The organism is Baekduia sp., assembly GCF_035318805.1.
Classification (GTDB): Bacteria; Actinomycetota; Thermoleophilia; order Solirubrobacterales; family Solirubrobacteraceae; genus Baekduia.
Map to the genome: position 1 here is coordinate 1 of NZ_DATHDY010000035.1, position 51588 is coordinate 51588.

Sequence of the window (51588 nt, forward strand, 5' to 3'; positions counted from 1 at the left end):
CCCACCGAGACGGTCTGAACCGGCCCCCGCGCACACGCCCACGACTCCGACCTACTCACACACCCGCGACAAGACGGCCAACCGGCCGATCACGCCGCCCACCCCGCCCACGCGCGATCAAACGGTGGATCGAGGCTTAGATCTTTCCCTCGCGACGCGGAGTTCGCTGCCACAGCCGACCGGGCTCCCGACCTCCACGCCCGCCGGCGGGAGGGCCGGCGGCTGCATCCTGACGACCAGGTCGCCGGCCGCCCTGAACGAACTCGCGTCGGCAGGTACTAGCACTAGCCGATCGACCAGCGACACCCGACCAGGGCGTGACCACACTGTTCCCGATGCCTCAGACCCCTCTTCGCCCATGAACCTCGTCCGCCACTTCGAGGTCCTCAAGCGAGGCCGGGCGATTCTTGCCCTCGGCCTGCTGGTCGCCATCACGCTCGCCGTGCTGGCCACATGGCGCGTGTCCTTCAACGGGGGACCGAAGCTCACGTACCGCAAGGCCGAGGTGTGGGCGGCGTCGACGAAGCTGTTGATCACCCAGCCTGGTTTCCCGTGGGGCCGCAGCGTCCTGCCGGGCAGCATCACGGCGCCCGACGCGTCGACCGCCGACGGCTCCGGCGTGCCGACGGACGACAAGGGCCGGCGACTGCAGTTCGCCGACCCAAGCCGGCTGGCCTACCTGGCGTGGATCTACTCGCACTTCCTCATGGGCGACGAGGTGCGCACGATGCTCAGCTTCAAGCCGGAAGGGATGGACATCCAGGCCTCGCCACTGACCGCAGGCGGCAACATGAGCGCCTCCGCGCTGCCGATTATCGGCCTGACGACGCGCGCGACGAGCGCGTCCGACGTCCAGCGCCTCAACGACGGCGTGCGCCTGGCCCTCGAGGACTACCTGACCCAGCAGCAGCGCCGCAGCGGGACGCCCACGACCGACCGCGTCGTGGTCAGCGTCGTCGACCGACCCGGCCCCATGCTGGAGAAGGGGCACTCGATCAACCTCGGCATCGTGGCCTTCCTCCTGGTCATGTCCGCGACCGTCGGGGTGCTCTATCTGCTCGAGAACCTCCGCCTCCAGCGCCGGCAGGCGCCCCCCGAGGAGATCTGGGGCGACTCCGAGGCGACGCTCGCCGGCGAGCGTCGCATCAACGCCCAGCAGGAGTTCGCCGACGCGCGGCTTCACGCGGGTGGGCCCGCGCTCGGCGAGCAGCGTTCTGTCCGCTAGGCGATGAGCGGCTCGACGAGCCTCCGCGGCCAGGTTTTCCGGGGCCTGGCCTGGAAGGTCCTGTCGCAGATCGTCGGCCAGGGGAGCCGGCTCGTCGTCGCGGTGGTGCTGGCGCGCATGCTCGCGCCGCGCGACTTCGGGCTGGCCGCGATGGTGCTCGTCTTCTCGAGCCTCGTCATGGTCTTCTCCGACCTGGCGCTCGGTGCAGCGCTCGTGCAACGCAAAAAGCTCACCGAGCAGGACCGCGCCACAGCGTTCTGGACGAGCGTCTGCGCGGGCGTGACGTTCACGCTGCTCGGGATGGCGGTCGCCGCCCCGCTGGCGAGCTTCTACGGCGAGTCCACGGTCCGCGGGCTCGTGATGGCGCTGTCGACGACGTTCCTGATCGCGTCGATGGCCACGACGCACGAGGCGCTGCTGGTGCGCGAGATGCAGTTCCGTGCGGTCGAGCTGCGCAAGATGTTCGGATTGCTTGCTGGCGCCGCGGCCGGCGTCGTGACGGCGGCGCAGGGTGGCGGGGCGTGGGCGATCATCGCCCAGCAGGTCGTCACCGCGCTCGTCACGACGATCCTCATCGTTCAGTGCTCACCGTGGCGGCCGAGCCTGCATTTCTCGCGCAGGTCGCTGCGCGACCTGGGCAGCTTCAGCGGCTTCGTCATGGGCCACCGGCTCCTGTACTACCTCCACCGCAACGCGGACAACCTGCTCATCGGCCGTTTCGTCGGGGCGGCCGCCCTGGGTGTCTACGCGTTGGCCTACAACGTGATGCTGATACCGTTCAGCCGCATCGCCGGGCCTGTCCAGCAGGTCATGTTCCCCGCCTTCTCGCGACTGCAGGACCAGCCGGAGCGGATCGCGGACCTGTGGATCCGCGCGACGCGGATCGTCGGGGCGATCTCGGTGCCGGCTCTGTGCGGCCTCGTGGTCGTGGCGCCCGACTTCGTGCCGGTGGTGTTCGGCGACCGCTGGAAGGAGGCGGTGCCGCTGATCCAGACGCTGGCGTGGGTCGGCCTGCTTCAGTCGCTGCAGACGTTGAACACCGAGATCCTCCAGGCGCGCGACCGGACGTCGACGATCTTCCGGTTCTCGGTGACATTCTTCATCGCCCACGTGACCTCGTTCGTCATCGGCCTGCACTGGGGCGTGGAGGGTGTCGCCGCGGCGTACGCCATCTCCAGCACGCTCGTCGAGCCGGTGTTCACGTGGCTGACGGCGCGGTCGCTGGGGATCTCGGTGTGGCGGCTCCCGCAGGCGCTCGCCGGGATCGTCCTATCGTCGGTGCTGATGGGCGGGGTCGTGTACGTGCTGCGCTCCGGGCTCGTCGACGCAGGGGTGGGCCAGCTGCCACGGTTCCTGCTCTGCGCGACGGTCGGCGTGGTGGTCTACCTGCCGCTGTGCGCGCTGCTGCAGCCCGAGCTGCGGGGTGAGGCCCGCTGGCTGCGCAGCCTGGTCGAGCGCCGGCGTGGTCGCGCGCTGACGGCCGAAGCCACCGCCTAGTGGGTCGGCCATAAACGTTTGACCGGAAACTCGCCGCGGGCGGCGAATTGGGATCCATCACGACCGATGGAGGTAGCGATGCGTCCCGCGGAGGTGTTTGTCCGTGCGCTCTCGCTCGAGGAGGGCGCGCGGTTGAAACAGATCTCCAAGAAGGCCAAGTACCAGTCCAAGCGTCAGCGGGCGATGATCGTGCTGGCGTCATCGACGGGCATGTCGGCGCCGCAGATCGCGGCGTTGGTACGTACCGACGAGTCGCACGTGCGCAAGGTCATCCACGCGTTCAACGACCAGGGGTTCGAGTCGCTGGACCCTGACTATCGGGGCGGGCGTCCCAAGAAGACGACGCCCGAGCAGCGCGACCAGATCGTCGCGGTCGCGCGCGCCCGCCCCGACACCCAAGGCGTCGCGCTGACACGCTGGTCGCTGACCAAACTGGCCGAGCACCTGGCCGGCCTGGGCATCGAGCTGTGTGAGGAGGCGTTGCGCCAGACGCTGCGCACGGCCGGCCTGAGCCATCAGCGCACCAGGTCGTGGAAATGGAGCCCCGATCCGGACTTCGCCGAGAAGGCCCGACGCGTCCTGGGGCTCTACAGAGCCAAACCCAAGGACGGGGTGGTCGTCTGCTTTGACGAGATGGGCCCGATCTCGTTGATCCCGCATCACGGCTCGGGCTGGGCCAAGGCGAAGCGGCCCGAGCGGATGCGCGCGACCTACTCCAAGAACAACGGCGTGCGCTACCTGTTCGGCGCCTACGACGTCCACGCCGACCGGCTGCACGGACGCCTTCGCGCGCACAAGAACGCCGGCGAGGTGCTCGCGTTCTACCAGCAGATCCGGATGCGCTACAGGCCCAGGCTCAGGCTCTATCTGGTTGCCGACAACCTCTCCACCCACAAGACCCCCGCGATCCGCGAGTGGGCCGAGGACACGAACACCGAGCTGGTGTTCACACCGACCTACGCCAGCTTTTTGAACCGCATCGAGTGCCACTTCTGGGGCATCGGCGAGTTCGTCATCAACAACGCCGACCACCCCAACTGGAACATCCTGGCCAAAGCGATGGCCGACCACATCCGCTACCGCAACGGACCCCACCGCGACCAACGCCTCATCGCCGCCGAACGCAAACTCCTCATCGCCGCCTGACGGCCATTACCGGTCAAACGTTTCTGGCCGACCCACTAGTAGGCCACCGTCCGGTCTGCTCGTTCGTCCAGCCCATCGGGCCCATAGGTGGCGTACGCTGCAGCGATGGCCCTCGTGGATCCCGGCGAGCTTGCGCGACGCGCGATCAACCAGTCCGGGACGCTGCGCAGGATCGTCAAGAGCGGTCAGGTCCAGCACCTGATCCAGACCGAGCGGGCGGCGCGTGCGCTGCAGCCCGTGGGGCGCTTCCTCGCCGGTCAGCAGCGGCGCGACGGAGTGGGGGCATACACCCTGCGGGCGACAGGCACCCGCGTCCACCTCCGCCACGGCACGCGCGACGTGCACATCTTCAACGAGATCTTCGGCAGTGCCGCGGCGGCCTACGAGCCACCGGCCGAAGCGGAGCTCCGGCTGCGCGGCCCCATCCGCGTCGCCGACGTGGGCGCCAACGTCGGGCTGTTCGGCGTCTACGCGGCCGGCCGTTGGGACGTGCAGACCCTGCATTCCTTCGAGCCCGATCCGTCGAACCTCGAGCTACTGGCGGCAACGGTGGCGTCACATCCGCTCGGTGACCGCTGGACGGTGTCGCCGGTGGCCGTCTCCAACTGCGTCGGCAGCATGCCCTTCGTCGCCGGCCGGTTCTCGGAGTCACGCCGGGCGACCAGCGAGGAGGACAGCATCGACGTCCCAATGGTCGACTTTTTCGACGCGGTCGGCAGTGTCGACCTGCTCAAGATCGACATCGAGGGCGGCGAGTGGCGGATCCTCGACGATCCGCGATTCGCCGCCCTCGATGCGGCGGTCGTGGTCATGGAGTGGCACACGGTCGGGTCGTCGCACGCCGATCCTCACGCCGCGGCGCGCGCGGCGCTGACCGACGCTGGTCTGGTGCAGCAGCATGAAACCCCGGCCCCGCACGGCTCCAACGGCGTCATCTGGGCCTGGCGTTGAGGCGCCGGGTCTAGCAGGCCTGATAGCTAGTCGGCCGGTTAGGTGTCCCCTCGAACGTCGCGGTTACCGTTTCGCGAGATGCCTACAGCGCCCGCCGTCTCCGTCGTCGTCGCCACGCACAACCGGGCCGACCGGCTCCAGACGCTGCTCGACGCGCTCGCCGCGCAGACGCTGGCGGTCAAGCGATTCGAGGTGGTGGTGGTCGACGATGGCTCGCGCGACGAGACGCCCGACGTGCTCCGCCGCGCCGAGGCCCGCGAGGACCTGCGAGTGCGGGTGCTGACCCAGCCGCAGGCCGGCGGCCCGGCCGCGGCGCGCAACCGCGGTTGGCGGGCGGCGGAGGCGCCGGTGATCGCGTTCACCGACGACGACTGCCGGCCCACGCCGCGCTGGCTGCAGACGCTGCTGACCGCGGCCACCGCCCGCGAGGACCAGGTCGTGCAGGGCCGCACGGAGCCCGACCCGCTGGAGTGCGAGGCGCTGGGCCCGTTCGCCAAGACCCTGAGAATCGACGGCATGACCCCGCACTTTGAGACCTGCAACATCGCCTACCCGCGCGCGATCCTCGAGACGGTCGGCGGCTTCAACGAGCAATACCCACGCTACGGTGAGGACTCTGACCTCGGCTGGCGTGTAAAGGACACAGGCGCCACCGTCGTCTTTGCGCACGACGCGATCGTCTACCACGCCGTCTTCCCAATCGGCAGGGCCGGGACGCTGAAGGCGGCGCTCATCGCCACGCATGATGTCCGCTGCTACAAGGAGAACCTGGGGCTGCGCCAGTGGCTTGTCGGCGGCGTGTTCTACAAGCGCTCCCACGCCCTCATGCTTGAGGCTGCCCTCGGCCTCTGGCTGGCGCGTCGAGCCCCGGCCGCGGCGCTCTTCGCGTTTCCATACCTCTCCAACGTCGCATCACGCACGAGGATGCGGCACGGCGCAAGGAGGGACATACCCTTCTTCGTCCTCTGGGACGCGGTCGAGCTGGCCGCCACCGTGCGCGGTGCGGTGCGGCATCGGTTGCCGGTGATCTGAGAGTACGCGGGGCGGGCAGGGCCGTTCGGCGCTCGTCGCGCGCCCGCAAAGTGGGTGGGATTCGAAGTAATCGACGGCGAGCGAGCCGCTGGCCCGCTTGCGCTCCCACGGCAACGCGTGGTCTACGCGATTAGTGTCCCCGAAGTGCCTCCGAGGGCAGTCGCGCGACAAGGATGCACGCCGGCGGGCAGTCCGTGCTGCGGACCGGGTGTGGACCGCCCACCTCGCGAACGCATGACCGCTCGCGGCAGACCCCATGCACCACGCCTCGCTCCGTCCGTCGATGACTCCGGACCACGCCGCGCACCCACGGTGGCACGCAACGATCGGAGCTCCGAGACGAAGCGCCCCGGGGCCGGAAGCGACCGCACTCCGCCCCCTACGCGGGCGGGCGGGCAGCCGGTGGCACCGCCGCCGTGGCCCGCTCCGAGCCCAGCACCTCGTCGAGCACGCCCGAGATCCGACCCACCAAGCGCCAGCGCTCCAGGCCGCGCAGCTCGGGCGAGTCGACGCCTTGGGCGACCTGCTCGACCCGCCCGCGCTGGATCGCAGCGCGGATCGCCTCGGACAGCGCGCCGACGTCGGACGGTCGGCACACCGTGGCGTGGTCCAGCCCTGCCAGCAGGTCGCGCACGTCGCCGTCCGGGACCGCGGCGAGGATCGGGCGCTCCGCCGCCAGGTACTCGAAGGTCTTGTACGGGATCAGCCCGGCGCGGCGGCCGGGGGGCAGCTCGTGCATGGGGAGGAAGAGTAGGTCGGCCGAGCACATGAGCCCGACGGTGGCGGGGTGGTCGAGCCGCCCGAGCTGATGCACGTAGTCGCGCTCGCCGACTGCGGCCCGGTCGGCTGCGGTCAGGTCGCCGGCCAGCTGCAGCTCGACGCGGCCCCGCAGCGCCGGGCTCTCGGCGATCACCCGGTCGAGCGCCTCCATCAGATAGACGTGGGATCGCGTGAGGATGTCGACGTCGACCGACGTGCCGCCCAACAGCCGGCGCACCGGCAGCGAGCGGCGGTGGCGCCGCCCGAGGTCGGTGTGCATCGAGCCCGTGTGCACGATCCGAAACGGCGCATCGACCCCTGCGGCCGCGCGCGGCGGCCCGGCGAACGCCTCGCTCTCGAAGCCGATCTCGATGCTCGCCACCCGATCGGCCGCCGGCCGCGGCAGCACGCGGCGCATGTGCACGGCCGCCTCGGGCGCGCACATCACGACCGCCGACGCGCTCGCCAGCCCTCCGCGCATGCGGTGCAGGTCGATCCACTGGTGGACCGCCGTCGGCTGGACGCGCATCTCGTCCAGCGCCCACGGGTCCTCGAGGTCGGCCACCCACGGCTTGCCGAGCTCCGCGGCCAGGCGCGCGCCGGCCCACGCCGTCTCGTAGGGCGCGCAGGAGACGTAGATGAGGTCGGCGTCGGCGCCGACCTCGAGGCCGAGGCGCACCACCTCGTCGGTCCACCAGCGCACGCGCGGCGTGGTACGCGCCAGCCAGCGGCCGGCGCGGCGCGTGAGCGGCCCCTCGACCGGCTCGGGCCCGGGCACGCGGTGGATCTCGGTGCCCGCCGGCAGCGTGGCTAGGAGCCCCGGGTCCTCGGGGCTCCACCGGTCGGTCCCTGCGCCGGGACCCGTGATCACGCGCACCTGATATCCGGCGGTGGGCAGGTGGCGAACCGTGCCCAGGGAGCGATGCACGCCCGCGCCGCCCAGCGGCGGGAAGAACCGCGCGATCAGCAGGACGCGGCGAACGGGGTCATGCGTGAGGGCCTCGGGCTCCACGGACGCCGGAGGCTACTTGTCCGCTCGCGAGGCCCCGAGCGGGGAACCTCGACCATCGGCCAGGACGCTCGACGCCCCGCCCAACACAATGGAGGAATGCCGATCGAGCAGCAGCGGAGCGGACGCTAGCGTGGGCTCTGCGCTCGCGGTTCCCGCCCCGCCCGGGCTCCGCAAGGAGCGCGTAGTCAAGGCCTGGGCGGCCCTGGCGGCGCTGCTGGCCATCGGCGCCGGCCTCGCGGGCTTCAACCCGCTGCTGCTGGCCATCCCACTGGCCGTCGGGATCGTGTTCACCGCCGTGCAGTCCTGGCTGCTGCAGTGGCGCGTGCTCCTCGCGTTCCTGTTTCTGGTCATCCTGCTCGTCCCGATGAAGCGCTACGCGCTGCTGCCGGGCGCGCTGCCGTTCAAGATCGAGCCCTATCGGCTGCTGATCGCCGGCATCACCGTCGCCTGGCTGCTGTCGATCCTGGTCGAGCCGCGGATGCGGATCCGCAAGACCGGCCTGTCCGTGCCTCTGCTGGGCTTCTTCGCCGCGACGCTCATGTCCGAGGCCGTCAACGTCGGCCGCATCGGCTACCTGGGCGTCGGCAGCGAGGTCGTCAAGGGGATCACGTTCCTGACGAGCTTCGTCGTCGTCGTCTACGTGGTGTCGAGCCTGGTGACGCGGCGCCGCGACCTCGAGATGCTCGTGCGCGTGCTCGTCGTCGGCGGGACGTTCGTCGCGCTGGCGGCGATCGTCGAGTCGCGCACCGGCATCAACATCTTCGACAAGCTCCACAAGGTCTTCCCGCCGCTGAAGCTTGAGCAGCCCGTCGTGCTCAACGCGAGCGACGAGGGCGGCCGCGGCGGGCGCCTGCGCGTCTTCGCGTCGGCCGAGCACCCGATCGCGCTGAGCGCGGCGCTGGCGATGCTCGTGCCGCTGGCGATTTACCTGGCCAAGCGCGATGGACGCTGGCAGTGGTGGCTCGCGGCCGGCGCGATGGCGGTGGCCGTCGTCTCGACCGTGTCGCGCACTGGCATCGTGATGCTGATGGCGATCTTCGTCGTCTACCTCTGCGTCCAGCCCGCGGCGACCCGGCGGGCGCTTCCGCTGCTGCTGCCGATGCTGATCGCGATGCACGTGGCCGTGCCGGGCGCGATCGGCGGCCTGAAGAGCTCGTTCTTCCCCCAGGGCGGCCTGGTCGCCCAGCAGCAATACGGGGCGGGGACGCGCGGCAGCGGACGCCTCGCCGACCTCGGGCCGGGCCTCGCGGAGTGGCGCAACAGGCCGTGGTTCGGTCAGGGCTACTCGACGCGCATCACCGACATCGACAACCCGCACTACAACGCGCCGATCCTCGACAACCAGTGGCTCGGCTTGCTGCTGGAGATCGGGATCGTCGGCGCCGGCCTGCTGATGTGGCTGTTCTGCCGCGTGATCCGGAGGCTGAGCCGCTTCGCCCGGCGCGACCCGACCGCGCACGGCTGGCTGCTCGCCGGCCTCGCCGCGTCGCTGACCGGCTACGTGGTCGGGATGTTCACCTATGACGCCTTCAACTTCACGCAGGTGACGTTCCTGGCGTTCATCCTCGTCGGCCTCGCGGTCGCGGCGCTCAGCCCCGATCCGGTACGGGACCCCCACGACGCCGAGGCGGCCGCGCCGGCCCGCGTCGCGGTCCCCGTTCCAGTTCGCTGACCACCCGCCCGGCGCATGCTTCATGTCGGCGGCCGCGCTGCCGATCACCCGAGAGCGGAGCAGGCTGAGGGTTCGCCGACTTGACGACGAGGTAGACTTGCGCCCGTCGCCGGGTGGGGTCCAGTCCCCGGCGCCAGGTAGGGGACTCGGGAGGCCGGCGTCGAATGTGGACGTGCGGTCACTGTTTGCCGTCTTCGTTCCGTCGCTCAAGGAGCATCATCTGTGCGGACTGCTGCCCGTCTGATCCTCTCCGTGCTCGCGCTGGGCGCCGGCCTCTGCCTGCCCCCCGCGGCGGGCGCGGCGGTGTACCTGTCGCCGGCGGGCAACGACGTTGCGCCCTGCCTAGCGGGGTCTCCCTGCAGGACCTTCGATCGCGCTTACCGGGTCGCAGCGCCCGGCGACGAGGTCGTGCTCGCGGCCGGCAGCTACGGCGACGTGGACCTGGCGAACCTGCCGGGCAAGGCGTCAGCCGCCAAGGTCGTGTTCCACCCGGCGCAGGGCGCCACGGTGAAGCTCGGGTACCTCAAGGTCGCCAACAGCAGCAACGTCGAGGTCCGCGACGTCGAGACTGACGGCTGGGGCGTCACGCGCGGCTCGGCCCACGTGGTCCTGCGCAACGTCACGGTGTTCGACGAGCGCGACGGCGGCTACTTCTCGGGCGCCGACGACGTGCAGGTCATCGGCGGCGAGATCGGGCGCATCGACCCGGGCGACGGCATCCACTTCAACAACGGCTACGGCACGAACACGAACATCACCATCGATGGGTTGTTCATGCACGACCTGACGCGCAACGTGGACCCGGCGGCCCACACCGATTGCGTGCAGACCGGCGACATCACGGGCCTCGTCATCCGCAACTCGCGGTTCGTCAACTGCGCCACGCAGGGCGTGTTCCTCAACCCCTACAACGGCGGGGCGACGAGGAACATCACCATCGAGAACAACTGGTTCGGCCCGGCGCAGCTGGGCTACAACAGCCTCTACATCGGCGATGCGCATGACGTGGTCGTCCGCAACAACAGCTTCCGCCAGAACATGTACATCTCGCCGACGGCGAGCGGCGTATCGATGGTCAATAACATCCTCGGCGGGATGGACGCCCACGGCTGCGCGAGCAACGCCTCCAACGCCACAGTGTTCGACTACAACCAGTCAGCAGCCGGGTGCAGCGGCGCGACGCACCACACCGTCAGCGCGGGTGTGCTGTCTCAGTACGTCAGCTCCAACGCGTCACCGGCCACGGCGCTCGACCTGCACCTCAAGGGGAGCGCGACCGCAATCGACAAGGGCAGCCCCTCCAACTTCGCGCCTACCGACTTCGACGGCAACGGCCGGCCGGCGGGCAAGGCGCCCGACATCGGCGCCCACGAGTACGGCGCTGGTCCGGTCATCCCGCCTGGCGGTGATGGCGGTGGCTTGACCGGCGGCGGCTTGACCGGCGGCGGCACGCCGCCCGGCAACAGCTCGGTGGTGCCGGGCAGGCCCGGCCTGGCTGAGGTGCTGCAGACTCTGCCCGTCGCCACGGCCGCGGCGGTGTCGCGTCTGGCCGCTCCCCGGACCGGAAGCAAGGCGCCGTTGACGGTCGCGGGTTTCGAGCAGGGCACGATCTGCCGGCGCGCGACGCAGTCCTGCCGGCGGACGAGCACCCGACTGCGTGTGGTACTGGCCAGCGCGACGGTGCTCACGGCCCGCTTCCGCCAGATCCGCCCCGGGCAGCGCGCCGCGGTGGTGGGCACGGTCAAGCTCAAGGGCCGCAAGGGCTCCAACATCTTCCGCATCCGCAGCCGTGGGCTGGGCCGCGCACGCTACCGCGTGGTCATCACCGCGCCCAACGGCGCGCGCGTGGACCTGCCCTTGCGCGTGCGCTGACGCCCGGCTGCCCACCCGGCCTATGGGTTCGCGCCGCGCGTGAGCAGCACGCGCAGGCGCTGCTGTTCGCGCAGGTGACGCACGGCCCCGGCCTCCGGGCAGCGCGGCGTGCGCCGGAGAGCGGCCGAGGCGTAGCCCCAGACCATCGCGAGGGCGACCGGGTCGCGGCGCGTGCCGTACAGCGCGCGCAGCAGCAGGTAGCTCGGCCGGTAGCCCATGTACCACGAGGCCGAGCCAAGCACGGCGCTGGCCCGCAGGCGGTCGCGCTCACGGCCGCCAGTCGGCCGGTGGTGGCGGAATCCGAAGTCGTTGAAAATCGCGGTGCGGTATCCCATCAGCGAGGCCTGGACCTCGTCGAGCCCGTCCCAGCCCATCTTCGGCTCGAGCTTGAGCGCCTCCTCATAGCACGCCCACCGATACGCGCGGGAGGCCCCGCGCGGATGGGTGCCCGCGACCTTCTGGCGGACCCACTCGCCGTCCTCGAGCTCGTAGCAGCAGCCGCCGGCGATGCCCAGGTCGGGCTGCTCGGCAAAGCGCCGCATGAGCGTCGCGAAGTAGTCGGGGTCGAACGACGTGTCGGCGTCGACCTTGACGAGCACGTCGACCGCCGTCGGCAGCGCCGCGGCCCCGCGGCGGAACGCCAGCAGGTCGCGGCCCTCGCGCCGGCCCTCGGTGAGCTGGCCGTCGGTGGCCGGCTCGGGCATGCACACGACGATCCAGTCGTGCTCGGCGGCGAACTTCGCGCCGAGGTCGTCGGTGCCGTCGTCGGAGCCGTCGTCGACGATCACCCAGTGGGCGGGCAGCAGCATCTGGGCGGTCAGCGACTCGGCCAGGCGGCCGAGGTTGGCGCGCTCGTTGCGCGCCGGGGTCACGACGGCATAGGTGAGGCTCATGAGGCTCCTGTGGCGGGACGGGTGACGGCGCGCAGGGCGGCGAGGTGGCCGCGGCGCTGCGCGGGCCGATGCAGCTTGGCGAGGGCGTGGACGGCCTCGCCGAGGCCGACGGCGAGCGCCTCGAGCGCCGCGGCGAGGCGGCCGCGGCGCTTGCGGGCGTAGGCCACGCGGCTGGCGGCCAGGACGGGGCGGAGGCCGCTGCGGTCGCCCGACGCGCCGCCGACGTGGCGCGCGCGCGCCGCGGGCTCGAAGCGGACACGATGGCCGGCGTCCCAGACGCGGCGGCAGATGTCGGTGTCCTCGCAGTAGAGGAAGAAGCGCTCGTCCATGCCGCCGAGCTCGGTGAGCACCGAACGGCGGATCAACAGGCACGCACCCGAGACCCAGTCCGGCGTGCCGGGCGTGGCGTAGGCGGCCGGGTCGTGGATCAGCTCGTCCAGGCGCGGCAGTAGCCGGTGCACGAACAGCGCCTGGGCCAGGGTCGAGGGCAGCGTCGGGAAGCGGCGCTGACTGGGGGCGGGGGAGCCGTCGTCCTCGACGATCACCGGCCCGGCGACCGCGGCGGAGGGATCGGCCTCCAGCGCGCCGATCAGCCGCTGGAGGTCCTCCGGCGCCAGGCGTGCGTCGGGGTTGAGCAGGAGCACGTAGGGCGCGTCGCCAGCGGCTGCGCCGATGTTGCAGCCGAAGGAGAACCCGCCGTTGCGCCCCGAGTGGACGACCGTGGCCTCGAGATCGGCGACCGTGTCGGTCGCGTCGTCGGGGGAGGCGTTGTCGACCACGATCACGCGCACGCCCGGGGCGCCCGCCAGCGGCGCCACGCAGTCGCGCAGTGTCGGGCGGCTGTTGTAACTCACGACGACGACGTCGACGAGCAGGGGGAACGGCGCGGTCATGCCCCTGGAACTGTTGCGCAGGGCGGGCCGGGCCGTCCTGGCCACTCGGGTAGGCCGGCTCCCGGAGCTCGGCTCTACGTTCTCGCTGTGACCCCGCGCGCCCGGCTCACCGTGCTGTTGCTGGGCGGCTCGGTGCTCGCGGGCTGCGCCGGCCTCGGTAGCTCGCGCACCGACGATCCGCTCTACCTCTCGCCGGCCGGCCGGGACTCCGCCCAGTGCACGCGCGAGCACCCGTGCCGCACGCTCAACGGCGCGCTGCGCCGCGCGGCGGCCGGCGGCGAGATCCGCCTGCTGTCGGGCCGCTACCCCGACCAGGATGTCAACGCCACGCCGGGCGGCGGCGACCCGATCCTCGTGCGAGGCGCCGACGGCGCGCATGTGCGCGTGGGCGTGCTGACGATCACGGGGCAGGGCCTCGAGCTGCGCGGCCTGCGGCTGGCCGGGTGGCACGCGGTGCAGGGCGCCGAGCGGCTCACCTTCCGCGATGTCCATACGAGTTGGTTCTTCGTCGACAGCGTCTCGGACCTGCGCATCCTCGGCGGCACCGTCGGGCCCGCCGACTCGGTCGACTCCCAGATCCGCGCCACCGACACGCGGGGCGCGCCGGTCCCGCGCAACATCCTCATCGACGGCGTGACGTTCCGGGACTTCACCGCGCGCAAAAACCCGGCGGTGCACGTCGAGTGCCTGCAGTTCGGCGCGGGCGAGCACGTCGTCGTGCGGCGCAGCACCTTCCGCAACTGCGCCACACATGCGGTCTTTGTGAGGTCCTGGGGCGGGACCGCGAGGGTCCGCGACTTCACGTTCGAGAACAACCGCTTCGGGCTGGTCCCCGGCGGCTACTACTCGCTGCGGGTCGTCAACAGCGAGCCCGGGACGATCAGCCACATCATGGTCCGCGACAACTCGGCCACGACCACGATGCAGGTCGACGACGGCATCCCGGGCGTGAGCTTCGTCGGCAACCTCGCGCCGCGTGCCCCGTGGCAGTGCTTCGCCGACCAGCGCTACCGGGGCAACGTTTGGTCGGCCGTTCGCTGCGGCGCCACCGACCGCCAAGTGGGAGAGCGCGTTGTGGCCGTGGCGGCGCGCGACCACCACCGGCGCACGGGCGCCCGCGGCCTCGCGGCGCGCGGCTGATGGGCGCCGAACCTGGCCATCCGGGTGGTGCGAGTCCCCCTGGGCACGGCCATGCTCCAGGGCGGTGCCTTCGCTCACCCGCACGGCCGCGGTCCGGCCGGGAACGACCCGCCGCAATTCCTTCGACCTGCTCCGCCTCGCCGCCGCGCTGGCCGTCCTGGTCTCCCACTCCTTCGCCTTGGCCGGCGACCGCGAGCCCCATGTCGGCTCGCTCGCGCTGGGCACGATCGCCGTTCTGGTCTTCTTCGCGATCAGCGGCTTCCTGATCACGCAGAGCTGGATCCTCGAGCCGCGCCTGCTGACCTTCCTGGGCAAGCGCGCGCTGCGGATCATGCCCGCGCTGGTGGCCGTCCTCGTGTTGTGCGCGCTCGTACTCGGCCTGGTCGCCACCACGCTGCCGCCGACCGACTACCTGACCGATGCCGGCGTGTGGAAGTACGTCGGCGCCAACGCGCTGATGAAGACGACCTACGAGCTGCCCGGCGTCTTCACGAGCAACCCGTTCCCGGGCGCCGTCAACGGCTCGCTGTGGACGCTCAAACACGAGGTCCGCTGCTACCTGCTGGTGGCGATGGTCGGTCTGGCCGGCCTACTGCGCGACCGCCGCGCTGCGACCGCCGCGCTGCTGGCGGCGATCGGCGTGGCCGCCGGCGCCGACGGCCACGGCCCGGACGTGCTCGGCGACCCGGTCCTGCTTCGCTCCTTCTGCGTGGCCGCGCTGCTCTACGTCTGGCGCGAGCGGGTGCCGTGGTCGGTGCCCGCCGCCGTCGCCCTGTTGGGCGCGTGGGTCGCGACCTCCGGCAGCGAGGCGGGCGTCTGGGTCGCGACGCTGGCGCTGCCCTACGCGACCATCCTCGCCGCCTACGCGCTCCCGGCCTCCTGGCAGCGGCTGACCTCGCGCGGCGACATCTCCTACGGCGTCTACCTCTGGGCCTTCCCGGTCCAACAGGTGGTCGCCTCGGCCTGGCACGACGTGCCGCCGGGGATGCTGATCGCGCTGACGCTGCCGGCGACCGTCGCGCTGGCGATCGCTTCGTGGGTCCTCATCGAGCGGCCCGCGATGCGGCTCAAGACACGCCTGGTCGGCCGTCGGCGAGGGCCGGGCGCGACACCTGCCCCGGCCGCGGCGACGGCGCCGCCGTCGACCGCATCGGCGTAGGCGCCGGAGCGCGTCGACCTCGCCGTGATCGAATGGTACGGCCCGTTCACTCGCGGCCTTGGCGGGATGGACCGCTGGAGCGTGCTGCACCGCGAGCCCAACACCTCCCGCGACTTCGACACCGTGGCGCTGCGGCGGGCTCGGCCGGCGGCTGCCTGACCCCACCGGCGGCGTCGGCGTGGTCAGCTATTCCGGAGGGCCCGCGGGCGTCGTCGGTGGCGGTCCGATGGTGCGTCGCCGGCCGACGCCTAGGAGCTTGAGCGCCAGGCGCCCGCCGCCGTGGCGGGTCGGGCCCGGGAGGCGCGGGGCCGCGAATCGGTCCCACGGCCCAGGGACCCACCCCCAGGCGAGCTCATAGCCGGCCGCCGCGGTCGCGGCGCGCACGCGCTCGTCGTGCGCACCGAAGGGGTAGGCGAGCGTGCGGCACGGGCCGCCGCTAACGGCTTCGACGCCCTCGCGACAGGCAGCCAGGTCGGCGGTCAGCGTCGCGTCATCGAGAACACGCAGGTCGTCGTGGCGCATCGAATGCGCGCCGAGCTCCATGCCGGCGGTGACCAGCGCGCGCGCGTCGTCGGCTGTCATCAGCCGCCCGGCCTCGCCGCCGACGACGTGGTGCGCGCCGCCCCACACGCCGGGGTTGACGTAGAACGTCGCCCTCACGCCGAGCCGCCGCAGCAGGGGCGTCACCACGGTCAGCGCATCGCGCCAGCCATCGTCGAACGTCAGCACAGCGGTGCCCCGGGGCTGACGAGCGCCGCCGCCGGCCGCGACGACCTCCTCGGCGGTCAGGAACCGATAGCCAGCGCGCTGCAAGAGGCGGATGTGGGCCTCCAGGTGCTCCGGCGCCATCACGAGGTCGAGCGGGTCGTCGCCCGGCGCCACGTAGTTGACGCCGTGATAGGCCAGCGCGACGGGCCGCAGGGCGCGTCGGAGGGCCACGGCTAGTGCACCCCCGCGGGCTGGAGGAAGGGCGCGAGGCCATCCGCGTCGAACTCGGGCAGCTCGAGCGCGCGCAGCAGTCGCTCCGCGACCGCGCGCCATGTGAACAACGCCGACCGGTCGCGGGCAGCCGCGCCGACGCGCATGGCGGTCTCTGCGTCGGCGTAGCGGCGCATCGCGGCGAGCAGGGCCTCGTCGTCGGTGGGATCGACGACCTGGCCTCCGTCGCCGATCAGGTCCGCCGAGCCGCCCGCGGCCGAGCCGATGACCGGCAGCCCGGCAGTCATAGCCTCGATGTAGGCGATCGCCGACGCCTCGCGGTGCGATGGCATCACGAAGCAGGTGCACGTCTGGAACAGGCGCTCCAGCTGCGCTGTGTGGTCGGGACGGTCCATGCGTAACACGCCGTGGCCCGTGACGCCCGGCGCGTCGAGGGACGGATGTCCACCAACGACCTCCAGCCGCGCGCCGGGGTGCTCGTCCCGCAGCCGCGCGAAGGCCCGCAGGACGCCGGGCCCGTTTTTGCCCTCCCAGTCGAGGCCGACGAACAGCAGGCGCGGGATGTTCCAGCCGCGCGGCGCCGGGACCGGGTCGTAGTTGCGGCCCAGGCCCACAGAATGGACCTTGTGCCGGGCGATGCCATAGTCGCGCACGACCGAGTCGGCGGCCCACGACGTCGACAGGCAGCAGGCCGTGGCGCGCTCGTAGGCCCGGCGCTGACGGGCCATCCGTGCCACGATCGCGCGTCGCGACAGCGACTCCCAGCCTGGGTAGTCTAGCTCGACCGCCTGCGGGATCGTGAGGTCCTCGAACGTGACCACCGGTGGACCGGCCGGCACGCTGTAGCCGGTGCCGATCTGGACGATCGCGTCGACCGGCCCCGCACGTCGCAGGCGCCCGGCGAGCGCGGAGCCGCGCACCACGGCGACGGTGGGCGAGATCCGCGCGACCGTACGCCCGTGGCGGATGGCGCGGCGTGCCCCGCTCTCGTGCGGGCGCGTGCGGGCGAGGGCCACGGCGTTGAAGGTCACCGCGTCGACCGCGCGCGGCAGGCGCGCGTCGATGCGCCGAACCTCGAGGCCGAGCTCGGCCAGCCCGCTCGCGATGCCTGCCGGCGTGCCCGACCAGGTTCCGCGAGCGTCGGAATCGCCCGGGAACACGATGCCAACGGTCGTGCTCGCAGTCATGGGCGGCCACGCTAGTCGGAGCCCACCGGCAAGGCCCTGACCTGTCGAACAGGTTGTCCGGTGAGCGCGAGGTTAGAGAACTGGCCTTGCGGGGCACTTGCAGGCGGAGCGTCCACCTTCGGCTGCCGTCTCTCAAGCAGGGGACCCCGGGAGCCGAACGGACATCTTGGCGTCGCAGTCGTCAGCGACGTCGTCCCATATCCGGTTTCCGTCCGCGTGTGGTCCAGCACGTCGGCCGAGCCTCGCAAAAGGAGTTCATCCCCCGTGCGGTCATCCGTCCGTCGGTCAGTTCCGGCTGCCCTCGTCTTGACTCTGGGCCTCGTCGCCAGTGCGAGCGGCGCCGCACCGACCAGCTACGTCGCACCCAGCGGCAGCGATACCGCCGCGTGCACCCAGGCCGCGCCGTGCAAGACGTTCGACCGGGCCTACCGCGCCGCCTCGGCCGGCAGCGAGGTTGAGATCGCCGGGGGGACATACGGGGGCCAGGACTTCAACGGTCCGCCCGCCAAGGCGACCAGCGAGCGGATCGTCTTCCGCCCGGCCGCCGGCGCCACGGTCAAGATCGGCTACCTCGGCGTGTCGAACACCGATAACGTCGAGATCCGCGGCATGGAGACCGACGGGTGGGGCGTCACCGACGGCTCCACCAACGTGATCCTGCGCGACGTCACGATCTTCGACGAGCGGAACGGCGGCTACTTCGGCGGCGCCCACGACACGCAGATCATCGGCGGCGAGATCGGCCGCATCGATCCCGGCGACGGCATCCACTTCAACAACGCCGGTGGCAACACGAACACCAACATCACGATCGACGGTCTGTACATGCACGACCTGACGCGCAACCTCGATCCGAGCTACCACACCGACTGCATGCAGACGGGCGACGTGGCGGGCCTGCTGATCCGCAACGCGCGGTTCGTCAACTGCGGGACGCAGGGGATCTTCCTCAACCCCTACAACGGCGGCGTGACCAAGGACATCACGATCGACAACGTCTGGTTCGGGCCGGCGCAGCTGGGCTACAACAGCCTGTACGTCGGCGGCGCCACCAACGTGACAGTGCGCAACAACAGCTTCACGCAGTCGATGTACGTCTCCGCGACGGCAGTGAATGTGCGGATGATCAGCAACATCTTCGCGGCGATGGACGCGTACACGTGCCAGTCCAACGCGAGCAACTCCGCCGTCTACGACTACAACATGTCGCAGAACGCGTGCTCGGGCGCGACGCACCACACGGTCAACGCCGGCCTGTCCTCGCAGTTCGTCAGCGCCACCTCGTCGCCGTCCTGGGCGCTGAACCTGCGCCTCAAGGCGGGCGCGGCCGCGATCGACAAGGGCAGCCCGACGGGCTCGACGACCACCGACTACGACGGCCATGCGCGCCCGGCCGGCCTGGCCCCCGACGCCGGCGCCGACGAGTACGGCAGCACGGGAGGCAGCACGCCGCCCCCGCCCACCAACGTGGCGCCCGACACGTCGATCAGCGCAGGCCCGACCGGCTCGACCACGGCCACGACCGCCAGCTTCTCGTTCAGCGCCAGCGACGACAGCACGCCGGCCGGCTCGTTGACCTACGAGTGCTCGCTCGACGGCGGCGCGTGGTCGGGCTGCAGCTCGGCGAAGGCCTACAGCAACCTGACCGTCGGCAGCCACAGCTTCTCGGTGCGCGCCACCGACACCGATGGCGCGACGGACGCGACGCCCGCCACGCGCAGCTGGACCATCACCTCGTCGGGCTCGGCCACCACGTTGTTCGGTAACGAGAACGTCGAGTCCCTGGCCGACCGGCTCATCGACGGCCAGGCCGAGGCCTGGCCATTCACGGCCGCCACCGCCGGGACCGCCGCCACGGTCAGCCTGTACGTCGACCCGTCGTCGACCGCCTCGGGCGCCGAGCTCGGCATCTACGCCGACAACGCGGGCGTCCCGGGCACGATTCTCGGCCAGGGGACGCTGACCAGCCCGACCGCCGGCTGGAACACGGCAGTGGTGCCGGGCTTCTCGGTCACGGCGGGGTCGCAGTACTGGATCGCCATCTTCGGCACGGGCAGCGGGGAACTCCGGTTCCGTACCCACCCGACCGGCGGCGACTGCCTCGCGCGCCTGTCGGCCACCAACACCTTGTCGAGCCTCCCGGGCTCGTGGTCCGGCACCGGCACGGCCAGTGAGTGCCCGGTCTCGGCCTACGTCACCGCCGGCAGCGGCTCGCCGCCGCCGGCCGACACGGTGGCGCCGGACACGTCGATCTCGAGCGCGCCGAGCGGGTCGACGACGAGCACGTCGGCGTCGTTCTCCTTCACCGGCTCGGACAACGTCACGGCGGCCGGATCGCTGACCTTCGAGTGCCAGCTCGACACCGGCGCTTGGGGCGGGTGCACGTCGCCGAAGGCCTACTCGGGCCTGGGGGTTGGCGCGCATACGTTCAGGGTGCGCGCCAAGGATTCGGCGGGCAACGTCGACACTTCGCCTGCCACGGCGAGTTGGACGACAGCGAGCCCGCCGCCGCCGGCCGACACGACCGCGCCGGATACGACGATCACCTCCGCGCCGGCCACCCCGAGCTCCGCTACGTCCGCGACGTTCGCGTTCAGCGGCAGCGACAACGTCACGCCGGCGGGCTCGCTGACCTTCGAGTGCTCACTGGACCTTGCAGCGTGGGCCGCGTGCGCATCGCCGAAGAACTACAGCGGCCTAGCCGTGGGCAACCACAACGTCCGCGTCCGCGCGAAGGACGCGGCCGGCAACGTCGACGCCTCGGCGGCCAGCTTCAGCTGGACAATCGTCGCGCAGGACACGACCGCGCCCGACACGACGATCACCTCGGGCCCCGATGGCCTATCGCTCAGCACGACCGCATCGTTCACGTTCACCGGCTCGGACAACGTCACCGCCTCAGACGCGCTGACGTTCGCGTGCTCCCTGGACGGCGGGCCGTGGCTGATGTGCACGAGTCCGCAGGGATACGACAACCTGTCGCTCCTCGGCCACAGCTTCGCGGTGCGGGCGACCGATGCCGCGGGCAACATCGACCCGTCGCCGGTCGTCTACTCGTGGTCGGTCGCGGCGCCGACCGTGCCCGGCACCGTCGAGCCGACTGATCCGACGGGCACGCCGACGACGCCGCCGGCCACGACGCCGGCGGTCACCCTCGGCGCGCCGACGGAGGGCAGCACGTTCAGCTCGCGGCTGGCTTACAGCGCCACGGCGGTCGCGCCGCAGGACGCCACGGTTAAGCGTGTTGAGTTCTGGTTCGACGCCAACCGGCTCGCCCGCGACACCGCCGCGCCGTACACGTACTCGTGGAAGGTGCCTAGCTCGACGAAATCCGGACCGCATACCGTCAGCGCGCGTGCGTACGACAGCGCGGGCCGTGTCGCGTCGGTCGCGACGACCGTCATGCGCACAACGGGCGCGACCGCCGCCGCCAAGCCGGTCGCCGCCTCGCTGATGGCGATCAGCGAGCCGAGCGGCGGCACCGAACTCGCGGGGCGCACGCGTTCCAGCCGGCCCATGCGCGTCGAGCTCGCGCCCTGCTCCGGCGAGCGGAAGACGGTGCGACCAGTCCAGGTCACGCTCCGCCCGGAGTCGGGGAAGCTGAGCGGACGTCATCGCACCGGCCGACTCTGCGTGGTCGGTCTGATTGCGCAGCCGTAGGGACCGGCCAGGCTCAGACCGCGCCGGCCCGGGCGACGCCGGCGCGGTCAAGCCCGGACCGCAGCTCCGTGACCAGCGCCGCCACGCCCGGCAGCCCCCCGCCCGTCGTCGCGGGCGCGCCGTCGGCATGGTCCGCGATGGCGTCGGCCAAGCCCGTCTCGTTCTCGACGAGCGTCACCAGGCCGCTGGCCGCCAGCCGGCGCGCGAGCGGCAGCTGATGGTCGTCGACGGCCTCGCCGAGGTGCAGGCGGCGCGGCACAACGACCGGGCGCCGCCCGCACCGGCGGGCGAGCATGATCGACCCGACGCCGGCGTGGCAGACCACGACGCGCGCCGCGCGCATCCGATCGGCCAGCTCATCGAAGCCGAGGAAGTCCAGCCACTCGCCGGCGCCTGACGTGATCGCCGACGAGCCGTATTGGACGACGAGCTTCTCATTGATCCGCAGCGCCGCCGCGGCCGCGACCAGGCGGTCAAAGGGCTGCTCGTTGGTGCCGATGGTGACGAGGACCATGATCAGTTGGCGAACAGGTTGCCGGCGAAGCGCAGCCGCGGCGAAGTGGCGGCGAGCTCGGGCCATTGCACGAAGACCTGCTCGGCGACCGGGCGGATCATCCGGCCGCTGAGGGACATCTCCTCGATGCGAGTGACGCTCTCGACGTAGAACACCGGCACTCCGCCCAGCCGGCTCAGCCAGGCGAACGGCACCGCGACGCCGGCGCCGGTGGTTAGCATCGCTGCTGGGCGTTCACGGCGCAGGACGTGCACCGCCAGCCGCAGGTTGCGCAGGAAGTTGCGCAGGTTGCGGTTCGTCGGCCCATAGGCGTGGATCACGCGCTCATTGGCGAGCAGCACGCGGCTATCGGACTTGTCGAACGTGATCCACACGCGCGCGCAGTCCTCCCAGGCGTCGCTCATCAGCGTCAGCTGGAGCAGGTGGCCGCCTGAGGAGCAGACGAGCAACAGCGGCCCACCGTCGCCGGTTCCGCGCGGCCGCCTACGCATCCCGGCCGATCGCTGCGACGTCGCCGTAACGGGCGACGAGGATGTCGGCCACGCGCTCGGACGCGTGCCCGTCCCACAGTGAGATCGCGCACGGCGTCGGCTCGCCGCGGCTGGGCCGCACCTCGGCGATGTCGCGCGGATCGTCGCCCAGCATGGTGTTCGTACCATGGGTCAGCGTTACCGGCCGCTCGGTGTTGGGTCGGAACGTAAAGCACCTCACGCCGAGCGCAGAGGTCTCCTCCTGCACACCGCCGGAGTCCGTCACGACGGCGCCCGCCGAGGCCTGCAGCGACAGGAACGCGAGGTAACCGACCGGCTCGACGCAACGTACCCCCGCGGCCTCGAGATGCTCGAGCGCCCCGTTGGCCGCCAGGCGCATCCGTGTGCGGGGGTGAATGGGGAACACGACTGGCGCGTGGACGGCCAACAGCGCGAGTGCCTCGGCGATCGCAGCCAGGCGCGTGGGCTCGTCGACGTTCTGTGGGCGGTGCAGTGTGACGAGTACGTACTCGCGCTCGGCGACGCCGAGGCCGCGCCAGGTCTCCAGTGCGCGGGCCCGCCGCTCGCAGCGGCGCAGCGAGTCGATCATCGTGTTGCCCACGTAGTGGACGCCGTGGCCCGGGATCCCCTCGCGAGCGAGGTTCTCGGCGGCCTCCGGGCTGTGGGTCAGCAGGACCTCGGAGAGCCGGTCGGTCAGGACGCGGTTGATCTCCTCGGGCATGCTCCAGTCGAACGAGCGCAGGCCCGCCTCGACGTGCGCGACCGGGATGCCGAGCCTCGACGCGGCGAGCGCGCAGCCCAGCGTCGAGTTGACGTCGCCGGCGACCACGACCAGCGACGGCTCGGTGTCGAGCAGGACTTGCTCGAACCCGACCAGGACCTTGCCCGTCTGCACGCCGTGCGAACCCGAGCCCACGCCGAGCAACCGGTCGGGCTCCGGGAAGTCCAGATCCTCGAGCACCTCGTCGGACATCCGGCGGTCATAGTGCTGGCCCGTGTGCACGACCACCTGGCGGAACGCGTCGCGGCGGCCGAGCGCGGAGATGACTGGGGCCATCTTCACGAAGTTGGGACGCGCGCCGACGACGTGCACGACCGTCGGTGAGCCAGCCCGGGCCTCGGGGTTGCTGACGGCCATCACCGGCTGCCCGCTCATGCGCGCACCCCGAGCCCGTGGTCGCTGTGCAGCACGTAGTGCGCCACCAGCGTCTCGCCGGCCCGCTCGCCGGCGCGGCCATCCCACAGCTCGATGGCGGCGGCGACCGGCGGCTCGCCGGTGGGGCGAACTTCGGCGATGGCGGCGGGGTCGGCGCCGATCAGGACATTGGTGCCGTGCAACAGCGTCGCGGCACGCGCGGTGTCCTCGCCGAGCGTGTGGCACGCGACGCCGACGGCCGAAGCCTCGTCTTGGAGGGCGCCCGCGTCGGTCACCACGGCGCCGGCGCCGGTGAGGAGCGACAGCGCGTCGACGTACGACAAGTCCGTGGCGCAGCGCACGCCGGCCGCCGCGAGTGTGGTGAGGTGGCTGTTCTCGGCCGGCGCCCAGTCTGTGCCCGGGCGCACGCGGACGATCGCCGGCACATGCGTGTGCAGGCGCGCCACGGCGTCGACTGCGGCGCCGAGGACCTCGGCATCAAGCTCCGGCTCGCCGCCGCCGAGGTCCACGAGCACGTATCCGTGGACCGGCAGGCCGTAGGACGACCACGCCTGCCGGGCAAGCGCGGCGGCCTGGTGTCGGCGCAGCATGTCGATCCCGGTGTGACCGACGGCGTGGACGCGGCTGTCAGGGATGCCCTCGTCCAGCAGCTGGTTGGCGTCGTGCGCCGAGAAGGCCAGGAGCGTGTCGGCCAGGCGGTCGGTCAGCACCCGATTCAGAGCCATGAGCGACGGCGCGCCGCCGGTTTGCCGCAGACCGGACTCCACGTGCGCCAGGGCGACCCCCTGCTTGGCGGCCGCGAGCGCGCAGGCGAGGGCGGCGTCGCCCGCGCCGGCCACGACCACCAGATCGGGCTCTTCGTCGAGCAGCGCCGCCTCGAATCCCGCCAGCATGGCCGCGAGCTGCTCCGTGCGGTCGTCGCCCTCGACGCTGAGCCAGCTGTCTGGCGCGGGCATGCCAGGATCGGGGAGCAGGTCGTCGGCGGTCACCGCCGTGTCAGCCGCGCACGCGTGCACCACGACCTGCCGGAACTGGCCGCCACGTTCGAGCGCCGCGACGAGCGACGCCATGAGCACCACGTCGTCGGGACCGCCGAGGGCGTGCAGCACGATCGGCCGGTGGTCGGCGGCGGTGGAGGTCTTGATGGGCTGCGGCGGCACGAGCCGCAGGCCGGGACCACTGATGATTCGATGGCCTGCCATGTGATGCGGCGAGCGTAAGCGGGGCCGATCCAGGGAGCCCTGGTCCTCCGGTCAGTTCTGGTTGTGGGAGATGTCGGGCGTCCATACGTTCACCGCCATGTTGCGCGTCAAGCGAGATCGAATCTCGGCCATGATGGCCGCTGTCGTCGTCGCCCTAGCCGCCCCAGCCGCGGCCAATGCGGGCGTCTTCGGCAGCGCCGGGCCGTTCGATGGAGCCGCCACGCAGCCGCTCAAGATCAATGACTCGCTCGTCGCGGCGGCCGCAATTCCCAGCGGGTTCATCGAGGACACCGTCTGGAGCGGCCTTATCGCGCCGTCGAACCTCCGCTTCGCCGCCGACGGTTCGGCCTACGTCGCTCAGCTCGACGGTGTCATCGAGAAGTTCGAGAGCCTCACCGATCCCACGCCGACGACCGTCGTGGACCTCAGCAGCCAGGTCGCCTTCTTCGGCGATCGCGGGCTCATCGGCATGGCGCTGGACCCGCAGTTCACGACCGGGCGCCCGTACATCTACGTGTTGTACACGTACGACGCCAAGATCGGTGGGACGGCGCCGCTGTGGAACGACAACTGCCCGAACCCGCCTGGGGCAGATATCAAGGGCTGCGTGGTCAGCGGCCGCCTGTCGCGGATCAATGCCAACACTGGCGCCGAGACTGTCCTGATCAAGGACGAGTGGTGCCAGCAGTACTCGAGCCACTCCGTCGGCGACCTGCAGTTCGGCCCGGACGGTGCGCTGTATGCCAGTGCCGGCGACGGCGCGAGCTTCACGTTCGCCGACTACGGCCAGGACGGCCAGCCGGTGAACCCGTGCGGTGACCCGCCGGGCGGCGTCGGCGGCGCGATGAGCCCGCCCACCGCGGAGGGCGGCGCCCTACGCTCCCAAGACGCGCGCACTAGCGCCGACCCCACGGGCCTGGACGGCGCGATCATCCGCGTGGACCCGGACACCGGGGCCCCGCTGCCCGATAACCCCGGCACCGGCGATACGAATGCCAAGCGGGTCATCGCCTATGGCATGCGCAACCCGTTCCGGTTCGCATTCCGGCCCGGCACGACCGACCTGTACTTCGGCGACGTCGGCTGGAACAGCTGGGAGGAGCTCAACCGCATCCCGAATCCCACCCAGGTCCGCAACTACGGGTGGCCGTGCTACGAGGGCACCGGCCGGATGAGCTCGTACGACAACCTCAACCTGAACATCTGCGAGAACCTCTACAGCTCGGGCTCAGTCACCGCCCCGCTGTTCACCTACGGTCACGGGTCCACAGTGGCCGACGAGAGCGTCTGCTCGCCCGGCACCTCGTCCACCTCGGGCATCGCCTTCAACAACGGCACGAGCTTCCCCGCCGCCTACAACGGGGCGTTGTTCTTCGCCGACTACGCGCGCGGCTGCATCTGGTCGATGTTCGCCGGTGCCGGCGGCGTCCCCGACCCGGCGACACGCCAGGTCCTCGTCGATGGCGCGGATACCCCCGTCGACCTGCAGACGGGTCCCGACGGCGCGCTGTACTACGTGAGCGTCGGCTCCGGCTCCATCCACCGCATCAGCGCCGTCAACGCCAACAAGGCGCCGACCGCGCACGCGACCGCCAGCCCGACATCCGGCACCGTGCCGCTGATGGTCAACTTCGACGGCACCGGGTCGACCGACCCCAACAACGACACGCTGACCTACTCGTGGGACCTCGACGGTGACGGGACCTACGGCGACTCGACCGCCGCCAAGCCGTCGTTCACCTACACCATCGAGGGCTCCTACACCGTGCGCCTCAAGGTCGCCGACCCGGGCGGCGCAACGAGCACCGCCCAGCTCACCGTCACCGCGGGCGTCCCGCCCACGGCGACCATCGCCGCGCCGGCCACCGGCCAGAGCTACGCGGTGAGCGACCTCATCAATTTCTCGGGTTCGGCCGTCGACGGCCACGGGGCGGCCATGGCCGCCTCGCGCCTGACGTGGCAGATCGAGTTGCACCACTGCTCGGCGATCGTGCCGGGCAGTTGCCACGTCCACAACCTGCAGACCTATAACGGGGTAGCGTCTGGCTCGTACACGTACCCCGACCACGAGTACCCGTCGTACCTGACGCTCGTGCTCACCGCGACCGACGCCAGCGGGCTGGCCGACACGAGGTCCGTGCGCATCGATCCCAAGACCGTCGAGTTGACGTTCACGTCGTCGCCCTCGGGCCTGCCGATCTCGGTAGGCGCCGAGGAATCGATGACGCCGTTCACCCGCACCGTCGTCCAGAACGGCACGGTGGCGGTGATCGCGCCGACACCGCAGATTCTCGGCGGGACGTCCTACGACTTCACGTCGTGGTCCAACGGCGGCGCGGCGGTCCACCAGTTCACCGCCCCGACCGCGGCGACGACGTACACCGCCACCTACACGGCGTCACCGTGCCCGACGTACACGGGACTGGTGGGCCAGTGGGGCTTCGACGAGGCCAGCGGCACAACCGCGACGGATGGCACGGGCAACGGACTGAACGGTTCGATTACGGGAGCCGTCCGCTCGTCGACCGGCAAGTTCGGTGGCGCGCTGAGTTTCAACGGCACGAGCGACGTGGTCAGCGTCGCCGACAACGCCAAGCTCGACCTGACCACCGGCATGACCCTCGAGGGGTGGGTCAACCCGACGACGCTGGCCGGCTCCTGGCGCACGGTCGGCATCAAGGAGAACACGGGCGCGCTCGTCTACGCGCTGTACGCGACCAACAACACCAACATGCCGAGCGGCCACGTCTCGACGCCGGCCGAGTCCGACACTCGTGGAACCGGCACGGTGCCGCTGAACGCGTGGACGCACCTGGCAACGACCTACGACGGCGCGACGCTCAAGATGTACGTCAACGGTACGCTCGCCTCGAGCAAGGCCGTCACGGGCTCGATGCCCAACAGCGCCGGCGCCCTGCGGTTCGGCGGCAACAACGTCTGGGGCGAGTACTTCAGCGGCAGGCTGGACGAGCTGCGGCTCTACAGCCGCGCGCTGACGCAGGCCCAGATCCAGAGTGACATGACCGCCCCGGTGACCTGCAGCGGCGCGCCGCCGGCGCCCGTGCTGAGCACGTCGCCCGCGAGCCTGTCGTTCAGCGCCACGTCGGGCGCGGCGGACCCGGCGTCCAAGACCATCAACGTCACCAACACCGGCGGTGGGACGCTGAGCTACACGGTCGGCGACGACCAACCATGGCTGTCCGCCTCGCCGGTCAGCGGCTCCGCGCCCGGGACGATCACGGTCTCGGCGTCGGTCAGCGGCTTGGCGGCCGGCACCTACACCGCCAACGTCACCGTGACGGCGTCCGGGGCGAACGGCTCGCCGAAGACGATCCCGGTGACGTTGACCGTCGCGGCGGCCCCGGCCGCGCCGACGCTAACGACATCGCCCTCGAGCCTCGCGTTCTCCGGCGTCTCCGGGGCAGCCGACCCGGGGTCCAAGACCATCGACGTGACCAACACTGGCGGCAGCACGCTGAGCTACACCGTCGCCAAGGACCAGCCGTGGCTGACCGTGTCGCCGGCCGGCGGCACGGCTCCCGGGACGATCACCGTCAACGCGTCGCTCAACAGTCTTGCGGCCGGCACCTACACCGGCAACGTGACCGTGACGGCGTCCGGCGCAAGCGGGTCGCCGAAGACGATCCCGGTGACGTTCACGGTCGCCGCGCCGCCCGCGCTGGGGGTCACGCCTTCCACGCTGGCGTTCACCGCCATGCAGGGCGGCGCGAATCCGGCGCCGCAGACAGTCGACGTCTCCAACACCGGCGGCGGGACGCTCACCTACACCGTCACCAAGGACCAGAGCTGGCTGACGGTGACGCCGACCAGCGGCACCGCGCCGTCCACGCTCACGGTCGGGGCGAACAGCGCGGGGCTGGCTCCGGGGAGCTACACCGGGACGGTGGCCGTCTCGGCGCCCGGCGCGGGCGGCTCGCCCAAGACCGTGTCAGTGGCGCTGACCATCAACGCCGCCCCGCCGGCCCCCAGCGGCCTGGTCGGTGCCTGGGGCTTCGACGAGACCTCGGGCACGGGCGTCACGGACGCGTCGGGCAACGGACTGAACGGCACGCTCACCGGCGCGACGCGCACCACCACCGGCAAGTTCGGCGGGGCGCTGAGCTTCAACGGCACCAGCAACTGGGTGACCGTCGCCGACAACGCCAAGCTCGACCTGACGACCAAGATCACGATGGAGGGCTGGGTCAACCCGACCGCGCTGGGCTCCACCTGGCGCACGGTGATGATCAAGGAGGGCGCCAGCTCGCTCGTGTACTCGCTGTACGCCAGCGAGGGCACCAGCAAGGCCAGTGGACACGTCTTCACCAGCACCGAGTTCGACACGCGCTCGACGGCCGGCGTCGCGCTGAACACGTGGACGTACCTGGCGACGACCTGGGACGGGGCGACGCTCAGGCTGTACGTCAACGGCACGCTGGTCTCCAGCAAGCCGGTCACGGGCACGATGCCCAACAGCTCGGGTGCCCTGCGCTTCGGCGGCAACAGTGTGTGGGGAGAGTGGTTCAGGGGCCAGCTCGACGAGATCCGCGTCTACAACCGGGCGCTGGCGCAGTCGGAGATCCAGGCCGACATGACCACGCCGGTGTCGGGCGCCGGGTTGAGGGTGGCTGTCGCCTCGGCCAAGAAGGCCAAGAAGGACGTCAAGAAGGCCGCCAAGCAACGAAAGAGCGGGTCGAAGCCCTCCAAGGGCACGGCTCATCGCAAGGCCCAGGCACCCAAGGCGAAGTACCCCGGCAAGCACCGGCGCCCGCGGTGAGCGACGCCGTTGCGTGGCCGCCCTTCGGCGTCCGCGGCGTAGCTGGTCCTCGGGAGCCAGGACCAACACCTAGCCGTTCGGTGTGGCCCAGTGCAAGGCCGCGCACCTAGCATCGCCGCCGTGGCCTCCGCACCCTCGAGCATTGCGCCCAGCGTCGGCGCACGTGACGTTCCGATCCAAGACGCCATGCCGCACCGACCGGTGCTCGCGGCCGTCCGGGACTTGCACCGCCACTTCAACGGTCGCCCGGCGCTCCAGGGTGTCGATGTGGACCTTCGCGCGGGCGACGTCCACGCGCTGCTCGGGCCCAACGGTGCGGGGAAGACGACGCTCCTGCGTGTTCTCACCGGGCTCGCCGCACCGACGAGTGGCACCGTGACGATCCTCGGCGAGGATGGATCTGGCCGGCGATCCCGGACGATGGCCGGCCGGGTCGGACTCGTGCCATCGGGCACGCGGACGTTCTACCTGCGAATCAGCGGCCTGGAGAACCTGATCTTCTTCGCGCGGCTGCATGGGCTGCGTCGCCGCGAAGCGACGAAGCGTGCCCGGGAAACTCTGCGCGACGTGGGGCTCGGCGAAGCGGCGGACCGTCGCGTGGACACGTATTCGCAGGGGATGCAACGGCGCCTCGCGATGGCGCGCGCGCTGCTGACCCGGCCGGACGTGCTCCTCGTCGACGAGGCCACCCACGACCTTGATCCCGAAGGCGCCGAGGCCGTGCGGCAGCTGACGCTGCGCGCGGCCGGCGATGGGGCCGCAGTCCTGTGGACCACGCAGCGAGTGGAGGAGATCCGCGGCTTCGCACACTCGGTGACGTTCCTGGATCGCGGCGTCGTCAGATTCGCGGGCTCGGTCACACAGCTGATCGACCGTGCCCCGATCGGCCGGTACGTGCTGGCTCTCCGCGACGGTGTCGGGAACCCCGTGCCGGCGCGTGCCGTGTCCGAGGCGGTGCGCCATCTCGCGCACGTCTTGCCGGCACCCGGCGCCGACCATGTGCTCATCGAGCTGCGAGGCGGCGCACCGTTGGGCCGCGTGATCGCTGCGCTGGCCGTCGATGGCCACGACGTCGTCGCTTGTCGGCCCGAGCGCTCCGAGATCGAGGAGGCGTTCCTGGCCCTGACGTCGGAGGGACGTGCGTCATGACCGCCGTCTTCCGGGAGGGCCTCAAGCTCGGCGCGTTCCTGCGCCGCGATTTCAAGATCATGACCAGCTACCGCGTCGGGCTGTCGTTCGGCGTGGTCTCCCTTGCGATCCAGGCACTGCTGTTCTCGCTGATCGGTCGCGTCGTCGACCCTGCCCGCCTGCCGATGTATGGCGGCACGCGTGCCACCTACGTCGAGTTCGTCGCCGTCGGTCTCGTCTTGACGCTGCTGGCGGGGCTCATGCTCGACCGGGTGGCCAACGGCATCCGCCAGGAGCAGTTCGTCGGGACGCTGGAGGCGTTGCTCACCACGCCGACCGCCGTCGCGACGATTCAAGTCGGGACCGCAGCGTTCGAGCTCCTCGCCGTGCCGATCCGCGCCGGGGTCCTGCTGCTCATCATCGCGTTGGCGTTCGGTCTGCGGCTCGAGGCCGAGGGCGTGCTGCCCGCCGTCGTGCTGCTCCTGGCCTTCGCTCCGTTCGTGTGGGGCCTCGGGCTCCTGAGCGCCGCGCTGGTGCTGACGTTCCGACGCGGTGCGGGCGTGGTGGGGCTCCTCACGACCGTCATGGGCATCTCGGCGGGCGCCTACTTTCCGCTGTCGGTTCTGCCAGGGTGGCTTGCGACGATCGCGCAGGCGAACCCGCTGGCTCTGACGCTCGAAGGGCTGCGTGCGGCCCTGATCGGTGGCCAGAGCTGGGGGGCGATCGACACGACGCTCGCCGTGCTCGTGCCGCTCTCCGCCGCCGCACTCGCTGCCGGCGTCGTCGCCTTCCGCCTGGCGCTGGACCGCGAGCGCCGGCTCGGCACGCTGGGGCTGTACTGATGACGGGCAGCGACAGGCGGAGCATGTGGCAGGCGGTCGACGCGCTCGTCGACGCGGCACCCTCGTTCGAGCACCTGCGCTGGCATGGCCTCCATCTGCTCGCGGCGCGCCGCCGGCGCGAGCAGGGCGCCGCTGTGCCGCAGAACATTCGCGTCGAACAGCGTCTCGCCGCGGTCCGCGCGCTCGGCGCCCCGGAGTTGCTGCGCCGGCTCCGCGACGCCGTCGACGGACCGGTGATCCTCGTCAAGGGACCCGAGGTCGCCGTGCGCTACCCGGACCCGCTGACGCGGCCGTACCGCGACCTCGACGTGCTCGTCTCAGACAGCGTCGCCGCCCAGAAGGCGCTGCGCGCCGCCGGCTTCAGGGAGGTGGGAGAGCCTTCCATGTACCGGGGCATCCACCATCTTCGGCCATTGCAGTGGGACGGTCATCCGCTATGGATCGAGGTCCACCACCAGCCGAAGTGGCCGGACGGACTGAGCGCCCCGACCGCCGCCGAGCTGACCGACCGCGCGGTGTGCCACGCCGCGGTCGACGTCGGCGGGGTCGCGGCGCTGGACCCCGCGGCGCATGCGGTGCTCCTTGCCGCACACGCCTGGGCGCACACGCCGCTGGCGCGCCTGAGCCACCTCGTCGACATCGCGGCCGTCGTCCAGGAGGCCGACGCCGCAGAGGTCCGGGGGCTGGCCGAGCGCTGGGGATGCGCACGCCTCTGGCGGACGACCGAGCGGGCCGTCGATGCTCTCTTCAACGGCAGCGCTCCCAGCCTTGCGATGCGAACGTGGGCCCGGCATCTCGCCGCCGCGCGCGAGCGGACGGTCTTCGAGCGGCACGTGCAGGAGAGCGCCGCGCCGCTCTGGGGACTCCCGCCGGTCCCGGGCGCCAACGCCGCTGCCGCCACGCTGCTCGGCACGGCGCGCCGCAACCGTGGGGAAAGCTGGAAGTCCAAGTTGCATCGCAGTCAGGCCGCCCTGCGCAACGCGGCACGCGCAAAGTCGCTACACGACGCCGAACTCGCCGAACCAGGGAGGGACCCCCGATGACCGACACACTCCGTCTCAACGCCGCGCGCCTGCGCTGGACGGCGATCGACGACGAGGTCGTGGCAGTGGACAAGACTTCGTCGGTCTACCTTGCCGCGAACTCCAGCGGCGCCGCGCTGTGGGACGCCCTCGCGCGTGGCGCGACGCGGGGCGAGCTCGTCGCGACGCTCATCGCGGCGTACGGCTTAGAGCCCGAGCGCGCCGCCTCCGATGTCGATGCCTTCATCAGCGAGCTGGGCCGGCACGGCTATCTCGAGGCGTGACGAGTGCGAAGCCCGCCGGATACGGCGACGCTGCGAGCCGCGTGGTGGACCCTGCGCGCGCTGACCGCGACGCACCGCGAGCTGCGCAAACGCCCGTTCGAGTCCGTCGTGGTGGCGGCGCCCCCGTCGCTTCCCCCGCACGCCCTCCGCGGCGTGCAGGCCGTACTCCGGCGACGCGAGCCGACCTGCCTCGAACGCTCCTTGGTGCTGCAGCGATGGCTCGCCGCGCACGGCGACCGGCGTGACGTGATCATCGGCGTGCTTGCTCCCGCAGACGGGTTCGGAGCGCACGCATGGCTCGAAGGTGAAATACCATCGAGCCCGTTCCGTGAGCTCACCCGAGTAGCGCCGTGACCGGATCGCCGCTCACGGACCTGGAGGTCGTGACGAGCATGCCGTTCGGCGCGAGCAGCGCGCCGCCCCGGCTGTTGGCCGCCGGCGATCCGCGGGCCGCGATCGAGGCGGCGATCCTTCCCGCCCTGCAGCGCGGACCATGCGTGGTGAGCTTCTCCGGCGGCCGCGACTCCTCGGCCGTGCTCGCCGTCGCGGCAGCGGTCGCCCGGAGGGAAGGCCTGCCGTTGCCCATCGCCGCAACGAACCGGTTCGTGGCCGCACCGGCGTCTGACGAGCGCGAGTGGCAGGAGCTCGTCGTTCGCCACCTCGGGCTTGCGGACTGGGTGCGGCTCGAGCACGACGACGACCTCGACATCGTCGGGCCCGTGGCCACGGCGGTCCTCCGGCGCCACGGGCTCCTGTGGCCCTTCAACGCGCACTTCCACGTCCCTCTGCTGGAGGTCGCACGCGGCGGGTCGCTGCTGACGGGCATAGCCGGCGACGAGTTGTTCAACGCAGCGTCGTCGCGGCCCGGTCCAACACGACTTGCGGCGCGAGCCCTCGCATGCGCTCCGCGGCAGCTACGCATCCGGGCGCGCGCGCACCGCCACGGTCCGGCGGCTCCGTGGCTGAGCCGACCTGCTCGCCGCCGGCTGCATCGGGCGGCGGCGGTCGAGCATCTGGCCGAGCCGGGGAACCTGGACGCCCGAATGGCGTTGTGGCACACGTTGCGCTACCTCGAGATCGGAACCGCGAGTCTGGCGCTGCTCGCCCGCGACGCGGACGTCCACTTGGCCCATCCGCTCTGGGACGCGGCGTTCTGGGGCGCCGTCGCCGCAAGCGCCCCGTTGGGGGGCTTCGTGGGGCGGACAAGCGCCATGCGCGCACTTTTCGGCGACGTCCTGCCCGACAACGTGCTCAGCCGCGTCGACAAAGCGGCGTTCAACGACGCGTTCTGGCGCACGCCGAGCCGGGAGCTAGCGGGGTCGTGGAACGGAGAGGCGCTGCCCGAGGCTCTGATCGACCGCAGCGCCCTGCGCCGGATCTGGACGTCCGCCGCCGCGCCTCCCGGGCAGACGTTCACAGCGCTGCAGGCAGTGTGGCTCGGGCGCCAGCGGTTGGCTCGGTCAGCTCGCGCTCACGGCAGCCAGGAGCTGCTCGCCGGCAGCCTCGATTGAGCTCCAATCTCGGGGACGACAGAACTCGTACGACGGAAGAGCGCTGAGGTCCATCAACGGCCCGCCGCCGTCCACCGCGTCACGTCGCACCCCACGATGCTCTGCGAGCGCCCGCAGCTTCGCCGCTCCGCGCAGGCGACGGACAGCAACATCGTCGGCCCATCGGAGGTGGACGAACCCCCCGAGCGGAACGGACGCCGGCACGGTGGCCAAGGTCACGCGCCAGCGTTCGCGCGCGCCGACGCGCCCAAGCGCCTCGCCGTTTCCGAGGTGGGCGGCGGAGCCGGCACGCAGATCGATCGACCGGGGACCGGCAAGGGCATGGCCGTCGTCGACGATCAGGACGTCGTCGGCGAGCACGGGGACGCCGCGCCCCGCCAGCCATGCCAGAAGCGTGCTCTTGCCCTCGCCCTTGTGCCCGAGGACGCCCCAGGCCGAGCCGCCGCAGACGAACGTGCCGGCATGGAAGGTTTCGCGTCCCATCCAGTGCGCAGCGACCAGGACCGCGGGCGCGAGGAACGGGTGTACCAGCGCGGCGGGAGTGAGCTCGCCGGGGACGGAGAAGATGACTCGGCCGGATGCGCGCTCCAGCCGGATGGAGCCGTCGACCGTCTGCAGGCGGAGGTCGGCAGTGTGGTCGTCCATTCGATCGCGCGGGACGCGGGCGCGGCCACGCTCCACGACGACGCGCAACGCGGGCCAGGAGCCGGGCGCCGTCACGAGTAGATCGTCGGCGGCCTCTAGGCCCTCGAGGCGGAATCCGTAGGCTCCGCGATGCTGCGAACTGGCCGATTGGGGTGTGGACTTCACGAGACCACCACCCTAGGCTCTTCGCACGATGCCTCCTCACAACGACACTGACCGAGCGTACGAGCCGCCGGCCCTCGAGGTCCTCGGCACGGTTGCCGACCTTACGCTCGTGGACAAGAAGTACGGGGAGAGCGACGGCTTCACGTTCCAGGGCGTGTCAATCACGAACGCCTCACCGTGAAGGTGCGCCGGGCTTGAGCGGGTCTTGAGCGCAGCCGACCGCAGCCCTCCGCTCGTTCGAGGCTAGTTATTCGTCGAGTTTGCGGACTGCCGGCTCACCGCCAGCGCTCGAGCAACTCCGCGTCGCCCACCTGGCGGACGACGCGCGCCGGAACGCCCATGACCAGGCCACGCGGGGGCACGTTGGCGGTGACGACCGCGCCGGCGGCCACGAAGGCCTCCTCGCCGATCTCCACGCCCGGCGTCAGCACGACGCCGCCGCCGATCCGGCAGGCACGGCGCAGCGTCGCGCCGCGCAGGTCGTAGTCGTCGCCGTGGCGGTTCATGGTGTCGTCGTTCGTGGTCATCGCACACGGCCCGACGAAGACGTCGTCCTCGACCACGCTGAACCCGGTGATGTAGACGTTGGTCTGGATCCGCACCCGGTCGCCGATCGTGACGTCGTTGTCGATCGCCGACCCGCGGCCGATCACCGTGTCGCGCCCGATGCGCGCGCGCTCGCGCACGTAGGACTGGTCGCCGACGATGCTGCCCGCGCCGATCCGCGCCGCCGCGAAGACGATCGCCCCCGCGCAGATCGCGGCGCCGTCGCCGATGGTCAGCGGGTCGTCGCCGACCGGCTCGGCGCCGGAGGTCGGCGCGAGCTTCGGCGCCTTGCCGAGGATCACGCCGTCCTGGATCACGACGTCGTCGCCGATCACCACGCCGGGGTGGACCACCACGTTGGCGCCGAACGAGACGCCGGTGCCCACCTGGGCCGAGGGACTGAGGACGAGGTTGGGTGCCTGGACGCTCATGCGGCGCGACCCTAGCGGGGCGATCGGCCGTTGACGACCGGGCCTGCGGGCGCCGCGGCCGCGTTGCGCTTCGTTAAGCGCAGCGCGAATGCGTCACGTCGCGGGCATACCCTGGACACCGCCGTGCTGCTCGAGGAGCGTCCCGTCCCCACTTCGGTCTCGCAGGCGCCGTCCGGTACGGCGCGCGTCGGCGCGCGCGCGCACGGCGCCTGGCTGCTGGCCGCAGGCTCGGTCGCGGTGGCCGCGCTGACGCTCCTGCTGCCCAGCGCGCCGACCTACGACCCGTGGTCGTGGATCATCTGGGGCCGCGAGGTCGCTCACCTGGACCTCGTCACCACCGGCGGGCCGTCGTGGAAGCCGCTGCCGGTGATGTTCACCACGGTCTTCTCGCTCTTCGGATCGGCCGCTCCGGACCTGTGGCTCGTCGTCGCGCGTGCGGGTGCGATCGCGGCGATCGTGCTGGCGTTCCGCGTGGCGCGGCGCCTCGGCGGCGGCGTGGCGGGCGGCGTCGCGGCGGCGGCCGCGCTGGCGATCGCGCCGTGGTGGATCCGCAACGCGGCGCTGGGCAACTCCGAGGGCCTGATCGTCGCGTTCCTGCTGGCCACGGTCGACCGCCACCTCGCCGGCGACCGCCGCGCCGCGTTCTTGTTCGCCGTCTGCGCCGGCCTGCTGCGCCCCGAGGCGTGGCCGTTCCTCGGGCTCTACGGCCTCTGGCTGCTGTGGCGCCGGCAGCTCCCGATCGCGATGGTGCTCGGCGCGGGCGCCGGCGTCGTGGCGCTCTGGCTGCTGCCGGAGCTGTGGGGCTCGGGTGACCTGCTGCGCGCCGCGCACCGTGCCAAGGACGTCAACCCGGGCGCGCCGACCTACGCCGACAACCCGGCACGCGAGGTCCTGCGCGACGCGGGGGAGATGCTCACCGCGCCGCTGATGGCCGGGCTGACCGCCGCGGCGGTGATGCTCATGGTCCGCCGCGACCGCGCGGTCGCGTTCATGGTGGCGCTGTCGATCGCCTGGCTCGGTCTCGTGGCGTACATGACCTCCGACGGCTTCTCGGGCAACCAGCGCTACCTGATCGCGCCGGTCGCGCTGCTGATCGTCCTCGGCGGCGCCGGCGCGGGCTGGGCGCTGCAGCGCGGGGTCGTCCTGCTGCGCCGCGCGGTCCCCGGCGTGGTCGGGCGGCACGTCGGCCACGCGGTCGTCGTCGTGGCGACCGTGGCCGTCGGCGTCGGCTTCGCCGCGCCGAGCTTCCAGCGCTTCGTCCCGACGATGCACGGCCTCGAGTACCAGGCCGACCTCGCCGACGAGCTGCCCGGGCTCGTGCGCGCGGCCGGCGGCGCGGACGCGCTGACGCGCTGCGGCACCCCCTACACCGGCGCGTTCCTCGTGCCCGTCGTGGCCTGGAACCTGCACCTGCACACCCAGCAGGTGCAGCTGGCCCCGCGGGCGCCCGCCGTGGTCTTCCGCGTGCGGACGACCTCGCGCACCCACCCGGTGCCGTCGCTGGCCGCGGTCGGCGACCGCGACACGCTCGCCACGGGCACGCGCTGGCGGATCGTCGCCGCGTGTGGGAGCGGCGGGGCGTGAGCGCCGTGGCGGAGGGCTCGGCGGGCGCGACCGCGCCGGTCGGGACGGACGCGAGCGCGGGCGGCGGAGGCGCGCCCGGCGTGCGCTGGTGGCGGCGCCCCGCGGTCCTGTCGGCCGCCGGCGTGCTGCTGCTCCTGCTCGCCTCCGTGCAGCTGCGCACGCACGCGCTGACCGCCAAGTTCTGGATCGACGAGGGCCTGTCGGTCGGCATCGCCCACCATCCGCTCCTCGACATCCCGGGCCTGCTCCGCAAGGACGGCGCGCCGCCGTTGTACTACATGCTGCTCCACGTCTGGATCAGCGTGGTCGGCGGCGACGGCGAGTCGCGCATGCACGCGCTGTCGGTCATCTTCGCGGTGCTGACCGTGCCCGCCGGCTGGTGGGCGGGACGCCGGCTCTTCGGCACGCGCTCGGGCTGGGCGACCGCCGCGCTGTGCGCCACCTGCCCGTTCCTGACCTACTACGCCCAGGAGACGCGCATGTACTCGCTCGTCGCGCTCCTGGGCCTGCTGAGCACCGCGAGCTTCGCCATGGCCTACGCCTTGCGCGACCGGCGCGCGCTGCCGGCGTTCAGCGTCTTCACGGCGCTGACCGTGTACACCCACAACTGGGGCCTGTTCCTGTCGCTCGGCATGGGCGTGGCGTTCCTGGTGCTGTGGCGCACGGCGCCCGCCGAGGAGCGCGGCCCGCTGCTGCGCGACGGGTTCATCGGCTTCGGCGCGCTCGCGCTCCTGTACCTGCCGTGGGTGCCGACGCTGCTCTTCCAGGCCGCCCACACCGGCGCGCCGTGGGCCGAGAAGCCGTCGCTGGACGCGATCATCAGCGGGCTGCAGAACCTCGTCGGCGGCGTGGAGACCGCGCTGCTGGTGACGGTCGTCGGCGTCGCGGGCCTGGCCACGCTGCGCGGTGGCGCCGAGGGACGGCCCCGCTCGCGCGCCGTCGTCGCGCTCGCGGTGTCGCTCGGCGTGTCGGTCGCGCTGGCGTGGCTGGCGTCGCAGGCCTCGCCCGCCTGGACGTCGCGGTACTTCTCGGTATTCGTCGGCCCGGCGCTGCTGCTGGCCGGCGCGGGCATGGTGCGGTTCGGCAAGGTCGGGCTGATCGCCCTGGCCGTCGTGCTCGTGCTGTGGTTCGACCCGCACGAGCGGTCGATCCGCGGCAAGAGCGACGCCTACCGCGTCGCCCGCACCCTGCAGGACGACGGGCTGATCGCGCCGAGCGACCTCGTGGTCGCCGTCCATCCCGAGTACGGCCCGGCGCTGCGCTATTACCTCGGCGACGGCTACCGCTGGGCCGACGCCATGGGCCCCGTCGCCGACCCGCGCGTCTTCGACTGGCGCGACGCGCTGGACCGTCTGAAGGCCGCCGGCCCCAAGCGCACGCTCGACAAGCTCGCGCCCGAGGTGCAGCCGGGCCAGCACCTCGTGCTGTTCCTGCCGATCATCCGCACCGCCCGCTGGGGCGCGCCGTGGACCGCGGAGGTCCGCCACCGCTCGCCGCAGTGGGAGCACGCGCTGGACCACGATCCGCGCTTCCAGCGGGTCGCGCCGGTGCCGCGGTTCGGCCTCCGGCCGCTGCCGCGCGGCGTGCGCGCCGTCGTGTACCTACGCAAGTAGCCGCGCTCTCAGGCAACGCCCAGGCGCGGTTCAGGCGCGGTTGAGGTCGCGCGTGGATCCTCCCGGCATGCCCGACCTCCCTCCAGCAGCGCCGGCCCCGCGGCGGCGCATCCGCGCGCCCGGCGCGCGGCGGTTCATCGCAGGAGCGCTCGCCAGCGCGGTGGCCGTGTTCGGCGTCCTCGCGCTCCGCGTCAACGCCGGCACCGACCCCGCCCTCGGCAGCGCCAAGGCGTCGACCGCCGGCGACGCGACCACGACGACGCAGCAGTCGTCCTCCTCGGCCGTGACGGTCGACCCCTACGCCGCGGGCACGACGAGCGACGACCAGTCGTCGCCGGGCGCCACCTCCCCGGCGCTGCCGACCACGCGCGCGTCATGAGCCGGCTCGACGTCAGCTTCCCGGCGATGGGCGGCCAGGCGCGGCTCCTGCTGGCCGACCGGGCGCCGGGCGACGCGCCGTCGCAGCGCCTGCTCCACGCGGCCGCCGACGCCCGCGCGCTGCTGGCCGACCTGGAGGCGCGCTGGACGCGCTTCGATCCGGACTCCGACGTCGCGCGGCTGACCGCCGACCCGCGGCACGAGGTGCCGGCGCACGCGCACGTCCGCGCGCTGGTGCGCGCCGGCGCCTGGGCCGGGCGCGTCTCCGGCGGCCTGGTGGACATGACGCTGGGCGACGAGCTCGCCCGGGCCGGATATGCGGGCCACTGGGACGGCGCGACGGCGTCGCTGCCCGAAGTGCTGGCGGCCGCGCCCGCTCGTACGCCCGCGATGCCCCATCCCGCCGCGCGGTGGCACGACCTGGGCGTCGACGGGCGGGCGCAGACGATCCGCCGGCCGCCCGGGGTCACCCTGGACAGCGGCGGCCTCGGCAAGGGGCTGGCGGCCGACCTGGTCGCCGCGCGCCTCGTGGGGCTGCGCTACGTCGTCGACGTCGGCGGCGACCTCGCGATCGGCCACGGTGGCGGCGGCCTGCACGAGATCGCCGTCGAGGATCCGCTGCGACCCGGCGCCGGCGTGCACCGGCTGCGCCTCGGCGCCGGCGGCGTGGCGACCTCGGGCATCCACCGGCGCCTGTGGCTCGGCGCCGACGGCCGCCCCGGCCATCATCTGCTCGACCCGGCGACGGGCCGCCCCGCGTGGACCGGCCTGCTGGCCGCGACCGCGGTGGGGCGCACCGCCCTGGAGGCCGAGATCATCGCCAAGGTGGCGCTGCTGCGCGGCCCGTCGGGAGGGCGGGCTGCGCTCGCGGCGCTCGGCGGCGTGCTCGTCGGCGAGGGCGGCAAGGTCGAGGTCGTGCCGCCGCTGCGCCGCGCGGCGGCCCGGACCGTCCGGGCGCTCGCCGAGACGGCCGCCTGACCGTGGACCCCTTCAACTACACCTGGTGGCTGGCCAGCCGCGCGTTCGGGATCGTGGGCTTCACCGCGCTCGGCGTCGTGGCGGTGCTCGGCCTGGTCTCGGCGCTGCGACTCGTGTCGCCCGCGCGCGCCGCGCGGATGCGCCCGTGGCACGAGCGCCTGGCCCTCACCGGCCTGGGCTGCACGGCGCTGCACGGCGGGCTGCTGCTCTTCGACCCCTGGCTGCACCCGGGCGTGCTCGGCGTCTTCGTGCCGTTCACGATGGACTACCGCCCGCTGTGGACCGGCCTGGGGACGATCGCCGGCTACGCGCTGGCCGCCTTCGGCCTGTCCTTCTACCAGCGGCGGCGCATCGGGGCGCGGCGCTGGCGCAGCGCGCACCGCTTCGCGTCCGTCGCGTTCGTGCTCGGCGGGCTGCACGCCCTGATGGCGGGCACCGACGCGCGCAGCCCCGTGCTGCTCGCGCTCATCCTCGGCTTCGGCGTGATCATCGTCACGATGGCCGCCGCCCGGGCGTTCGGGTTCCCGCAGCCGCGCCGCGCGCCGACCAGCCCTTCCGTTCAGGCCCGAACGGCCCCCCTGAGCGGGCGGGGCGCTCGGTGAAGAACTGTTAGGACGCGTTAGCGGAAGGGCGGAATCGCGCGCGCAGCGGGCAAGGTTGGGGCATGACGCTCGTCGACTCACCGCCGAACCTTCCGACGTCCGAGGACGACGACGGCTCGGGCGACGCTCGCCCGTACGTCGTCATCGGCGGCGGCCCGGCCGGGCTGTCTGCCGGCTACCTGCTGGCGAAGGCCGGCCGCAAGGTCATCGTGCTCGAGGCCGAGGACCAGGTCGGGGGCATCGCCAAGACCGTCGTCGATCCCGACGGCTACCGCTTCGACCTCGGCGGCCACCGGTTCTTCACGAAGAACAAGGAGGTCGACGCCCTGTGGCACGAGATCATGGGCGACGAGTTCCTCAAGCGCCCGCGCATGTCGCGCATCTTCTGGCGCGGCAAGTACCTCGACTACCCGCTCAAGGGCACCGACGTCATCAAGAAGCTCGGCCCGATCGAGCTGACCCGCTGCGGCATCTCCTACCTCTGGGCGCTCGTCAAGCCGAAGGGCCCGGAGGACAACTTCGAGCAGTGGGTGTCCAACCGCTTCGGCAAGCGCCTGTACTCGCACTTCTTCAAGGGCTACACCGAGAAGGTCTGGGGCGTCTCGACCACTGAGCTGCGCTCGGAGTGGGCCGCTCAGCGGATCAAGGGCCTGTCGTTCTTCAGCGCCGCCAAGGCCGCGTTCTTCGGCAACAAGGACAACGAGATCAAGTCGCTCATCGACGCCTTCAACTACCCCCGCTACGGCCCCGGGCAGATGTGGGAGATGATGACCGAGCGCATCGAGGAGATGGGCGGCGAAGTGCGCCTCGAGTGCCCGGCGACCAGGATCGAGGTCGAGGACGGCCGCGTCGTGCGCATCGACACGCCGCAGGGCGCGATCGAGCCGCGCGGCACGATCTCGTCGCTGCCGCTGCGCCACATGGTCGGCCTGACCAGCCCGGGCGCGCCGGCCGAGGTCCAGAAGGCGGCGCAGGGCCTGCGCTACCGCGACTTCATGACCGTCGCGCTGATCCTGGACGGGGAGGACCTCTTCCCCGACAACTGGATCTACATCCACGAGGACGGCGTCCGCGTCGGCCGCATCCAGAACTACCGCTCCTGGTCGCCCTGGATGGTCCCCGACCCCGACACGGCGTGCGTCGGCCTGGAGTACTTCGCCTTCAAGGGTGACGACCTCTGGACCATGGACGACGACAAGCTCGTCGAGCTGGCCACGCGCGAGCTCGACCAGCTGGGGCTCGCCACGCCGGACAAGGTGCGCCGCGGCTACGTCGTGCGCGTGCCGCTCGCCTACCCGATGTACGACGAGACCTACGCGGAGCGCGTCTCCACCATTCGCGGGTGGCTCGATCCGCTGCAGGACTTCGTCCAGGTCGGCCGCAACGGCCTGCACCGCTACAACAACTCCGACCACTCGATGCTGTCGGCGATGCGCGCGGTGGACAACATCCTCAAGGGCACCGAGCACGACATCTGGGCGGTCAACGTCGAGTCGGTCTACCACGAGGAGGAGACCGACGCCGACAACGAGAACCCGTACCACACGGTTCCCACGACGGTCTACGAGCGCGAGCCGCTGATCTCCAACGGCTAGGAGAGGCTCCGTCAGCGAGGCGTCAGGCGTGCCCGACGAGCACGCCGACGACCGCCACCAGGATGCCGCCGAGCGTGACCTGGACGAGCGAGACCGGCAGCGGCACCGCCATGAAGCGACGGCGGACGAGCGCGATGACGACGAGCTCGACGGCGACCACGACGTAGGCGACCGCGAGCGCGGTCGAGACGTCGGAGATGAGGAACGGCAGGGTGTGGAACGTGCCGCCGAGGAACGTCGCGCCGCCGGTGATGACGCCACGCGAGAGCGAGCTGCCGCGGCCCGTGACCGAGCCGTCGTCCGAGAGCCCCTCCGACAGCGCCATCGAGATCGCGGCGCCCAGCGCGCTGGCCAGGCCGACGAGCAGCGCGGCGCGCGAGCCGGCGAGGTAGGCGGCGGCGAAGATCGGCGCCAGCGTGGAGATCGTGCCGTCGATGAGGCCGATCAGGCCGGGCTGGACGCGCTGGAGTACGAGGCGCCGGCGCTCGGGGTCGAACGTCGCGGCGTTGGACTCGGCGGGCGGGAGATGCAGTGCCTGCTCGCTCACGACGTCCATAATACAAGAGGCTAAAGATAAGGATGCCCTAACATGTGAAAGGAGCGTGTTCGAGCATCCGACACCAGAGGCCGCGCAGGCCGCCGAGGACCGCCTGGTCGTCGCGCTGCGCGAGCGCGGCCAGCGGGTGACCTCGCAGCGGCTGATCATCCACCGCCTGCTGCGCGAGCTCGACCGGCACGTCACCGCCGAAGAGGTTCTGCGGCGCGCGTCCGAGCAGCTGCCCGGCATGTCGCTGCCGACGGTGTACGCGACGCTCGACCTGCTCACCGAGCTCGGCGAGGCCCGGCGCGTGAGCGTCGGCGGCCCGGTGCTCTACGACCCGCGCACCGAGGACCACGCGCACGTGCGCTGCCGCACCTGCGGGCGCGTCGAGGACCTCGCCATCCCGATGCACTCGGCGCCCGCGCTGCGCGCCGCCCGCGCCGCCGGCTTCGAGGCCGGCACGGCCGAGCTGGTCGTCGAGGGCCGCTGCGCGGCCTGCTCGGCCGGCGCCGACGCCTGAGGGGCCTCCCGGGCGCGTCGAGGGACGACTGAACCGCGACTATCGCGGTTCAGTCGTCCCTCGACGCCGCTGGGCGGGTGGAGGATGACGCGCCCCGCATCGAGGGCGCGGCCGCCGGGGCGTCGCCCGCCGCGCCCGCCTCGCCGTCTGCTTCGTCGTCGCCGTGGCCCGAGCCGCGGGGCAGCTCGATCGGCAGCGTGAGGGTGAAGCGGGCGCCGGCGCCGCCGGTCCGGCTCGTCAGCTCCAGCTCGCCGTCGAGCCGGCGCGCGAGCTCGCGGCCGATCGCCAGGCCGAGCCCGAAGCCGCCCTCGCCGCCGGTGCGCGTACCGCGCTGGAAGCGCTCGAAGATCACCTCGCGCTCCTCCACCGGAACGCCCGGCCCGTGGTCGCCCACCTCGAGCGTGGCGCGCTCGCCGTGGTAGGCGGCGGCGATGTGGATCGCCTCGCCCGCGGGCGAGAAGCGCAGGGCGTTGTCGATGAGGATCCGCGCCACCCGCGCGACCGCGCCCGGGTCGCCCGCGGCCCAGACCGGGCCGGTGGGCGGCACGATCTCCAGCGCCACCGAGCGGTCGCGCGAGCGGAGCTCGAACTCGGCGGCGACGGCGCGGGTGAGCTCGCCGAGCTCGACGGGCTCGCGCCGCAGCTCGACGCCGGCGTCCAGGCGGCTGAGGTCCAGCAGCTCGGACGCGAGGTTCGAGAGCCGGCGCAGCTGCCCCTGGGCGCCGCGCAGCACCGCGCTCGCGTCCTCGACGTCGAGGTGGCCCGCGTCGAGGTCCTCGGTCAGCAGCTCGAGGTTGCCCTGCAGCGACGTGAGCGGGGTACGCAGCTCGTGGCTGGCGGTCGCCACGAACGCCCGCCGCGCCTCCTCCTGCCGGCGCAGCGCCCGCTGCATCGACGCGAGCGCGCGCGCGAGGTCGCCGACCTCGTCCTGGCCGTCGTCGACCGGCGGCGCCGGCGCGTTCACGCCGTCGGCCGCCAGGGCGAGCGCGCTGCGGCGCAGGCGCCCGAGGCGGCGCGACAGCCCGGTCGAGAGGATGATCCCGAGCAGCAGCGCGACGCCCAGCCCGAAGACGGCGGCGGTGAGGAACGCGCTGCGCACGACGTCGACCGCCTGGGCCGACTCCGTGTCGGGCCGGCGCACCGCGAGGATGAAGTGGGGGTTGGTCACCGGCAGGGGGACGGCCAGCCGGGTCCCCTCGGCCTCGGTGTTGCTCTGCACGGTGCGTCCCGTCCCCGACGCCTGGAAGACGTCGTCGAGCTCGGTCTTGCCCGAGCCCGTGTCGAAGGGCGGAACGGTGCGGACCGGGTCGATCGCCGACGGATAGAGGATGACCCGCGCGCCGGTGCGGGCAGAGAGCTTGCGCATCGCCTCGGCTGCGTCGTTGGCCCGGAAGTCGTAGACCCACTTGTGCTTGCTCAGCTCGGCCTCGATGTTGCCGCGCGTGGCCAGCACCGTCGACCGCACCGAGTCGCGCGACTCCGTGCGCAGCCGCGTCTGCAGCGGCGACAGCAGCGCCAGCGCCGCGACGCCCAGCGTCACCACGCTCGTGACCAGCAGGGCCAGCAGCAGGCGGGTCCGCAGGCTCATCGCCGGCTCACCGGTCCCGGAAGCGGTAGCCGGCGCCGCGGACGGTGAGGATCAGCTTCGGATCGTCGGGGCGCTCCTCGAGCTTCTCGCGGAGGTGGCGGATGTGGACGTCGATCGCGCGCGGGTCGCGGTAGGCGCTGTCGCCCCAGATCGCGCGCAGCAGCTCCTGGCGGTTCTGCAGCCGCCCCGGCCGGGCCATCAGGCAGTGCAGGAGCTCGAACTCGGCGAACGTCAGGCGCACCGGCTTGTCGTCGACGGCGACCTCGCGCTGGCGCTGGTCGAGCACGACGTTGCCGATCTCCATCAGGCCGTCGTCGAGCAGGTTGCCGTGCGCCCGGCGCAGCACGGCGCGGATGCGGCTGCGCAGCTCGGCGAGGCCGAACGGCTTGGTGACGTAGTCGTCGGCGCCGGCCTCCAGGCCCTGCACCGCGTCGGCCTCGGAGTCCAGCGCGGTGAGCATGATCACCGGCGTGACGTTGCGGCGGGCGCGCAGGGCGCGGGCGACGTCGTACCCCGTCGGCCCCGGGCCGAGCGCGACGTCGAGCAGGATGACGTCGAACTGGCCGCGGCCGGCCTCCTCGAGCGCGTCGTGGCCGTCGGCCACGGACGTGATGCGATGCCCCTCGCGCTCGAAGGAGCGCGTGAGCATGTCGCGAAGCGCGTCGTCGTCGTCGACGACCAGGATGTCGAGCGCGGAGCCGGGCGGCATCGTCAGGCCCTGAGGGTATCGGCGGGCGGCGTGGCGGCTACGCCACCCGGGCGGCGCGGCGGGCGGCCGCGGCGGAGCGCAGCTGCTCGTGCTCGACCTGGCGCTTGAGCTGCTGCAGCGAGCGGCGCAGGTGGCCGCGGACGATCGGGGCGGCGACGTGCTCGGCCAGCCATCCGAACGGCCCCGCGCCGGCCACGCCGTAGGAGAGGCGCAGCTCGACGCGCGTGATGGAGGCTCCCCGGCCGTCTCCCCTTTTGCGCAGCCGCCAGCGGCCGCGCTGGTCGATGCCGACGACCGACACCCACGCCATGTCGCGATCGGTCTCGTGCTCGACGATCTCCACGAGCCCGCCGACCTCGGCCGAGCCGACGTGCATGAGCATGCGGTAGCGCGCGCCGAGCCCGCTGGCCCGGTCGCCGACGACCTCCCAGCGCGTGATCCCCGACATGAAGTGCAGGTACCGCGACGGGTCGTCGACGAGCGCCCAGACCGCCGAGGCGGGGGCGTTGACGTCGATGTCGGCGGCGACGCGCATGCCGTCGAGCCCTACCCGATCACCGGGAAGCGACGCTCGGCGGAGAGCGCGTCGAGCGTCTCCTGCATCAGGCGCGTCACGTGGGCGTGGACCTCGTCGACGTCGGGCTCGGCGCCGAACTCCGCGCGCACGTCGATCGGCGGAAGCACCTCCACGGTGATCTTGGCGGGCAGCGGGACGTGCCCCAGCATGTCGCCGACGTTCAGGCCCCACGGCGCGGCGAGCGAGATGGGCAGGACCTTCAACCGAAAGAGCTTGTCGAGCATCAGCAGGCGGCTGAGCCATTCGCCCTGCGAGAGGAAGAGCGCGGTCTCCTGGCCGCCGATGGCCACGACCGGCACGATCGGCACGTCCTCGTCGAGGGCCAGGCGCACATAGCCCTTGCGGTTGCCGAAGTCCACGCGCCCGCTCTGCCACGACGGCCGGTGGACCTCGCGGTCGCCGCCCGGGTAGACGAGCACCGCGGCGCCCGAGCGCAGCGCCTTGCGGGCGTTGGCGGGCGAGGCCGCGACCGTCCCGTACTTGCGCAGGAAGCCGAGGCCCGGCAGGGAGAGCACGAGGTTGTGGGCGAGCTGGTGGAACGGGCGCTCGACGCCGAAGTACGCGTGGAAGGCCAGCGAGAAGACGGTCGTGTCCGGCGTGAGGTTGCCGCCGGAGTGGTTGCCGACCAGCAGCACCGGGCCCTCGTCGGGCACGTTGCCCAGGCCCCGGACCTCGCCGCGGAAGTAGAGGCTGCTCAGCAGCCACATGCGCGGCAGCGTCTCGCGGATGTAGTCGGGGTCGCGCTCGTCGAGGTCGGCCGGCGGCGCGCGCCGTGTCAGCGGGCCCGCGGCCGCGCGCAGGGCGCGCTCGATCAGCGAGTGGCCGCCGGAGGGCGCCGCCTCCGCGCCGGCGTCGCGTGGATCCTCGGTCGCCGGCGGCGGGGCGCCCTCGGCGCGACGGGTGCCGTTGCGGCGCTGCCCGTCGGGCGAGGCGCCTGCCGTGCTCTGCGAAGGGCCGGCCATGGCGACGATCGTAGAGCAGTGGGTGCGCCGCTACGCGGCGCGCTCGGTGCGCACGGACGCGCCCACGGCCGCGGGCGCGGGCAGGCGCCGCGGGCCCGTGACCTCGGCCCGGTCGAAGATCCGCCGCAGCATCCCGGCCGTCTGCTCGGCGCGCTCGACCTGCGGCACGTGCCCGCAGCCCTGCAGCACGATCTGCTCGGCGCCGGGCAGCGCGGCGCCGACGTGGCGGCGAAAGCCGGGCGGGATCAGCGGGTCGTGCGAGCCCCAGACGAACAGCGTCGGCGGCTCGAGCTCGGCCAGGCGCGGGTAGAAGCCGCCGTGGCCGAACGGCCGGTCCAGGTAGATGTTGCGCGCCGAGGCGTAGAACGCGACCCGGCCGCCGGCGGAGCCGTAGATGCGCTGGAACTCGTCGACGACGACGTCGGCGACGCTGGGATCCAGCGCGTCGGGGTCGCAGAACATGGACCACAGCCGGCGCTCGACCGTGCCGCGGCGCAGCTTGTGGGGCAGCAGCCCGAACTCGGGGCGCAGGAGGCGCACGAGCGGGTGGAAGTCGCGCTTGACGAAGGCCACCGCCGGGCAGAGCGCCACGATCGACCGCACGCGCTCGGGCGCGCGGAGCCCGAGCTCGAGCACGACGCGGCCGCCCATGGAGTTGCCGGCCAGGTGCGCGGACGGGATCTCGAGCGCGTCCATCACGCCGAGGACCGTGTCGGCGAACCACGTCGCCGAGTACGGGGCCCGCGCCGGCTTGGACGAGCCGCCGAAGCCGGGCAGGTCCAGGGCGTGGACGCGGTAGCCGCTGTCGGCGAGGTACGCCGCGCAGTCGAAGAACGAGGACTTCGCCGCGCCCAGCCCGTGGACGAGCAGGACGTCGGGGCCCGCGCCGGTCGTGAGCACCGACACGCGCCGCGCGGGCGGGGACGGGATCTCGACGTCGTGGACGCGCATGAGCGGGTCGCGGCCGTCGGGCAGGCGGAACAGCCCCTCGAACCGGACGGCGTTGTCGAGCTCGCCGCGGACGTACAGCGTGCGGGCGCGGAAGGCCTCGAGCCCGCTCAGCTCCCCGGCGCGCAGGCGCAGCCACGTCTCGGCGTCGGTGCCGATCACGACGTCGGCCGGCCGGCCGCTGATGCCCTTGCGCACGCGGGCCGCGTGCTCGGTGCACCGGACCTCGAACGTGTGGCCGACGTCGCCCAGCCGCACGTGGTAGGTCACGTCGAAGCCGGCGGGCGCGCCGAGGTAGCGGTCCGGCAGCGTGCGGAACGCCGCTTCGACGCGGGCCAGGAGACGTTGTTGCAGGCGGGATGCAGACACTGAGGGAGCGCAGACTAAGGCGTGGCCCGGCTCGAACCGGGATCGGTCATCCGTCCAGGGGGGCGGCACGCCTCCGGGATCGGACGACGACCCCTGCCCGGATAGGCTGGGACCCGTGCCCGACATCCGTCTCCACGACACACGCACGGGCGAGAATCGCCCGCTCGTTCCGCGTAATCCCGGCAAGGTGGGCATCTACGCGTGCGGTCCGACCGTCTACAACCGCGTCCACGTGGGCAACGCGCGGCCCTACGTCATCTTCTCCTGGCTGAAGCGCTTCCTGGCCCACGAGGGCTATGACGTGACCTTCGTGGCCAACGTCACGGACGTCAACGACAAGATCTACGACGCGGCACGGGCGCAGGGCGTCGGCTCCGCGGAGCTGGCCCGCGAGATGACCGCGCACTACGTCGCCGACACGGGGGCGCTCGGCCTGGGCCGTCCCGACCACGAGCCGCTGGCCTCGCAGACGATCGACGGCATCGTCGACCTGATCCAGGCGCTGATCGACCGCGACGCGGCCTACGCCGTCGAGGGGGACGTGTACTTCCGCGTCCGCGCCGACGACCAGTACGGCGTGCTGTCGCACCGCGACGTGGACCTCGAGCAGATGGACCAGGGCGAGGACGACGCGGATCCCGCCGGCAGGTCGCTGAAGGAGGATCCGCTGGACTTCGCGCTGTGGAAGGCGCACAAGGAGGGCGAGGACACCGCCTGGGACGCCCCGTGGGGGCGGGGACGCCCCGGGTGGCACATCGAGTGCTCGGCGATGGCCGAGGACCTGCTCGGAGTGGGCTTCGAGGTCCACGGCGGCGGCTCGGACCTCGTCTTCCCCCACCACGAGAACGAGGCCGCCCAGACGCGCATGGCGCACGGCGCCGAGCTCGCCCAGATCTGGATGCACAACGGCATGCTCGAGATGCGCGGCGAGAAGATGGCCAAGTCGGTCGGCAACATCTCGCTGCTGCCCGACGTGATCGAGGAATGGGGACGCGAGACGCTGCTGCTCTTCTTCGCCGGTGGCCACTACCGCCAGCCGATCGTCTTCGCGCCCGACACGCTGGCCGCCGCCGCCGGGCGCCTGAGCCGCATCCGCGAGGCCGCGCGGCGCCTGGTCGACGGACCGTCGCCGCCGGACATGGCCGTCCACCGCGACGCCTTCTTCGCCGCGCTGGCCGACGACTTCAACACCGCCCGCGCCCTGGCCGCGGTCGCCGAGTGGGTCAGCGAGGCCAACCGCCGCGAGGGCGTCGGCCGCGATGACCTCGTCGAGATGCTGGACGTCTTCGGCCTGGCCGACGTCGCCGCGCCCGCGGCGGTCGAGGTTCCCGACCCCGAGGCGCAGGAGCTGCTCGCTCGGCGCGAGGCGGCTCGTGCCGCCCGCGACTGGGCGGAGGCCGACCGGCTGCGCGACGCGCTGCGCGAGCGCGGCTGGGTCGTCCGCGACGGCAGCGACGGCGTCGAGCTGGTGCCCGCATGAGCCCGCGTGGCGGCTCGGGCGGCTCGGGCGGGTCGGGCCCCGACGACGAGGGACGGCCCGGCCCGCGCGGCAAGCGCGGCGGCAAGTCCCCGGGCCGCAAGCCCGAGGGCGCCAAGCCGGCGGGCCGGCAGACCGGCAAGCGCCGCACGGCGCGCGACGGGGCCGGCGCGGCCGCCGACCGGGATGCCGCCGGCCCGCCGCGGGCCGGTCGCCCCAAGCCGGCGCGCTCCCGCGGCGTGGTCCGCGGGCGCGACGCCACGCCGCCGCGCGAGGTCACCCGCCCCGACGCCGCGCACTTCCTCTACGGCCGCAACCCGATCCGCGAGGCGCTGCGGTCCGGCCGGCGGCCCGTCAACCGCGTGTGGGCGACCACGAGCGCGGCGCGCGAGCCGTGGCTGGAGGGCGTGCTGGTCGAGGCGGCCGACGGCGACTGGCTCACCGCGCGGGCCGGGACCGACGCCCACCAGGGCCTGTGCGCCGACGTGGGGGAGTATCCCTACGTCGACGAGGCCTCGCTGCTGACCGGCCCCAACCCGCTGATCGTGGTCCTCGACGAGGTCCAGGACCCCCAGAACCTCGGGGCCATCGCGCGCACCGCGGAGGCCGTGGGCGCCACGGGCCTCGTGCTGCCGCGCCATCGCAGCGCCGAGGTGACCCCGGCGGCCGCCAAGGCCTCGGCCGGGGCCGTGGAGCACCTCCCGATCGCCCAGGTCCGCAACGTGGCGGACTTCCTCGCCGACGCCAAGGGCGCGGGCTGCTGGATCTACGGCGCCGCGGCCAAGGGCGCGCCGTACCGCCAGCCCGACTACGAGGGCGGGGTCGTCCTCGTGATGGGCGCGGAGGGCAAGGGCCTGCGCCCGCGCGTGCGGGCGATGTGCGACGAGATCGTCGCGCTGCCGCTGCGCGGACGGATCGAGTCGCTGAACGTCTCGGCGGCCGCCGCGGCCCTGCTCTACGGCGTCCTGGACGCCCGCTAGCGGTCGAGCTGACCGCCACCCCCGCAAGAATCCCTGCAATCTCTTGACGGCGCTCCATAACTGTGGGAGTGTGCCGCCCACATAACGGTCGACCTGAGGTTGAGGACCTCGGTCGAGATATTTCAGATGGCGCCAGGGGAGGAGTGCGCCACTGAGCTGATTCTCCCTGCATTCGTGCAGAAAGGAACGCTCGTGGCTCGTCTCTCCTTCAACCCTCAAGGCCAGGTTCAGGTCGATGATGGGTATCTCATTGCACTCGCGAAGTCGGGCGACGCGATCGCCTACGACCGCATCGTGCGTCGCTACTACGGCTTCGTCCGCCTGAAGGCGTCGTCGTACTTCCTGGCCGGCGGGGACGCCGACGACCTCATCCAGGAGGGCCTCGTCGGCCTCTACAAGGCCGTCCGCGACTACCG

Annotated in this window: 45 protein-coding genes; 28 read left to right on the forward strand and 17 right to left on the reverse strand. The window is 72.3% G+C overall.

From position 1 onward, the window contains the following. The first annotated feature begins 358 nt into the window (after positions 1-358). The 5 genes from VK501_RS08700 to VK501_RS08720 all read left to right on the forward strand — a co-directional run bounded on the left by VK501_RS08700 (position 359) and on the right by VK501_RS08720 (position 5851). On the forward strand, positions 359-1225 hold the full coding sequence (locus VK501_RS08700) for a hypothetical protein (RefSeq protein WP_324336686.1): 867 nt from the start codon (positions 359-361) through the stop codon (positions 1223-1225). 3 nt (positions 1226-1228) lie between these two features. After that, positions 1229-2722 (forward strand): MOP flippase family protein, encoded by a 1494-nt coding sequence (locus VK501_RS08705; RefSeq protein WP_324336688.1) that lies wholly within the window; start codon positions 1229-1231, stop codon positions 2720-2722. Between the two features lie 78 nt (positions 2723-2800). After that, complete coding sequence (locus tag VK501_RS08710; protein ID WP_324336690.1) at positions 2801-3868, forward strand: IS630 family transposase; 1068 nt, start codon at positions 2801-2803, stop codon at positions 3866-3868. 105 nt (positions 3869-3973) lie between these two features. Further along, positions 3974-4819 carry an FkbM family methyltransferase gene (locus tag VK501_RS08715; RefSeq protein WP_324336692.1) on the forward strand — a complete coding sequence of 282 codons (846 nt, stop codon included), beginning with the start codon at positions 3974-3976 and terminating at the stop codon, positions 4817-4819. Positions 4820-4897: 78 nt separating this feature from the next. After that, positions 4898-5851 (forward strand): glycosyltransferase family 2 protein, encoded by a 954-nt coding sequence (locus tag VK501_RS08720; RefSeq protein WP_324336693.1) that lies wholly within the window; start codon positions 4898-4900, stop codon positions 5849-5851. A 379-nt stretch (positions 5852-6230) separates the two neighbouring features. Here VK501_RS08720 and VK501_RS08725 read toward each other — a convergent pair whose 3' ends face one another. Beyond that, positions 6231-7622 carry a glycosyltransferase gene (locus tag VK501_RS08725; RefSeq protein ID WP_324336695.1) on the reverse strand — a complete coding sequence of 464 codons (1392 nt, stop codon included), beginning with the start codon at positions 7620-7622 and terminating at the stop codon, positions 6231-6233. A gap of 130 nt (positions 7623-7752) precedes the next feature. On the opposite strand from VK501_RS08725, the gene VK501_RS08730 reads away from it, so the two are divergent. Then, positions 7753-9294, forward strand: coding sequence for an O-antigen ligase family protein (locus tag VK501_RS08730; RefSeq protein ID WP_324336697.1), 1542 nt, complete (start codon positions 7753-7755; stop codon positions 9292-9294). Between the two features lie 222 nt (positions 9295-9516). Continuing rightward, entirely contained in the window at positions 9517-11166 is a 1650-nt protein-coding gene (locus VK501_RS08735; RefSeq protein ID WP_324336699.1) for a right-handed parallel beta-helix repeat-containing protein, read from the forward strand. A 20-nt stretch (positions 11167-11186) separates the two neighbouring features. On the opposite strand, the gene VK501_RS08740 is transcribed toward VK501_RS08735, so the two are convergent. Further along, positions 11187-12059 carry a glycosyltransferase family A protein gene (locus VK501_RS08740; RefSeq protein ID WP_324336702.1) on the reverse strand — a complete coding sequence of 291 codons (873 nt, stop codon included), beginning with the start codon at positions 12057-12059 and terminating at the stop codon, positions 11187-11189. Beyond that, on the reverse strand, positions 12056-12952 hold the full coding sequence (locus VK501_RS08745) for a glycosyltransferase family 2 protein (RefSeq protein WP_324336704.1): 897 nt from the start codon (positions 12950-12952) through the stop codon (positions 12056-12058). Before VK501_RS08745 ends, VK501_RS08740 begins: the two co-directional genes overlap by 4 nt. A gap of 87 nt (positions 12953-13039) precedes the next feature. Here VK501_RS08745 and VK501_RS08750 point away from each other — a divergent pair, with 87 nt between their 5' ends. Then, positions 13040-14092: a hypothetical protein gene (locus VK501_RS08750; protein WP_324336706.1), complete on the forward strand. Its 1053-nt coding sequence runs from the start codon at positions 13040-13042 to the stop codon at positions 14090-14092. A 64-nt stretch (positions 14093-14156) separates the two neighbouring features. After that, positions 14157-15251, forward strand: coding sequence for an acyltransferase (locus tag VK501_RS08755; protein ID WP_324336708.1), 1095 nt, complete (start codon positions 14157-14159; stop codon positions 15249-15251). 186 nt (positions 15252-15437) lie between these two features. On the opposite strand, the gene VK501_RS08760 is transcribed toward VK501_RS08755, so the two are convergent. Both VK501_RS08760 and VK501_RS08765 read right to left on the reverse strand, forming a co-directional pair. Next, entirely contained in the window at positions 15438-16190 is a 753-nt protein-coding gene (locus VK501_RS08760; protein WP_324336710.1) for a polysaccharide deacetylase family protein, read from the reverse strand. A 2-nt stretch (positions 16191-16192) separates the two neighbouring features. After that, positions 16193-17377, reverse strand: coding sequence for a glycosyltransferase family 4 protein (locus VK501_RS08765; protein ID WP_324336712.1), 1185 nt, complete (start codon positions 17375-17377; stop codon positions 16193-16195). A 306-nt stretch (positions 17378-17683) separates the two neighbouring features. On the opposite strand from VK501_RS08765, the gene VK501_RS08770 reads away from it, so the two are divergent. Further along, on the forward strand, positions 17684-21037 hold the full coding sequence (locus tag VK501_RS08770) for an Ig-like domain-containing protein (RefSeq protein WP_324336714.1): 3354 nt from the start codon (positions 17684-17686) through the stop codon (positions 21035-21037). A gap of 13 nt (positions 21038-21050) precedes the next feature. Here VK501_RS08770 and VK501_RS08775 read toward each other — a convergent pair whose 3' ends face one another. The 4 genes from VK501_RS08775 to VK501_RS08790 form a co-directional block, all read right to left on the reverse strand. Continuing rightward, a complete protein-coding gene (locus tag VK501_RS08775; protein ID WP_324336716.1) occupies positions 21051-21551 on the reverse strand; it encodes a glycosyltransferase in 501 nt (166 codons plus the stop codon). Positions 21552-21553: 2 nt separating this feature from the next. Then, positions 21554-21955: a UDP-N-acetylglucosamine--LPS N-acetylglucosamine transferase gene (locus tag VK501_RS08780; protein ID WP_324336718.1), complete on the reverse strand. Its 402-nt coding sequence runs from the start codon at positions 21953-21955 to the stop codon at positions 21554-21556. 79 nt (positions 21956-22034) lie between these two features. Beyond that, positions 22035-23198, reverse strand: coding sequence for a non-hydrolyzing UDP-N-acetylglucosamine 2-epimerase (wecB, locus tag VK501_RS08785; RefSeq protein ID WP_324336720.1), 1164 nt, complete (start codon positions 23196-23198; stop codon positions 22035-22037). Next, positions 23195-24400, reverse strand: coding sequence for a UDP-N-acetylglucosamine 2-epimerase (locus tag VK501_RS08790; RefSeq protein WP_324336722.1), 1206 nt, complete (start codon positions 24398-24400; stop codon positions 23195-23197). Before VK501_RS08790 ends, wecB begins: the two co-directional genes overlap by 4 nt. A 130-nt stretch (positions 24401-24530) precedes the next feature. Here VK501_RS08790 and VK501_RS08795 point away from each other — a divergent pair, with 130 nt between their 5' ends. From VK501_RS08795 to VK501_RS08820, 7 genes are all read left to right on the forward strand, one after another. After that, positions 24531-29177, forward strand: a complete 4647-nt coding sequence (locus VK501_RS08795) for a LamG-like jellyroll fold domain-containing protein (protein WP_324336724.1) — start codon at positions 24531-24533, stop codon at positions 29175-29177. A 120-nt stretch (positions 29178-29297) separates the two neighbouring features. Beyond that, positions 29298-30326 carry an ABC transporter ATP-binding protein gene (locus VK501_RS08800; protein ID WP_324336726.1) on the forward strand — a complete coding sequence of 343 codons (1029 nt, stop codon included), beginning with the start codon at positions 29298-29300 and terminating at the stop codon, positions 30324-30326. After that, on the forward strand, positions 30323-31147 hold the full coding sequence (locus VK501_RS08805; protein ID WP_324336728.1) for an ABC transporter permease: 825 nt from the start codon (positions 30323-30325) through the stop codon (positions 31145-31147). The genes VK501_RS08800 and VK501_RS08805 overlap by 4 nt, the downstream gene beginning before the upstream one ends. Further along, on the forward strand, positions 31147-32190 hold the full coding sequence (locus VK501_RS08810; protein WP_324336730.1) for a nucleotidyltransferase family protein: 1044 nt from the start codon (positions 31147-31149) through the stop codon (positions 32188-32190). The genes VK501_RS08805 and VK501_RS08810 overlap by 1 nt, the downstream gene beginning before the upstream one ends. Next, positions 32187-32453 (forward strand): PqqD family protein, encoded by a 267-nt coding sequence (locus VK501_RS08815; protein WP_324336732.1) that lies wholly within the window; start codon positions 32187-32189, stop codon positions 32451-32453. The genes VK501_RS08810 and VK501_RS08815 overlap by 4 nt, the downstream gene beginning before the upstream one ends. A gap of 3 nt (positions 32454-32456) precedes the next feature. Beyond that, positions 32457-32807, forward strand: coding sequence for a lasso peptide biosynthesis B2 protein (locus tag VK501_RS28895; RefSeq protein WP_414641165.1), 351 nt, complete (start codon positions 32457-32459; stop codon positions 32805-32807). Then, positions 32804-33964, forward strand: coding sequence for an asparagine synthase-related protein (locus VK501_RS08820; protein ID WP_324336733.1), 1161 nt, complete (start codon positions 32804-32806; stop codon positions 33962-33964). Before VK501_RS28895 ends, VK501_RS08820 begins: the two co-directional genes overlap by 4 nt. Here VK501_RS08820 and VK501_RS08825 read toward each other — a convergent pair. Continuing rightward, positions 33914-34774, reverse strand: coding sequence for a hypothetical protein (locus VK501_RS08825; RefSeq protein WP_324336735.1), 861 nt, complete (start codon positions 34772-34774; stop codon positions 33914-33916). The two genes, VK501_RS08820 and VK501_RS08825, sit on opposite strands and share 51 nt — an antisense overlap. A 28-nt stretch (positions 34775-34802) precedes the next feature. Here VK501_RS08825 and VK501_RS08830 point away from each other — a divergent pair, with 28 nt between their 5' ends. Beyond that, entirely contained in the window at positions 34803-34955 is a 153-nt protein-coding gene (locus VK501_RS08830) for a lasso RiPP family leader peptide-containing protein (RefSeq protein ID WP_324336737.1), read from the forward strand. A gap of 94 nt (positions 34956-35049) precedes the next feature. Here VK501_RS08830 and VK501_RS08835 read toward each other — a convergent pair whose 3' ends face one another. Then, complete coding sequence (locus VK501_RS08835; protein ID WP_324336739.1) at positions 35050-35751, reverse strand: acyltransferase; 702 nt, start codon at positions 35749-35751, stop codon at positions 35050-35052. Between the two features lie 123 nt (positions 35752-35874). On the opposite strand from VK501_RS08835, the gene VK501_RS08840 reads away from it, so the two are divergent. The 6 genes from VK501_RS08840 (at position 35875) to VK501_RS08865 (ending at position 42501) form a co-directional block, all read left to right on the forward strand. Further along, entirely contained in the window at positions 35875-37335 is a 1461-nt protein-coding gene (locus VK501_RS08840; protein WP_324336741.1) for a hypothetical protein, read from the forward strand. Then, positions 37332-38948: a glycosyltransferase family 39 protein gene (locus tag VK501_RS08845; protein ID WP_324336743.1), complete on the forward strand. Its 1617-nt coding sequence runs from the start codon at positions 37332-37334 to the stop codon at positions 38946-38948. The genes VK501_RS08840 and VK501_RS08845 overlap by 4 nt, the downstream gene beginning before the upstream one ends. A gap of 67 nt (positions 38949-39015) precedes the next feature. Further along, positions 39016-39327 carry a hypothetical protein gene (locus tag VK501_RS08850; RefSeq protein WP_324336745.1) on the forward strand — a complete coding sequence of 104 codons (312 nt, stop codon included), beginning with the start codon at positions 39016-39018 and terminating at the stop codon, positions 39325-39327. Continuing rightward, entirely contained in the window at positions 39324-40304 is a 981-nt protein-coding gene (locus tag VK501_RS08855; protein ID WP_324336747.1) for an FAD:protein FMN transferase, read from the forward strand. The genes VK501_RS08850 and VK501_RS08855 overlap by 4 nt, the downstream gene beginning before the upstream one ends. 2 nt (positions 40305-40306) lie before the next feature. After that, the gene (locus VK501_RS08860) at positions 40307-40906 is read left to right on the forward strand and encodes a hypothetical protein (RefSeq protein ID WP_324336749.1); all 600 of its coding nucleotides are present in this window, start codon (positions 40307-40309) and stop codon (positions 40904-40906) included. Positions 40907-40968: 62 nt separating this feature from the next. After that, positions 40969-42501, forward strand: a complete 1533-nt coding sequence (locus tag VK501_RS08865) for an NAD(P)/FAD-dependent oxidoreductase (protein WP_324336751.1) — start codon at positions 40969-40971, stop codon at positions 42499-42501. Positions 42502-42523: 22 nt separating this feature from the next. Here the strand turns inward: VK501_RS08865 and VK501_RS08870 are convergent, their stop codons facing one another. After that, positions 42524-43057 carry a VIT family protein gene (locus tag VK501_RS08870; protein ID WP_414641166.1) on the reverse strand — a complete coding sequence of 178 codons (534 nt, stop codon included), beginning with the start codon at positions 43055-43057 and terminating at the stop codon, positions 42524-42526. 46 nt (positions 43058-43103) lie between these two features. Here VK501_RS08870 and VK501_RS08875 point away from each other — a divergent pair, with 46 nt between their 5' ends. Then, complete coding sequence (locus VK501_RS08875) at positions 43104-43562, forward strand: Fur family transcriptional regulator (protein ID WP_324336755.1); 459 nt, start codon at positions 43104-43106, stop codon at positions 43560-43562. A 49-nt stretch (positions 43563-43611) separates the two neighbouring features. Here VK501_RS08875 and VK501_RS08880 read toward each other — a convergent pair whose 3' ends face one another. From VK501_RS08880 to VK501_RS08900, 5 genes are read right to left on the reverse strand one after another with little or no spacing between them, the layout of a single operon-like run. Next, a complete protein-coding gene (locus VK501_RS08880; protein ID WP_324336757.1) occupies positions 43612-45150 on the reverse strand; it encodes a HAMP domain-containing sensor histidine kinase in 1539 nt (512 codons plus the stop codon). Positions 45151-45157: 7 nt separating this feature from the next. Continuing rightward, positions 45158-45859, reverse strand: a complete 702-nt coding sequence (locus VK501_RS08885; RefSeq protein ID WP_324336759.1) for a response regulator transcription factor — start codon at positions 45857-45859, stop codon at positions 45158-45160. Between the two features lie 37 nt (positions 45860-45896). Then, complete coding sequence (locus VK501_RS08890) at positions 45897-46394, reverse strand: SRPBCC family protein (protein ID WP_324336761.1); 498 nt, start codon at positions 46392-46394, stop codon at positions 45897-45899. Positions 46395-46405: 11 nt separating this feature from the next. Continuing rightward, the gene (locus tag VK501_RS08895; RefSeq protein WP_324336762.1) at positions 46406-47398 is read right to left on the reverse strand and encodes a lysophospholipid acyltransferase family protein; all 993 of its coding nucleotides are present in this window, start codon (positions 47396-47398) and stop codon (positions 46406-46408) included. A gap of 30 nt (positions 47399-47428) precedes the next feature. Then, positions 47429-48715, reverse strand: a complete 1287-nt coding sequence (locus VK501_RS08900) for an alpha/beta fold hydrolase (RefSeq protein ID WP_324336763.1) — start codon at positions 48713-48715, stop codon at positions 47429-47431. Between the two features lie 115 nt (positions 48716-48830). Between VK501_RS08900 and cysS the strand changes: the two genes are divergently transcribed. The 3 genes from cysS to VK501_RS08915 all read left to right on the forward strand — a co-directional run. Further along, the gene (gene cysS, locus VK501_RS08905; RefSeq protein WP_324336764.1) at positions 48831-50195 is read left to right on the forward strand and encodes a cysteine--tRNA ligase; all 1365 of its coding nucleotides are present in this window, start codon (positions 48831-48833) and stop codon (positions 50193-50195) included. Continuing rightward, positions 50192-51172, forward strand: a complete 981-nt coding sequence (rlmB, locus tag VK501_RS08910; protein WP_324336766.1) for a 23S rRNA (guanosine(2251)-2'-O)-methyltransferase RlmB — start codon at positions 50192-50194, stop codon at positions 51170-51172. The genes cysS and rlmB overlap by 4 nt, the downstream gene beginning before the upstream one ends. A 192-nt stretch (positions 51173-51364) precedes the next feature. Further along, positions 51365-51588 (forward strand): sigma factor (locus tag VK501_RS08915; protein ID WP_324336768.1); only part of this gene is annotated, 224 nt, incomplete at its 3' end.

Bases quoted from the DNA above. Each gene is read 5' to 3' on its own strand.
- VK501_RS08815 (WP_324336732.1), top strand. From the start codon at position 32,187: ATGACCGACACACTCCGTCTCAACGCCGCGCGCCTGCGCTGGACGGCG.
- VK501_RS08880 (WP_324336757.1), bottom strand. From the start codon at position 45,150: ATGAGCCTGCGGACCCGCCTGCTGCTGGCCCTGCTGGTCACGAGCGTG.
- VK501_RS08810 (WP_324336730.1), top strand. From the start codon at position 31,147: ATGACGGGCAGCGACAGGCGGAGCATGTGGCAGGCGGTCGACGCGCTC.
- VK501_RS08890 (WP_324336761.1), bottom strand. From the start codon at position 46,394: ATGCGCGTCGCCGCCGACATCGACGTCAACGCCCCCGCCTCGGCGGTC.
- wecB (WP_324336720.1), bottom strand. From the start codon at position 23,198: ATGAGCGGGCAGCCGGTGATGGCCGTCAGCAACCCCGAGGCCCGGGCT.
- VK501_RS08765 (WP_324336712.1), bottom strand. From the start codon at position 17,377: ATGACTGCGAGCACGACCGTTGGCATCGTGTTCCCGGGCGATTCCGAC.
- VK501_RS08795 (WP_324336724.1), top strand. From the start codon at position 24,531: ATGATGGCCGCTGTCGTCGTCGCCCTAGCCGCCCCAGCCGCGGCCAAT.
- VK501_RS08720 (WP_324336693.1), top strand. From the start codon at position 4,898: ATGCCTACAGCGCCCGCCGTCTCCGTCGTCGTCGCCACGCACAACCGG.
- VK501_RS08835 (WP_324336739.1), bottom strand. From the start codon at position 35,751: ATGAGCGTCCAGGCACCCAACCTCGTCCTCAGTCCCTCGGCCCAGGTG.
- VK501_RS08805 (WP_324336728.1), top strand. From the start codon at position 30,323: ATGACCGCCGTCTTCCGGGAGGGCCTCAAGCTCGGCGCGTTCCTGCGC.
- VK501_RS08865 (WP_324336751.1), top strand. From the start codon at position 40,969: ATGACGCTCGTCGACTCACCGCCGAACCTTCCGACGTCCGAGGACGAC.
- VK501_RS08705 (WP_324336688.1), top strand. From the start codon at position 1,229: ATGAGCGGCTCGACGAGCCTCCGCGGCCAGGTTTTCCGGGGCCTGGCC.
- rlmB (WP_324336766.1), top strand. From the start codon at position 50,192: ATGAGCCCGCGTGGCGGCTCGGGCGGCTCGGGCGGGTCGGGCCCCGAC.
- VK501_RS08715 (WP_324336692.1), top strand. From the start codon at position 3,974: ATGGCCCTCGTGGATCCCGGCGAGCTTGCGCGACGCGCGATCAACCAG.
- VK501_RS08870 (WP_414641166.1), bottom strand. From the start codon at position 43,057: ATGGACGTCGTGAGCGAGCAGGCACTGCATCTCCCGCCCGCCGAGTCC.
- VK501_RS08855 (WP_324336747.1), top strand. From the start codon at position 39,324: ATGAGCCGGCTCGACGTCAGCTTCCCGGCGATGGGCGGCCAGGCGCGG.
- VK501_RS08885 (WP_324336759.1), bottom strand. From the start codon at position 45,859: ATGCCGCCCGGCTCCGCGCTCGACATCCTGGTCGTCGACGACGACGAC.
- VK501_RS08745 (WP_324336704.1), bottom strand. From the start codon at position 12,952: ATGACCGCGCCGTTCCCCCTGCTCGTCGACGTCGTCGTCGTGAGTTAC.
- VK501_RS08780 (WP_324336718.1), bottom strand. From the start codon at position 21,955: ATGAGCGACGCCTGGGAGGACTGCGCGCGCGTGTGGATCACGTTCGAC.
- VK501_RS08895 (WP_324336762.1), bottom strand. From the start codon at position 47,398: ATGGCCGGCCCTTCGCAGAGCACGGCAGGCGCCTCGCCCGACGGGCAG.
- VK501_RS08710 (WP_324336690.1), top strand. From the start codon at position 2,801: ATGCGTCCCGCGGAGGTGTTTGTCCGTGCGCTCTCGCTCGAGGAGGGC.
- VK501_RS08850 (WP_324336745.1), top strand. From the start codon at position 39,016: ATGCCCGACCTCCCTCCAGCAGCGCCGGCCCCGCGGCGGCGCATCCGC.
- VK501_RS08740 (WP_324336702.1), bottom strand. From the start codon at position 12,059: ATGAGCCTCACCTATGCCGTCGTGACCCCGGCGCGCAACGAGCGCGCC.
- VK501_RS08830 (WP_324336737.1), top strand. From the start codon at position 34,803: ATGCCTCCTCACAACGACACTGACCGAGCGTACGAGCCGCCGGCCCTC.
- VK501_RS08790 (WP_324336722.1), bottom strand. From the start codon at position 24,400: ATGGCAGGCCATCGAATCATCAGTGGTCCCGGCCTGCGGCTCGTGCCG.
- VK501_RS08700 (WP_324336686.1), top strand. From the start codon at position 359: ATGAACCTCGTCCGCCACTTCGAGGTCCTCAAGCGAGGCCGGGCGATT.
- VK501_RS08775 (WP_324336716.1), bottom strand. From the start codon at position 21,551: ATGGTCCTCGTCACCATCGGCACCAACGAGCAGCCCTTTGACCGCCTG.